The 54,284-nt window shown below is 61.5% G+C and carries 60 protein-coding genes and 1 pseudogene (1 of these 61 running past the window's edge); 28 read left to right on the forward strand and 33 right to left on the reverse strand.

Annotated elements, in window-relative coordinates; genetic code table 11:
• The 4 genes from AB8841_RS05905 to AB8841_RS05920 all read left to right on the forward strand — a co-directional run.
• On the forward strand, nucleotides 1-1,081 hold the 3' portion of the coding sequence (locus AB8841_RS05905) for a family 1 glycosylhydrolase (RefSeq protein WP_370434898.1). 722 nt of this gene lie to the left of the window's left edge; only the last 1,081 of its 1,803 coding nucleotides appear in the window; the start codon falls outside the window, past its left edge; its stop codon occupies nucleotides 1,079-1,081.
• The gene (locus AB8841_RS05910) at nucleotides 1,074-1,571 is read left to right on the forward strand and encodes a hypothetical protein (RefSeq protein WP_370434899.1); all 498 of its coding nucleotides are present in this window, start codon (nucleotides 1,074-1,076) and stop codon (nucleotides 1,569-1,571) included. The genes AB8841_RS05905 and AB8841_RS05910 overlap by 8 nt, the downstream gene beginning before the upstream one ends.
• A 287-nt stretch (nucleotides 1,572-1,858) precedes the next feature.
• Nucleotides 1,859-2,077 carry a hypothetical protein gene (locus AB8841_RS05915; RefSeq protein WP_370434900.1) on the forward strand — a complete coding sequence of 73 codons (219 nt, stop codon included), beginning with the start codon at nucleotides 1,859-1,861 and terminating at the stop codon, nucleotides 2,075-2,077.
• Between the two features lie 24 nt (nucleotides 2,078-2,101).
• Nucleotides 2,102-3,712, forward strand: coding sequence for an amidohydrolase (locus AB8841_RS05920; RefSeq protein WP_370434901.1), 1,611 nt, complete (start codon nucleotides 2,102-2,104; stop codon nucleotides 3,710-3,712).
• Nucleotides 3,713-3,858: 146 nt separating this feature from the next.
• On the opposite strand, the gene AB8841_RS05925 is transcribed toward AB8841_RS05920, so the two are convergent.
• The gene (locus AB8841_RS05925; RefSeq protein ID WP_370434902.1) at nucleotides 3,859-4,065 is read right to left on the reverse strand and encodes a DUF1289 domain-containing protein; all 207 of its coding nucleotides are present in this window, start codon (nucleotides 4,063-4,065) and stop codon (nucleotides 3,859-3,861) included.
• 60 nt (nucleotides 4,066-4,125) lie between these two features.
• Here AB8841_RS05925 and AB8841_RS05930 point away from each other — a divergent pair, with 60 nt between their 5' ends.
• From AB8841_RS05930 to AB8841_RS05945, 4 genes are all read left to right on the forward strand, one after another.
• The gene (locus AB8841_RS05930) at nucleotides 4,126-4,404 is read left to right on the forward strand and encodes a metal/formaldehyde-sensitive transcriptional repressor (RefSeq protein WP_370434903.1); all 279 of its coding nucleotides are present in this window, start codon (nucleotides 4,126-4,128) and stop codon (nucleotides 4,402-4,404) included.
• A 59-nt stretch (nucleotides 4,405-4,463) separates the two neighbouring features.
• A complete protein-coding gene (locus AB8841_RS05935) occupies nucleotides 4,464-5,576 on the forward strand; it encodes a sulfite exporter TauE/SafE family protein (protein ID WP_370434904.1) in 1,113 nt (370 codons plus the stop codon).
• 50 nt (nucleotides 5,577-5,626) lie between these two features.
• Complete coding sequence (locus AB8841_RS05940) at nucleotides 5,627-6,022, forward strand: YkvA family protein (RefSeq protein ID WP_370434905.1); 396 nt, start codon at nucleotides 5,627-5,629, stop codon at nucleotides 6,020-6,022.
• Between the two features lie 175 nt (nucleotides 6,023-6,197).
• Entirely contained in the window at nucleotides 6,198-6,785 is a 588-nt protein-coding gene (locus AB8841_RS05945; protein ID WP_370434906.1) for an inorganic diphosphatase, read from the forward strand.
• 271 nt (nucleotides 6,786-7,056) lie between these two features.
• Here the strand turns inward: AB8841_RS05945 and phnN are convergent, their stop codons facing one another.
• The 13 genes from phnN to phnG all read right to left on the reverse strand — a co-directional run bounded on the left by phnN (nucleotide 7,057) and on the right by phnG (nucleotide 17,516).
• Nucleotides 7,057-7,623, reverse strand: a complete 567-nt coding sequence (phnN, locus tag AB8841_RS05950) for a phosphonate metabolism protein/1,5-bisphosphokinase (PRPP-forming) PhnN (protein ID WP_370434907.1) — start codon at nucleotides 7,621-7,623, stop codon at nucleotides 7,057-7,059.
• Between the two features lie 4 nt (nucleotides 7,624-7,627).
• Nucleotides 7,628-8,767 carry an alpha-D-ribose 1-methylphosphonate 5-triphosphate diphosphatase gene (locus AB8841_RS05955; protein WP_370434908.1) on the reverse strand — a complete coding sequence of 380 codons (1,140 nt, stop codon included), beginning with the start codon at nucleotides 8,765-8,767 and terminating at the stop codon, nucleotides 7,628-7,630.
• 4 nt (nucleotides 8,768-8,771) lie between these two features.
• Nucleotides 8,772-9,461: a DUF1045 domain-containing protein gene (locus tag AB8841_RS05960; protein WP_370434909.1), complete on the reverse strand. Its 690-nt coding sequence runs from the start codon at nucleotides 9,459-9,461 to the stop codon at nucleotides 8,772-8,774.
• Entirely contained in the window at nucleotides 9,461-10,207 is a 747-nt protein-coding gene (gene phnE / locus AB8841_RS05965; RefSeq protein ID WP_370434910.1) for a phosphonate ABC transporter, permease protein PhnE, read from the reverse strand. The genes AB8841_RS05960 and phnE overlap by 1 nt, the downstream gene beginning before the upstream one ends.
• 178 nt (nucleotides 10,208-10,385) lie before the next feature.
• Entirely contained in the window at nucleotides 10,386-11,375 is a 990-nt protein-coding gene (phnD, locus tag AB8841_RS05970) for a phosphonate ABC transporter substrate-binding protein (protein ID WP_370434911.1), read from the reverse strand.
• A 28-nt stretch (nucleotides 11,376-11,403) separates the two neighbouring features.
• Entirely contained in the window at nucleotides 11,404-12,243 is an 840-nt protein-coding gene (phnC, locus tag AB8841_RS05975; RefSeq protein WP_370434912.1) for a phosphonate ABC transporter ATP-binding protein, read from the reverse strand.
• 5 nt (nucleotides 12,244-12,248) lie between these two features.
• Nucleotides 12,249-12,947: a DapH/DapD/GlmU-related protein gene (locus AB8841_RS05980; RefSeq protein WP_370434913.1), complete on the reverse strand. Its 699-nt coding sequence runs from the start codon at nucleotides 12,945-12,947 to the stop codon at nucleotides 12,249-12,251.
• Complete coding sequence (phnL, locus tag AB8841_RS05985; protein WP_370434914.1) at nucleotides 12,947-13,687, reverse strand: phosphonate C-P lyase system protein PhnL; 741 nt, start codon at nucleotides 13,685-13,687, stop codon at nucleotides 12,947-12,949. Before phnL ends, AB8841_RS05980 begins: the two co-directional genes overlap by 1 nt.
• Before the next feature lies 1 nt (nucleotide 13,688).
• On the reverse strand, nucleotides 13,689-14,465 hold the full coding sequence (gene phnK, locus AB8841_RS05990; protein WP_370434915.1) for a phosphonate C-P lyase system protein PhnK: 777 nt from the start codon (nucleotides 14,463-14,465) through the stop codon (nucleotides 13,689-13,691).
• Entirely contained in the window at nucleotides 14,462-15,367 is a 906-nt protein-coding gene (locus tag AB8841_RS05995; protein ID WP_370434916.1) for an alpha-D-ribose 1-methylphosphonate 5-phosphate C-P-lyase PhnJ, read from the reverse strand. The genes phnK and AB8841_RS05995 overlap by 4 nt, the downstream gene beginning before the upstream one ends.
• Nucleotides 15,364-16,464 (reverse strand): carbon-phosphorus lyase complex subunit PhnI, encoded by a 1,101-nt coding sequence (locus tag AB8841_RS06000; protein ID WP_370434917.1) that lies wholly within the window; start codon nucleotides 16,462-16,464, stop codon nucleotides 15,364-15,366. The genes AB8841_RS05995 and AB8841_RS06000 overlap by 4 nt, the downstream gene beginning before the upstream one ends.
• 3 nt (nucleotides 16,465-16,467) lie before the next feature.
• Nucleotides 16,468-17,064, reverse strand: a complete 597-nt coding sequence (gene phnH / locus AB8841_RS06005; RefSeq protein WP_370434918.1) for a phosphonate C-P lyase system protein PhnH — start codon at nucleotides 17,062-17,064, stop codon at nucleotides 16,468-16,470.
• Nucleotides 17,064-17,516, reverse strand: a complete 453-nt coding sequence (gene phnG, locus AB8841_RS06010) for a phosphonate C-P lyase system protein PhnG (protein ID WP_370434919.1) — start codon at nucleotides 17,514-17,516, stop codon at nucleotides 17,064-17,066. Before phnG ends, phnH begins: the two co-directional genes overlap by 1 nt.
• Before the next feature lie 101 nt (nucleotides 17,517-17,617).
• Here phnG and phnF point away from each other — a divergent pair, with 101 nt between their 5' ends.
• The 3 genes and pseudogenes from phnF to AB8841_RS06025 all read left to right on the forward strand — a co-directional run.
• Nucleotides 17,618-18,340 (forward strand): phosphonate metabolism transcriptional regulator PhnF, encoded by a 723-nt coding sequence (phnF, locus tag AB8841_RS06015; protein ID WP_370434920.1) that lies wholly within the window; start codon nucleotides 17,618-17,620, stop codon nucleotides 18,338-18,340.
• Nucleotides 18,341-19,040: 700 nt separating this feature from the next.
• Nucleotides 19,041-19,403 carry a hypothetical protein gene (locus AB8841_RS06020; RefSeq protein WP_370434921.1) on the forward strand — a complete coding sequence of 121 codons (363 nt, stop codon included), beginning with the start codon at nucleotides 19,041-19,043 and terminating at the stop codon, nucleotides 19,401-19,403.
• Nucleotides 19,404-19,533: 130 nt separating this feature from the next.
• Nucleotides 19,534-19,611 (forward strand): annotated as a pseudogene (locus AB8841_RS06025) (integrase core domain-containing protein); the annotation flags it as partial.
• A 122-nt stretch (nucleotides 19,612-19,733) separates the two neighbouring features.
• Here the strand turns inward: AB8841_RS06025 and AB8841_RS06030 are convergent.
• From AB8841_RS06030 to AB8841_RS06040, 3 genes are all read right to left on the reverse strand, one after another.
• Nucleotides 19,734-21,620 (reverse strand): bifunctional sugar phosphate isomerase/epimerase/4-hydroxyphenylpyruvate dioxygenase family protein, encoded by a 1,887-nt coding sequence (locus AB8841_RS06030; protein WP_370434922.1) that lies wholly within the window; start codon nucleotides 21,618-21,620, stop codon nucleotides 19,734-19,736.
• A 169-nt stretch (nucleotides 21,621-21,789) separates the two neighbouring features.
• Entirely contained in the window at nucleotides 21,790-22,449 is a 660-nt protein-coding gene (locus AB8841_RS06035; protein ID WP_370435553.1) for a GntR family transcriptional regulator, read from the reverse strand.
• Nucleotides 22,450-22,466: 17 nt separating this feature from the next.
• Entirely contained in the window at nucleotides 22,467-23,135 is a 669-nt protein-coding gene (locus AB8841_RS06040) for a GntR family transcriptional regulator (RefSeq protein WP_370434923.1), read from the reverse strand.
• A 189-nt stretch (nucleotides 23,136-23,324) separates the two neighbouring features.
• Here AB8841_RS06040 and dctP point away from each other — a divergent pair, with 189 nt between their 5' ends.
• The 6 genes from dctP to AB8841_RS06070 all read left to right on the forward strand — a co-directional run bounded on the left by dctP (nucleotide 23,325) and on the right by AB8841_RS06070 (nucleotide 28,040).
• Nucleotides 23,325-24,317 carry a TRAP transporter substrate-binding protein DctP gene (gene dctP / locus AB8841_RS06045; protein WP_370434924.1) on the forward strand — a complete coding sequence of 331 codons (993 nt, stop codon included), beginning with the start codon at nucleotides 23,325-23,327 and terminating at the stop codon, nucleotides 24,315-24,317.
• Between the two features lie 96 nt (nucleotides 24,318-24,413).
• The gene (locus AB8841_RS06050; RefSeq protein WP_370434925.1) at nucleotides 24,414-24,932 is read left to right on the forward strand and encodes a TRAP transporter small permease; all 519 of its coding nucleotides are present in this window, start codon (nucleotides 24,414-24,416) and stop codon (nucleotides 24,930-24,932) included.
• Nucleotides 24,929-26,230: a TRAP transporter large permease gene (locus AB8841_RS06055; protein WP_370434926.1), complete on the forward strand. Its 1,302-nt coding sequence runs from the start codon at nucleotides 24,929-24,931 to the stop codon at nucleotides 26,228-26,230. Before AB8841_RS06050 ends, AB8841_RS06055 begins: the two co-directional genes overlap by 4 nt.
• Before the next feature lie 28 nt (nucleotides 26,231-26,258).
• A complete protein-coding gene (locus AB8841_RS06060; protein ID WP_370434927.1) occupies nucleotides 26,259-26,708 on the forward strand; it encodes a type II 3-dehydroquinate dehydratase in 450 nt (149 codons plus the stop codon).
• Nucleotides 26,709-26,713: 5 nt separating this feature from the next.
• Entirely contained in the window at nucleotides 26,714-27,616 is a 903-nt protein-coding gene (locus AB8841_RS06065) for a shikimate dehydrogenase (protein ID WP_370434928.1), read from the forward strand.
• A 220-nt stretch (nucleotides 27,617-27,836) separates the two neighbouring features.
• Entirely contained in the window at nucleotides 27,837-28,040 is a 204-nt protein-coding gene (locus AB8841_RS06070) for a CsbD family protein (RefSeq protein WP_370435554.1), read from the forward strand.
• Nucleotides 28,041-28,300: 260 nt separating this feature from the next.
• Here AB8841_RS06070 and AB8841_RS06075 read toward each other — a convergent pair whose 3' ends face one another.
• The 6 genes from AB8841_RS06075 to AB8841_RS06100 form a co-directional block, all read right to left on the reverse strand.
• On the reverse strand, nucleotides 28,301-30,028 hold the full coding sequence (locus AB8841_RS06075) for an IlvD/Edd family dehydratase (protein WP_370434929.1): 1,728 nt from the start codon (nucleotides 30,026-30,028) through the stop codon (nucleotides 28,301-28,303).
• A gap of 23 nt (nucleotides 30,029-30,051) precedes the next feature.
• Nucleotides 30,052-30,942 carry an NAD(P)-dependent oxidoreductase gene (locus AB8841_RS06080; protein ID WP_370434930.1) on the reverse strand — a complete coding sequence of 297 codons (891 nt, stop codon included), beginning with the start codon at nucleotides 30,940-30,942 and terminating at the stop codon, nucleotides 30,052-30,054.
• A gap of 58 nt (nucleotides 30,943-31,000) precedes the next feature.
• Nucleotides 31,001-32,515 (reverse strand): tripartite tricarboxylate transporter permease, encoded by a 1,515-nt coding sequence (locus AB8841_RS06085; RefSeq protein ID WP_370434931.1) that lies wholly within the window; start codon nucleotides 32,513-32,515, stop codon nucleotides 31,001-31,003.
• A 140-nt stretch (nucleotides 32,516-32,655) separates the two neighbouring features.
• On the reverse strand, nucleotides 32,656-33,135 hold the full coding sequence (locus AB8841_RS06090; RefSeq protein ID WP_370434932.1) for a tripartite tricarboxylate transporter TctB family protein: 480 nt from the start codon (nucleotides 33,133-33,135) through the stop codon (nucleotides 32,656-32,658).
• A gap of 79 nt (nucleotides 33,136-33,214) precedes the next feature.
• Entirely contained in the window at nucleotides 33,215-34,210 is a 996-nt protein-coding gene (locus AB8841_RS06095) for a Bug family tripartite tricarboxylate transporter substrate binding protein (RefSeq protein ID WP_370434933.1), read from the reverse strand.
• Between the two features lie 63 nt (nucleotides 34,211-34,273).
• Nucleotides 34,274-35,299 (reverse strand): 4-hydroxythreonine-4-phosphate dehydrogenase PdxA, encoded by a 1,026-nt coding sequence (locus AB8841_RS06100; RefSeq protein WP_370434934.1) that lies wholly within the window; start codon nucleotides 35,297-35,299, stop codon nucleotides 34,274-34,276.
• A gap of 221 nt (nucleotides 35,300-35,520) precedes the next feature.
• On the opposite strand from AB8841_RS06100, the gene AB8841_RS06105 reads away from it, so the two are divergent.
• From AB8841_RS06105 to AB8841_RS06125, 5 genes are all read left to right on the forward strand, one after another.
• Nucleotides 35,521-36,210, forward strand: a complete 690-nt coding sequence (locus tag AB8841_RS06105; RefSeq protein WP_370434935.1) for a GntR family transcriptional regulator — start codon at nucleotides 35,521-35,523, stop codon at nucleotides 36,208-36,210.
• Between the two features lie 64 nt (nucleotides 36,211-36,274).
• On the forward strand, nucleotides 36,275-36,994 hold the full coding sequence (otnC, locus tag AB8841_RS06110; protein ID WP_370434936.1) for a 3-oxo-tetronate 4-phosphate decarboxylase: 720 nt from the start codon (nucleotides 36,275-36,277) through the stop codon (nucleotides 36,992-36,994).
• Between the two features lie 4 nt (nucleotides 36,995-36,998).
• On the forward strand, nucleotides 36,999-37,811 hold the full coding sequence (locus AB8841_RS06115; protein WP_370434937.1) for a hydroxypyruvate isomerase family protein: 813 nt from the start codon (nucleotides 36,999-37,001) through the stop codon (nucleotides 37,809-37,811).
• Nucleotides 37,808-39,073, forward strand: coding sequence for a 3-oxo-tetronate kinase (otnK, locus tag AB8841_RS06120; protein WP_370434938.1), 1,266 nt, complete (start codon nucleotides 37,808-37,810; stop codon nucleotides 39,071-39,073). Before AB8841_RS06115 ends, otnK begins: the two co-directional genes overlap by 4 nt.
• An 86-nt stretch (nucleotides 39,074-39,159) precedes the next feature.
• Complete coding sequence (locus AB8841_RS06125) at nucleotides 39,160-40,548, forward strand: NAD(P)H-dependent oxidoreductase (RefSeq protein WP_370434939.1); 1,389 nt, start codon at nucleotides 39,160-39,162, stop codon at nucleotides 40,546-40,548.
• A 103-nt stretch (nucleotides 40,549-40,651) separates the two neighbouring features.
• Here AB8841_RS06125 and AB8841_RS06130 read toward each other — a convergent pair whose 3' ends face one another.
• From AB8841_RS06130 to AB8841_RS06150, 5 genes are read right to left on the reverse strand one after another with little or no spacing between them, the layout of a single operon-like run.
• On the reverse strand, nucleotides 40,652-41,377 hold the full coding sequence (locus AB8841_RS06130; RefSeq protein ID WP_370435555.1) for an amino acid ABC transporter ATP-binding protein: 726 nt from the start codon (nucleotides 41,375-41,377) through the stop codon (nucleotides 40,652-40,654).
• Nucleotides 41,377-42,048: an ABC transporter permease subunit gene (locus tag AB8841_RS06135; RefSeq protein ID WP_370434940.1), complete on the reverse strand. Its 672-nt coding sequence runs from the start codon at nucleotides 42,046-42,048 to the stop codon at nucleotides 41,377-41,379. Before AB8841_RS06135 ends, AB8841_RS06130 begins: the two co-directional genes overlap by 1 nt.
• A gap of 5 nt (nucleotides 42,049-42,053) precedes the next feature.
• Complete coding sequence (locus AB8841_RS06140; RefSeq protein ID WP_370434941.1) at nucleotides 42,054-42,791, reverse strand: amino acid ABC transporter permease; 738 nt, start codon at nucleotides 42,789-42,791, stop codon at nucleotides 42,054-42,056.
• A 39-nt stretch (nucleotides 42,792-42,830) separates the two neighbouring features.
• On the reverse strand, nucleotides 42,831-43,748 hold the full coding sequence (locus tag AB8841_RS06145; RefSeq protein WP_370434942.1) for a glutamate/aspartate ABC transporter substrate-binding protein: 918 nt from the start codon (nucleotides 43,746-43,748) through the stop codon (nucleotides 42,831-42,833).
• On the reverse strand, nucleotides 43,745-45,004 hold the full coding sequence (locus AB8841_RS06150) for a hypothetical protein (RefSeq protein ID WP_370434943.1): 1,260 nt from the start codon (nucleotides 45,002-45,004) through the stop codon (nucleotides 43,745-43,747). The genes AB8841_RS06145 and AB8841_RS06150 overlap by 4 nt, the downstream gene beginning before the upstream one ends.
• A gap of 193 nt (nucleotides 45,005-45,197) precedes the next feature.
• Here AB8841_RS06150 and AB8841_RS06155 point away from each other — a divergent pair, with 193 nt between their 5' ends.
• The 3 genes from AB8841_RS06155 (at nucleotide 45,198) to AB8841_RS06165 (ending at nucleotide 47,153) form a co-directional block, all read left to right on the forward strand.
• A complete protein-coding gene (locus AB8841_RS06155; RefSeq protein ID WP_370434944.1) occupies nucleotides 45,198-46,085 on the forward strand; it encodes a LysR substrate-binding domain-containing protein in 888 nt (295 codons plus the stop codon).
• A gap of 176 nt (nucleotides 46,086-46,261) precedes the next feature.
• Nucleotides 46,262-46,702, forward strand: coding sequence for a thioredoxin TrxC (gene trxC, locus AB8841_RS06160; RefSeq protein ID WP_370434945.1), 441 nt, complete (start codon nucleotides 46,262-46,264; stop codon nucleotides 46,700-46,702).
• A 13-nt stretch (nucleotides 46,703-46,715) separates the two neighbouring features.
• The gene (locus AB8841_RS06165; RefSeq protein ID WP_370434946.1) at nucleotides 46,716-47,153 is read left to right on the forward strand and encodes a TIGR01244 family sulfur transferase; all 438 of its coding nucleotides are present in this window, start codon (nucleotides 46,716-46,718) and stop codon (nucleotides 47,151-47,153) included.
• A gap of 84 nt (nucleotides 47,154-47,237) precedes the next feature.
• Here the strand turns inward: AB8841_RS06165 and AB8841_RS06170 are convergent, their stop codons facing one another.
• The 4 genes from AB8841_RS06170 to dsbD are packed head-to-tail and all read right to left on the reverse strand — an operon-like array spanning nucleotide 47,238 to nucleotide 50,936.
• Nucleotides 47,238-47,906, reverse strand: a complete 669-nt coding sequence (locus tag AB8841_RS06170) for a L,D-transpeptidase (RefSeq protein ID WP_370434947.1) — start codon at nucleotides 47,904-47,906, stop codon at nucleotides 47,238-47,240.
• A gap of 48 nt (nucleotides 47,907-47,954) precedes the next feature.
• Nucleotides 47,955-48,590: a DsbA family protein gene (locus AB8841_RS06175; protein WP_370434948.1), complete on the reverse strand. Its 636-nt coding sequence runs from the start codon at nucleotides 48,588-48,590 to the stop codon at nucleotides 47,955-47,957.
• Between the two features lie 40 nt (nucleotides 48,591-48,630).
• The gene (locus AB8841_RS06180) at nucleotides 48,631-49,134 is read right to left on the reverse strand and encodes a thioredoxin family protein (RefSeq protein ID WP_370434949.1); all 504 of its coding nucleotides are present in this window, start codon (nucleotides 49,132-49,134) and stop codon (nucleotides 48,631-48,633) included.
• Nucleotides 49,131-50,936, reverse strand: coding sequence for a protein-disulfide reductase DsbD (dsbD, locus tag AB8841_RS06185; RefSeq protein ID WP_370434950.1), 1,806 nt, complete (start codon nucleotides 50,934-50,936; stop codon nucleotides 49,131-49,133). The genes AB8841_RS06180 and dsbD overlap by 4 nt, the downstream gene beginning before the upstream one ends.
• Nucleotides 50,937-51,032: 96 nt before the next feature.
• Between dsbD and AB8841_RS06190 the strand changes: the two genes are divergently transcribed.
• Genes AB8841_RS06190 through AB8841_RS06200 form a run of 3 tightly spaced genes read left to right on the forward strand, consistent with a single transcriptional unit; the run spans nucleotide 51,033 to nucleotide 53,887 of the window.
• Nucleotides 51,033-51,692, forward strand: coding sequence for a response regulator (locus AB8841_RS06190; protein ID WP_370434951.1), 660 nt, complete (start codon nucleotides 51,033-51,035; stop codon nucleotides 51,690-51,692).
• Between the two features lies 1 nt (nucleotide 51,693).
• Nucleotides 51,694-53,055 carry an ATP-binding protein gene (locus AB8841_RS06195; RefSeq protein ID WP_370434952.1) on the forward strand — a complete coding sequence of 454 codons (1,362 nt, stop codon included), beginning with the start codon at nucleotides 51,694-51,696 and terminating at the stop codon, nucleotides 53,053-53,055.
• Between the two features lie 31 nt (nucleotides 53,056-53,086).
• Nucleotides 53,087-53,887: a prolipoprotein diacylglyceryl transferase family protein gene (locus AB8841_RS06200; protein ID WP_370434953.1), complete on the forward strand. Its 801-nt coding sequence runs from the start codon at nucleotides 53,087-53,089 to the stop codon at nucleotides 53,885-53,887.
• Between the two features lie 117 nt (nucleotides 53,888-54,004).
• Here the strand turns inward: AB8841_RS06200 and AB8841_RS06205 are convergent, their stop codons facing one another.
• Entirely contained in the window at nucleotides 54,005-54,175 is a 171-nt protein-coding gene (locus AB8841_RS06205; RefSeq protein ID WP_370434954.1) for a DDE-type integrase/transposase/recombinase, read from the reverse strand.
• Nucleotides 54,176-54,284: the final 109 nt, after the last annotated feature.

Here is a 54,284-nt window from a genome sequence, read left to right on the forward strand (position 1 = left end):
TCCCCTGCACCTGATCCATCGGGGTCCCGACGAATATGACTGGACCTTCCTCGACGAAGTCGCCGCTGAGATGCAGCGGCTCGGCATCGTGCCGATCATGGACCTGTGCCATTTCGGATTGCCCGATTGGCTGGAGAACTTCCAGAACCCCGAAGTGCCGCAGGCGCTGGCCGATTATGCCCGGGCATTCGCTCAGCGCTATCCTTGGATTCGGCTCTACACGCCCGTGAACGAGATGTATGTATGCGCCAAGCTCAGTGCGCTCGAGGGATTGTGGAACGAGCAGTGCCGGGACGAGCGCGCCTTTGTCACGGCGGTGCGCCACCTTGCCAAGGCCAATGTCCTGATGATGCAGGCGATTGCGGCCGAGCGCCCGGATGCCGTGTTCGTCAACAGCGAGAGTGGAGAGTTCTACCAACCCTGCTGTCCTGACCCCGAGACTCGCCGCATCGCCGCGTTCGAAAACGAGCGGCGCTTCCTGCCGCTCGACCTCCTGTACGCCCGTCCGGTGCACGAGGACACGCATGCCTATCTCTTCCAGCACGGTATGCCGTCTGAAGAATATGCGTGGTTCATGCAGCAGGACGTGCGCCGGCGGGCCATTCTCGGCGTCGACTACTACGAATGGAACGAGAAGCTCATCGACAGCAATGGCCAGGCGCAGGCCCTCGGCGAGCTGTTCGGCTGGTATGTCATTGCCGATCAGTACTATCGCCGCTATCGGCAACCGATGATGCATACCGAGACCAACCGCATGGACGCGCGCGACGGCCCGCGCTGGCTCTGGCGGCAGTGGCACAATGTGGAGCTGATCCGACAGGCGGGTGTGCCGGTTGTCGGCTTCACTTGGTACTCGCTCACCGATCAGGTCGACTGGGACATCGCCCTGCGGGAGCCGCTCGGCAACGTTAACCCGGTCGGCCTGTTCGACCTCAACCGCGACCCGCGGACCGTCGGCCTCGCCTATCAGCACCTCGTGCGCCTCTTTGAGGCCGACCTCGGCAGGTCACCGTCTATAGAGGCTGTGCTGGAGGAAGCCTCGAAAGTTCGGACACGGCAAACGCGGAGGCTCCATGCTTAGAATGCTACAAGCCCATGGCCTCGATGCCGGACCGACCCAACGGCCTGTTCTGGCGGGCGCCATGGCCGGCGTGATCGCCGCTGCTCCGGCCCTCGCACTCCTCGCCGGGTTCCGGGCGTTGGACGCGCCCGCACGAGCAGCCGGCATACTGGCTGGAACAGCCGCCCTCACCTATGCCGGTCTGATGCTCGTTGGAGGCATCCTGTACGGTTGGCTGTTCCAGCGGGCGGCCAATGACGTACGGGGCGGCTGGCTCTTTGGCCTGGCATATGGCTTCGTGCTCTGGATGCTCGGTCCGATCCCGATGCTGCAATGGCTGCCGGACCAGCCCATCCTGCGCGGCTACCCCGCAGCCGGACTGCTGTTGGCCCAGTTGCTTTGGGGCCTCACATTGGGGCTGGTGTTCCCACCGGTGCACCGCCGCCTCCATGGGCGGTTGCAGGGTACGAAGCCAATCAAATTCTCAACTCAAACGCATATTCTCAAATGATCTGCTCAACGGCAGAGCCTCATGCGCAAATGTGGGTACCGGTTTTACGGAGAAAGGGGCTCAAAAACCGAGACGTACAGCATCGGATGTGGGTTCGATGTCACGTCCGATGCTGTAAGTGCTTGGAAACTCTCACACCACCGTCTCACACCAAGATGCCAGTGGACACCCAGAGCAGCGTGCGCAGAAGAGGAGACCGGTTCTTCGCGAAGAACGGTACTACATCGAAGAGATCGAGGAAGCATTCAGAGCCCGTCAGAATGCTTGCTCGAAGTCTTCAGGGCATCATGAAGTTCAGCATCGCTCTCGCCCTGTCCGCCGCCACCCAGCACCAACCAAGCGACAACAGACAATCTCAGCCGAATGAAGACAACACCAATGGCGCGCAATTGGTTCCGGCGTCGGCCATGATCCTCCGGCATGGGAGGCTTGGCCGCGATGCATGTAGCTTGGCTGTTAAAATTCTGGTCGGATGGAGCCTGCGCAGCTCGATGAAGCTGTGCTGATAACGAAAACAGAGGGACGACATCATGAACCGAACCATGCTGCCCGGCTTGGCCTTGACCGCGCTTTTGGCCACATATGCACCCGTCTTAGCCCAAAGCGCAGATCAGAGCGCCGTCATAGCGGAGCGCATCGCAGAACTCAAGAAGCGCGCGATCGAGGGCGTGGACGCCCGCGCCAAACTGGCTCAGGAGATGAACGATTCGATCTTCAGCTTTGGCGAGCTTGCGTTCCAAGAGTTCGAGACTTCCAAGTATATCACGGCCATTCTCGAAAAGAATGGCTTCACCATCGAGCGGAACGTCGCCGGGCTACCGACCGGATGGGTGGCAAAGTGGGGATCGGGCGGCCCCGTGATCGCGCTCGGCAGCGACATCGACTGTTTGCCGAAGGCGTCTCAGAAACCAGGCGTCGCGTACCATGCCCCCCTGGTCGAAGGAGCCCCCGGACACGGCGAAGGACACAACTCGGGCCAGGCGCTGAACGTCGTGGCGGCGCTTGCCATGAAGGAGATCATGGAGCGCGAGAAGATCCCTGGAACGATCATGCTCTGGCCCGGCGTTGCCGAGGAACTCGTTGCGGGCAAGGCCTATATGGTCCGCGATGGAGTGTTCAACGGGGTTGATGCCGTCCTCTTCACGCATGTCGGCAACAACCTCCAGACCGCGTGGGGCCAGCCCAATGGCACAGGCCTTGTCTCCGTCGAATATTCGTTCAAGGGCGAAGCGGCGCACTCCGCGGCGGCTCCGTGGCGCGGCCGCAGCGCGCTCGACGGCGTCGAACTCATGAACATCGGCTGGAACATGCGCCGCGAGCACCTCCGGCCCGAGCAGCGCTCCCACTATGTCATTACGGACGGTGGCGACCAGCCCAATGTCGTCCCTCCGGAAGCCTCGGTCTGGTACTTCATCCGCGAGCAGGACTTCGAGAATATCCGCAAGAACTTCGAGATCGCCAACACCATCTCGGAGGCCGCCGCGAAGATGACGGACACCACGGTCACGCGGCGGATCATCGGAACTGCGGCCCCACGTCACTTCAATAAGCCTATTGCCGAGGCGGCTTACACCAATATCCAGCAGGTCGGATTGCCTCAATGGACGGAGGACGAGCAGGCCTTCGCCAAGGCGGTGCAGCGCACCGTCAAAGGCAAGGAGGAAGGGCTTGCGACCGAGCTGAAGAAATTCGAGCCTCCCGTGGAGAAGCCTGAAAGCGGCGGCTCCGACGATATCGGCGACATCTCGTGGACCGTGCCGACCATCACGTTGAACTACCCGTCGAACATTCCCAATCTGCCAGGCCACCACTGGTCGAATGCCATGTCGATGGCGACACCTATTGCGCATAAGGGCGTTGTTGCGGGAGCGAAGGTGATCGCGATGACCACCGTCGACCTTCTGATGAAGCCGGACTTGCTGGCGCAGGCCAAGGAGTACTTCACCAAGGATCAGCAGAAGGGCCAGACATACGTCCCGATGATCACGGCCGAGGACAAGCCCCAGGTGCACATCAATGCCGATATCATGGCGCAATATCGGCCCGAGATGAAGAAGTACTATTACGATCCTTCCAAGTACCCGACCTATCTCGATCAGTTAGGCATCAAGTTCCCTGTTCTGGAGAAGCCGAAGAACTGAGATTGGCAACCGTGCGTACCCCATTCACGCGGGAGAACGACGCAATCGGCGGCGGTCTTTTGAGACCGCCGCCACTCATAAGACGAAAAGCGACATCGTGTTGGCATGGCGTCCGATGTCGGTCTTCCATCCTGTGGGGATGAAGTCTAGCCGTCCGGCCGGACCTGTTTCACCCGCCGGGGCAGCTCGCGCAGGAGGGCCGTACGCCGATACGGCGTCAGTTTCCGCCATTCCCGGATCTCGGAGATCGTCCGCCCGCAGCCGAGGCACCAGCCGGTCCGCCCATCGAACTCGCATACAGAAATACAAGGGTTGTCTTTCTTCACGGCCTCAACCTGATCTGCGGCAAACATTGCGCTCGACAAGCATAGGGTAGCCCCCTATATGATACAAGCCGTTGACGAGGAGGTCGCATGTCCCACACGATCAAGGAAAAGACGAAGCTTCTCGCTCGGGTCCGCCGGATCAAAGGCCAGGTTGAGGCCATCGAGCGCGCCTTGGACGCCGAACTCGGCTGCGCCGACGTGCTTATGCTGGTCGCCTCGGTGCGCGGGGCCGTGAACGGCCTGACCGTCGAGCTGATGGAGGACCACATCCGCAACCACGTGGTCGATCCGGCCCATGAACCGGACCCGGAGCGCGCCAAGGGCGCGGCCGAACTCATCGACGTGGTCCGCACCTACCTGAAGTGAACCCGCTTTGTAGCGGCTCGCGTCCCTGATGGGCGCCCGTCCGTGCGTTTGGAAAACTGATGCCCGATATTGCTCAACTTCTTCAGTCCGGCGGCAACGGCTGGCTATATCTGCCCTTTGCCGTTCTGCTCGGCGCCCTGCACGGGCTCGAACCCGGTCACTCCAAGACCATGATGGCCGCCTATATCGTGGCGATCCGCGGCACCATCGGACAGGCCGTGCTGCTGGGCGTCTGTGCCGCCCTCTCGCACTCGCTGATCGTCTGGGTCGTCGCCATGGCCGGCCTGTCGCTCGGCCGCGACATCCTGAACACGCATTTCGAGGCATGGCTGCTGATCGCCTCGGGCATGATCATCATTGGCATCGCCGCCTGGATGGTCTGGCGTACGGGCCAGACCCTCGGCTGGTTCCGGCGGCATTATCATGGCCATCATCGCCATGATGAGGTCCGGATCATCGATACCGGGCATGGGATCGTCGAGCTCTCGATCTTCGAGGACGGCGTGCCGCCGCGCTGGCGGCTGCGCACTGTCAGTGGCAACCCATGGGAGGCCAAGGACGTGCTGGTCGAGACCGACCGCAGCGACGGTTCCGGCGAGCGTTTTAGCTTTGTCGAACGGGACGGATACCTCGAGTCCGCAGGTGAGATCCCCGAGCCGCACGCGTTCACGGCCCGGGTGCGGCTGTCACATGGGGATCATGCCCACACCTACGTGGTCGCATTCTCGGAGCATGATCATGATCACCGCCATGACCATGCCCATTTGGACGAGGATGCGCATGAGCGCGAGCACGCCGAGCAGATCGCTCGCCAGCTCGCGACCAATGGCGGCAACGTCACCACGGGTCAGATCGCGCTGTTCGGCATCACCGGTGGCCTGATCCCCTGCCCGGCCTCGATCACCGTGCTGCTGATCTGCCTCCAGCTCGGCCAGTTCACGCTCGGCGCCGCTACGGTGGCCGCCTTCAGCCTCGGCCTGGCGATCACTATGGTGTCCATCGGCGTTGCCGCCGCCTGGGGTGTGCAGCGTGCCTCGAAGCGGATCAACGTCTCCGACCGCCTGCTGCGACGCCTCCCCCTAGCCTCGGCCGGCCTCGTCGGTGTCCTCGGTGCGATCATGCTGGTGCAAGGCTTCGTCGACCTCGCTGCCCCCGCAACGACGCTATCGTAGGGGCATCCTATGGAGAGAATCGCTCGACCGAATGAAGTGGCAGAGACCGCATGAACAACGGCAGCTTGATCGACCGGGCCAAGCAGTGGGCGAGATCCATCAAGCGTGACGTGGTCGCGCTTTGGATCGCCGCCCGCGACCCGCGGGTGCCTTGGTATGCGAAGGCCGCAGCAGCAGCTGTGGCAGCCTATGCCCTCTCTCCGATCGATCTCATTCCGGATTTCGTCCCGGTATTGGGCTACCTCGACGATCTCCTTCTCGTGCCTTTGGGGATCGTGCTTGCCGTCAAGCTCGTCCCGACTGACCTGATGGCGGAGTTCAGGGCCACGGCGTCTGCCCGGGAAGGGCGGCCTATGAGCCGGGTGGGAGCAGCGGCGATCATCGCGCTGTGGGCGCTTAGCCTAGCGGCTCTGGTTTGGGTATTCTGGCCCACCCTACCCGCGTGAAATCTTCGTCTCGTTCGGCCGATCCCAGGGAGCCACCATCCTGGCATATAGACTCACACCTTCCGCCCTGCCCCAGGCAGGCGGACCGCGTTGGCTGCGAGAATTGTCGGTCATCCTACTGTCACGCTTCATGTCCTAGCAACCCACTACTCTGTTCAAACGAGAAGTGACCCCAATGAAGCAATGGATCGCCGCCGGCCTCCTGGCCCTTTCCGTCTCGCCGGCCCTCGCCCAGTCCAACGTTCTCGCGTTCAAGCAGCCGTCGTCGCTGCCTGAGGAACTCAACATGGTGGTTGAGATCCCGGCCGGCAGCTCGATCAAGTACGAAACCGATGCGGATACGGGCTTCCTGTTCGTCGACCGCTTCCAATCCATGCCGGTGGCCTATCCGGCGAACTACGGTTCGATCACCAGGACGAAAGGTGAGGACGGCGATGCGCTGGATGTGATCGTGTACACCCGGCAGCCGGTGCAGGGCGGAGCCCTCATCCGGGTCCGGCCGATCGGCGTGATGAAGATGATCGATGGCGGCGAGGTCGACGACAAGATCGTCGCGGTACCGGTCTCGAAGATCGATCCCACCTATGATGCGGTCCAGAAGATCGAGGACCTGCCGGCGATCGAACGCGACCGGCTCCTCGCCTTCTTCCGGGTCTACAAGCAACTGCCCGATGGCCGTAAGGCGGTAGAGGTCAAGGGCTTCGATACGGCTGAAGTCGCAAAGGCCCTGATCAAGAAGGCTGCAGAGCAGTACGGGAAATAGCTATCCTTCCAGCCAACGGCAATCCTCCGGCTGGAGCATCGGACGTGAAAAGTGGAATCTACTTTTGGGATTTCCTCCGATGCTCCCTTCCTGGAAAAAGCGCATCGCTCTTGCGGAAAACCGAGTCCACATTTCGCTGACGCGGCCCACCGGGTCCGCATGATGCACTAGACCGCCGGGAGATGGCGGGCGAAAGGGCGCTGCCTTCAGGGTATCGCAGTCATCCTCCCGGGACCCCGGGCCGCTCAGGAGACGCAATCCAAGCCCGCCATCACGCCGGCAGACCAAAAGTATCTCCTCCTGAACCGAGGACTTCGATAAAGCGGTTCTTTGCGACATCGATTGGGCCGGAATTGTCGATCCGCACGTAACTGCATGCCGCCGCAGGTACGTGGAAATCGACCGACCGGACGATGCGCCCGCTCGCTTCATCGGCACTCTCCCGACCACGCGCGATGATCCGCTCGGCCAGGATTTCCGGCCGAGCCGTAATCTCGACGACAGCAATCCGACCGAACGTTTTCACTGCCTCATCCAGAATCCCACGGGATATATTGGCGACGACGGTATTGCCTCGAACGACTGCATCGAGTGCCGATTGAGGCAGGCCATAGAAAAGACCGTGAGCCCCCCAACTCAAGCAGAACATGCCGGCGACACGTCCTGCCTCGAACGCTTCGGGCGTCATCGTATCATGATCTTCCGTGGTGCCGTCCGAAATACGGGTAATGACCCTGCGGACGAAGATGATCCCAGGCTGATGGCGCACCGCTTCCGCAACGGCCCTGATGAGCGTATCCTTGCCGGCTCCGCTGGGGCCGACGATCGCAACGAACATTCCTTTACGCAACGCGGACCCCTTCCCGCCAGACGGAGCAAACCCGGGGCGGCCGACCGTTCACGGCCTGAACGCGCACGAGATCGGCACGCCGCCCAATTTCGATACGGCCGCGATCGGACAGTCCTGCGGCATCGGCCGGGTTCGCTGAGATCAGGCGTATCGCGTCAGGCAGGGTGATATCGGCTCGCTCGGCCAGGAGAAATGCGGCCTGGACGAGACTGAACGGCACATAATCCGAGGACAGAATATCCAGCGCCCCGGCGCGCAGCAGGTCAATGGCTGAAACATTGCCCGAGTGAGAGCCGCCCCGCACGACATTCGGCGCGCCCATGAGCACATGCAGCCCCGCATCGCGTGACAGCGTTGCGGCCTCAATCGTGGTCGGGAATTCCGCCAGGGCGACTCCCAGCGAGACGCTCTCTTCCACATGGGCCCGCGTCGCATCATCATGAGACGCTATCGAAATGCCGCTCGTGCGGCAGCGATCGGCCAGGAGTCGGCGGTTGCGTTCGGAGTTTGCAGCCGATTCCGCGATGCGTCGCTCACTATAGGCAGCAAATTCACTATCGGTGAGTTTCTTCTTGCCCTGATAATAGACGCGATAGGCTTCCAGGCTGACGAATTGCCTCTGACCGGGCGCGTGATCCATCAACGAGGCGAGACGCACCCGCTCGTTTCCCCGAAGTTCGTCGAAATGTTCCACCACGTCGGCGACCGAAACCTCGCACCGCAAGTGGATGAAGTGCTCTGAACGCAGGCGCCCGTCGGTACTCGCCGACGCGATGGCGCCCGCCATAGCCGACATCTCCTGCGCACCGAACTCGGTATCGCCCTCAAGGCCGACCCGCAATGCATCGAAAACGGTGGTTATGCCGGAGGTTGCGATTTGCGCGTCATGCGCCTGGAGTGCCGCGTCCATGTTCCAGCGCACCTTCGGGCGAGGCTGCAAATGGGTCTCAAGGTGATCGGTGTGCAACTCGACACAACCCGGGATCAATACATCACCGGCAAAATCCTCGCCGGCCCTGGAGTTCCCGCGCGAGATATCGGTTATATGCCCGTCCCGGATCTTAAGGGTGCCCTCAACGATCTCGTCGGCGAGCACGATGCGTGCATTGGTGAATATGATTTCTGAGGTCATGGCCCTAGGCATAGGATGGCATGCCGCCTTGCAGCGGATGGCGTGAATGGATATGGAATGGATCGCCCGGCTCCGGCTCAACAAAGAGCGCAAGCGCGTCAATGACAACGGAGGTGTTGAGTGCGGGACTGAACTGGGAGTGCAGCAGCGCCTCGACCTGGGCTGCCTCATCCTCAGCCAGAATCGCATTGGTCAGTGTCATGTGAAAGCGGAAGTCCTGCCCCACATACGGATAGCCCCAGCGCGCCAGGTTCGCTTGCTGGCGCTCCGACAGATTGTGTGAATTGCGCCGAGCCACCTCCTGCCTGCTCAGCGGGGCACGGAACGGTTCAAAGGCAGTCCGAACTGCCTCCTCCAATTGCAGCAATTCTGGAAGCACCGTCTGAACCGTGAGCGCAAAGAAGCGGTTGAGCCGCGTAACAGTGAGCTTTCCGAGAGAGAAAGCCTGTATCCTCTGCGAGAATGCAGCCAGTTCGCGGTCGAGATCGTGGAGCGTCATGCCATCGGCGAGCCGAAATGGAGCCTTCAACGTCGCATGAAATCCATAGCGTGCTGGATCGGACACGAGGAGGTCGACTTTCGGATTCGGATCACGCACGATGCGATTCTCGAATGCGTCGCGCCCGAGCCACGTGGCTGCCCGCACGGTCAGCGGATCGCTCTTGGCCGGAGTGAAGTAGATTGCCGCCCGCATCAGATCACCAGCCTGCGGAGAAGCTGCGAGATCAGATCCATCACCATGACCGTAACCACGACAATGATCAGGATGGCGGAGGCCTGAGGATAGTAGAAGGCACGGACCGACTCGAAGAGGACTTGGCCAATGCCCCCGGCGCCGATGATTCCGAGAACCGTCGCGGACCGAATATTCGATTCAAGGCGGTAGAGCGAGAATGACATCCAGAGCGGCAGGACCTGCGGGATCACGCCATAAATCACCTGTTGGACGCGGGAAGCGCCAGTTGTGCGGATAGCCTCCACAGGGCGCGGATCGATCGCCTCGACGGCCTCGGAAAACAGTTTTGCCAAAATCCCGGTCGTGTGAATGAACAGGGCCATGACGCCGGCGAATGGACCGAGGCCGACCGCCACGATGAACAGGACCCCGAAGACCACCTCATGAATGGATCGGAAAAGATCCATCAGACGGCGCACGGGCTGCAGGATCCACCAAGGAACCATGTTGTGAGCGGACATGATCCCCAAAGGAATTGAAAAGACCACGGCCAGGAATGTCCCCCAGATCGCGATCTGGATCGTGACCAGCATCTCATCCAGATAATGGCGCCAATCGTTGAAGTTGGGGCGCAGGAACCCGGCCGCATATTCGGCCATGTTTCCGGAATCAGTGAAGAGATACGTCCACCGGCTTACTTCTGCCGGCCCCCAACTCCAGGAGAGTGCCGCAACGAGCAAAGCCAGCAGAAGCAGGTTCCGCAATCCGTTCGATCCGCGCCCTGGGTCCCGCGATGACGTCGTGCGGTCTCCAACCGATTTGATAAGCTTGAGAACCGCAGTACTGGGATTCGATGCTGTCTGATCCATGCCGGTATCAAGGCTCTTCCGTTCATTGATTGAAGGAGATGGCCTGCCCCCAGGCCACCTCCCTTGGGTTGGCTCAGCCGGCGGCAGCCAATTCGGCCTCGTGCTTGGCCTTCTGCGCCTTTAGTTCATCGAGCTTCGCCTTCTTCGCGTCGGCGGTGAGCGAAGCGTCAGCCTCGATCTGGGAAATCGACTTGGTGAGCTCCATGACGCGGATCGGCAGCAACTGCCTGTCGGAAGAGGCGCGGAACGGTGCCCACTTCAGACCGGCCAGCACGTTCTTCTCGGCGGCGATGTCACCTGTCGACTTGTCGGTACCGTAGGTGAGAAAGAAGTCTCGGATCTTGGTCTTCTGTGCGTCCGGCAGATCCTTACGCCACACGATCGGGTCGGAGGGGATCAGGGGCGAGCGCCAGATTTCGCGGATCCTCTCGAACGCCTTGGGCTGATTCTTCTCGATCAGCGCCATGTTCTCCGTGTTGTTGGCCGCCGCGTCGACCTGCTTGTTGGCCACCGCCATTGCATTGGTCTCGTGGTTGGCGTTGGTGACATTCTTGAAGCAGGTCTTCGGGTCGATTCCCTTGGCGCTGAACACGAAGGTCATCGGCACGAGATAGCCGGAGGTCGAGTTCGGGTCGCCGAGGCCGAAGTTGAGAGACTTGTCGCACTTCAGGACATCGTCAAGCGACTTGATTGGCGAATCCTTGGGTACGATCACGACCGACCAATAGCCCGGTTCACCGCCGACCGGCACGCTCTGCACGAAAACTTCGCCATTGGCGCGATCCACAGCTTCCATGGCGGATTTGTTGCCGTACCACGCCATCTGTACCTTACCAAACCGCATGCCTTCGATGATCCCGGCATAGTCGGAAGCGAAGAACGGCTTTACCTCAAGGCCGGTCTTCTTCTTCAGGTCGGCGAGCAGTGGCTCCCAGCTGGTCTTCAGGTTCTGCTGGGACTCGGTCGAGATGATGCCGAAGTTGATGACAGCCTGGGCCCAAGCAGCCGTTGACATCGTGCAGGCGAGCGACACCGCTGCCGCCCATTTGAGCGTGGTCTTCATTTCATTGTCTCCGCTTATATTCCGAGGTTCAGGCCAACATGCGAACCGGGTCGTGGCCGTTCGGCCGGACCGGCAGAGCCGGCAGCAATTCTACCGGGCTTTCCGGTAGAACCAGTTCTTCCGAAGCGTCGCCGTAGAGCTCCGCGAGGAAACCGTTGGAGAGGGACGTTGAAGGCCCATCATAAACAATGCGCCCGTCGCGCATGGCGATCGTACGCTTGCAGTACCGCCGCGCATACTCGACTTGGTGCAGCGACACGAGGACAGTGATGTTGTCCTGGGTATTGATCGTCGCCAGAACGTCCATCACGCGCCGCGCGGAGGACGGGTCGAGCGCGGAAATCGGCTCGTCGGCGATCAGGATCGAGGCTTCCTGCACCAGGGTGCGCGCAATGGCAGCACGCTGCTGCTGCCCGCCAGAAAGGGTCGAGGAGCGCTGAGCCGACACGTGAGGGATGCCAACCCGCGCCAAGGCGTTTTCAGCCTTTTCCTTCTCGGAGCGGCTGAACAGGCCGAGCGTGCCGCGCCAGCGGGGGACCCGGCCCAAATGGCCGATGAGGACATTGGTCAAGACGGAGAGACGCCCCACCAAATTGAACTGCTGAAAGATGACCGCCACACGACCGCCGGGGCGCCCGCGCGTCAATCGTCCCGCCGTCTGCGATACTTCTCCGAGAACCACGACTTTCCCGGTCTCACCATCACCTGCCTCGAGCCCAGCAATATGACGGATAAGCGTGCTCTTGCCGGAACCCGATGCGCCGATCAGAGCGACCATCTCGCCACGCTGGACGTCGATGCTGACATTATCGAGCGCCTGGGTCCTGCCGTAACGCTTCGAGAGGTTAGAAACGCTGATCGCTGTCATGTGCATCATCCTCGTTCGTCCAAACTTACCGACCCAGGATAACTTGATGGCGACGGTTCGATGTCAGTTCGATGAAGGTTCGGCGTCAGCGCTTCATAGCGCTCCACAAAAGCCTCTGCCGTCAGCATCCGGAAATCCTTCAGGGCTGAAAAAAGCTTGTCGTGCGGCCACTCCCACCATGCGAGGCGATCCATTCGCTGTCCGATGTCGCGAGTGAAGCGCTCTCGGATGAAACGGGCCGGGACACCACCGACGATAGTGTATGGCGCGACATCGCGTGAGACGACGGCCCCCGCCCCCACGACAGCGCCGTTGCCGATACTGACCCCGGGCAGAACAGTCGCTCCGTGTCCGATCCAGACATCATGCCCGGCCGTAACCGGTTGGGAGCGGCGCCACTCGAAGAACTCGTCTTCGTCGGCTGCGCCCTCGAAATAGTCTCCTGCCCGATAGGTGAAATGATGAAGCGTGGCACGCCATGTGGGATGATTGGTGGCATTGATGCGCACGGAGGCCGCGATGTTGGCAAATTTGCCGATCTCTGCACACCAGATCGCACAATCCTGCATGACATAGGAATAGTCACCCAGAACCGCCTCGCTCACGCGTGACCGCGCTTCGATTTCGACAAAGCGGCCGAGCGTGCTATCCCTGACATCGGCCGTCGCATGGATGAGCGGCTTGTGCTCGCTGAGCTTGGTCATCACGCAGCCTCCCGCGTCGAGAAGGCGGCAACGTCGATAATCTTCGTCGCAACGGCCTCACGAACCGGAATGTCGTGGAAGATCCCGACAACAGCCGTTCCAGCAGCTAGTTTCTCCCGGATCATCGTGACAACGACGTCCCGATTGGTCTCGTCGAGCGATGCCGTCGGCTCGTCGAGCAGTAGGATCGGGTGATCAATCATGAAGCCACGGGCGATGTTCACCCGCTGCTTCTCACCGCCAGAGAACGTTGCCGGAGGGAGATTGAAGAGGGCCGTCGGCAGGTTCAGCCGCTCGAGCATGGCAGCGGCGCGGTTCGCCGCGACCGTGCGCCCGACTCCGCGCGCGATGAGAGGTTCGGCCACGACGTCCAGAGCCGAAACCCGTGGGATCGCCCGCAGAAACTGGCTGACATAACCGATATGATCGCGCCGGAGACTAAGTACGAGGCGGGGATCGCCGGCTGCGAGGTCTGCGACCTCTCCCGTGCTGCGGTCCCGCACAAGGATTCGGCCGGCATCGACGGCGTAATTTCCGAAGATCATGCGCAGGATCGACGATTTGCCGATCCCTGACGGACCGCCCAGCACAAGGCATTCACCGGAAGAGACGTCAAACGTGACATTGGCCACGACGGGAAGGCGGAGGCCGCCGCGAAGGTGGATCGTGAATGACTTGGATACATCCTCGACCGACAGCAGGGGAACGCCAGCCATGGTAGATGGATTGTCGGTCACCATCTCAATTCTCCAGGATCGAGGCGACGAGAAGCTGGGTATAGGGATGGCTTGGATCGTCCATCACGCGATCGGTCAGCCCCTGCTCGACGATCCGTCCGCTCTTCATGACAATCATGCGCTGCGACAGAAGCCGGGCGACGCCGAGATCATGGGTGACGATGATCACCGACAAACTGAGATCCGAGACCAGCATTCGTAGCAAATCCAGAACACGCGCCTGGACCGATACGTCGAGACCGCCGGTCGGCTCATCCATGAAGATCAAACGCGGGTGGGTCACGAGATTGCGCGCAATCTGTAGACGCTGTCGCATGCCGCCCGAGAAAGCCACCGGCATATCGTCGATGCGGGAGGCTGCGATCTCGACACGTTCCAACCAGTCGCTGGCCCGGCGCCGGATCTCGCCATAGTTGCGGTCGCCAATCGCCATCAGCCGTTCGCCGACGTTAGCCCCGGCAGATACCCGCATCCGCAACCCATCCGCCGGGTTCTGGTGGACGAAACCCCAATCCGTCCGCATGAGGAAGCGGAGTTCGGCTTCACTCAGCTCCGCGAGATCAGGGAAGCTTTGATCGCGCATCCGGTACCGGATTTCGCCGCTGCTGCGCTCCAGCCGAGTGGAAATGCAGTTGAGAAGGGTGGTTTTGCCCGAGCCGGACTCGCCCACGATCGCGACAACCTCGCCCGGCCATGTATCAAAGGAGATATCCGTGCAGCCGATGAAGTCGCCGTAGCGCTTTTCCAGATTTCGGACGGAAAGGATCGGTTCGCTGTTCATTCCGCGGCCTCCCAATCGGTCTTCCCGGCGCTATGCTGCGGCAGACCTGCTCCCTGATACCCCTCGGATCGGCGGGTTTCGCAATGGTCCGTGTCAGAGCAAACAAACATGCGCCCACCGCAGTCGTCGGTGATGACTTCGTCCATATAGACGTCGTGGGCATTACAGAGCGCGCAATGGGAATCGAAGCGCTGGACCGTGAATGGATGATCCTCAAAGTCGAGACTGACCACATCGGTGAACGGCGGCAGCGCATAGATCCGCTTCTCGCGTCCGGCACCAAAAAGCTGCAGGGCTGGCGAACGGTGCATTTTTGGGTTGTCGAATTTTGGGATCGGCGATGGGTCCATGACATACCGGCCCTCGACCTTTACGGGATAGGCATAGGTCGTGGCGATATGGCCATGCTGCGCAATGTCTTCGTAAAGCTTGACGTGAACCAACCCGTATTCTTCCAGCGCATGCATGACCCGCGTTTCTGTCTCGCGCGGTTCGAGGAAGCGAAGAGGCTCTGGGATCGGCACCTGATAAACGATGATCTGGCCCTGGATGAGAGGAGTCTCAGGAATGCGATGGCGGGTCTGGATGATCGTCGCATCGGCTGTTCGCGTCGTGGTCGCAACATTCGCTACCTTGGCGAAGAAGGCCCGGATCGACACCGCATTGGTGGTATCGTCGGCTCCCTGATCGATGACTTTGAGCACGTCGTCCGGACCGAGGATTGATGCGGTGACCTGCACTCCGCCTGTGCCCCAACCATAAGGCATCGGCATCTCGCGGGAGGCGAACGGCACTTGGTATCCAGGGATCGCGATCGCCTTCAGGATCGCACGCCGGATCATGCGCTTGGTCTGTTCGTCGATGTAGGCGAAGTTATAGGCAAGCAGGGAGTGAGTTTTCATTCTGCTGCCTCGCTCATTAGTTTATTGGAACTCACCGTTTCGGCCTCGCGGCGTAATGTTCGCAGCAATTCGAGTTCTGCCTGGAAATCGACATAGTGAGGCAGCTTCAGGTGCTCGACGAAGCCCGTAGCCTGCACGTTGTCGCAGTGTTCCAGCACGAACTCTTCGTCTTGCGCCGGAGCCATCCGTTGCTCGTTGAACTCGTCGGCTCTCAGCGCGCGATCGACGAGGCTCATGGCCATCGCCTTGCGCTCGGATTGCCCAAAGACGAGCCCGTAACCGCGCGTGAAACGCGGCGGCGTGTCGGCGCTTCCCTTGAACTGCGACACCATCTGGCACTCTGTGACGCGGATCGAGCCGACACACACCGCAAACCCAAGTTCCGGCACGTCCAGTTCAATATCAACCGTGCCGATTCGGATCTCACCGACGAAGGGGTGCGTCCGCCCGTAGCCGCGCTGTGTCGAATAGCCGAGGGCCAGCAGGAAGCCCTCGTCGCCGCGCGCTAGTGCCTGCAGGCGAATCTCGCGTCCGACGGGATAGGCAGTCGCCTCACGAGTCAAATCACCTGGTTCATCGTTGCTTGGGACATCGGCTTCGATCAGCCCTTCACCATCAAGTAGATCCGTCACTCTCGGACAGTTGTCCTCTTTGGGTCGCTCACGCCTGATCGGATCCGCGACAGCTTCGTCACATGCCATGGTGGGATCGATCAGGCGGTGCGTGTAGTCGAAGGTCGGCCCCAAGAGCTGGCCGCCCGGGATATCCTTGAAGGTCGCAGAGACTCGGCGCTCAATGCGCATCCTGTTCGTGTCGATCGGACACGCATTGCCAAACCGCGGCAATGTGGTCCGATAAGCGCGCAGAAGGAAGATCGCTTCAATCAGATCGCCACGTGCTTGGCGCACGGCCATCGCCGCAAGTTCGGGATCGTAGAGAGAACCCTCCGCCATCACACGATCGACGCCAAGGGATAATTGATTGACGATCTGCTCGACGGAGAGCGCCGGCACATCGCGATCGCCACGCCGGCGATCAGCCATGAGACGATGCGCATTGGAAATCGCCGCCTCTCCACCTTTAACCGCGACATACATCGCTCAAGCCTCCACAAGACGTGTGGTGCGCGGCAGTGCGAGCAATTCGCTGCCGCAGATCAAAACCAGATCAAAGCCGAGAGGGAAGCGTGCCGCATTGTGCGCCATCGCCTCGGTGAAACCATCCGGCAATCCGTGCGGTGCGATCATGGCAACGGTTTCGATTCCCGGTCCGCGGATTCTCCGCGGCGTTCCATCGCGCAGGCTTTCAACCGGCAAAAGCAGTGTCGCGGATCGGTCGGGGTAGGAGAGCGTGCCCATTGCGAGTTTCGACCAGCCACCGACGAGGCTCTTCGTGGATAGAACCGCAAAACTCGCCGTCGCCGGGTCTTTGGTGACAGCGGCGCCCGTGTGAAACGTCAGCCACGACACGGCTGCTTCTGCACCCTCGTCTTCAATCCAGACCGGGGTATCATAGTCGGCGAGAGTTGCCAGGAAGGCAGCCGCTGCCGGCGCAAGCGGCGCAGGTGCTTGAACCGGCTGGCCCACATCGACGACGAGGCCCGGCTGCGCCATCGCGTCCATCACCAGCCGGAATGCAGCCTGCGATTGAAACACCGGGGCGGTGAACCCGCCATCCAGAAGGGTTGTCGCCGTCATCAATCTTCTCCGCGAACCATGGTGAAGAAGTCGACGCGCGTGGCCTCGGTCTCTTCGGCCTGCCGTATCCGCGCTTCGTCTTGTTCTGCAAGCGCCGGCGTTACAAAGCCCGCTTCGATCACTTGGACCCAGTCGGGAAGTTGGGAGAGCGCATCAAGGTGCGCGACGATTCTTGCCTTCTGCAGGTGGCGACCAAGGACAATCGCGTGGCCGATCTCGCCTGTTGCGAGCTTCACGGTGGTGCGGGTCACCGTCGCCTCGCCGAGATTGAAGATCGCGCCACCACCGCCCGCCCGTCCGCGAAGCATGAGCGTGCCGATTTCAGGGCCTCGGATCGGTGTTGCTGCGGGAGCGGTGGACGCCAGCGCAGCGTATCGCTCCGCTAGCTTGGCCTGGTCGCTGGAAGTCAGGATATCAAGCCGTCGCTTCCGGTCTTCATTGAAAGGGTGCATTCCACTCATCACTTGTCTATTTGTCTAGACAACTATTCATGTCTGTGATTTACCCTATCTTCCGTGACAAGCGGATGACGTTTTGGAGGGAGGTGGTGGCGATGAGCCCGGACGGAGACGGCGTCACACGCTGGCGACGGGTGGCGGACGACATCCGCAGCAGTATCGGTGACGGCATCATTTCGGATGCTCTGCCGTCCGAGCTTGAATTGGCAGCGCGTTATGGTGTCAATCGCCATACGGTCCGCCGTGCCATTGCAGCTTTGACGGCAGACGGGTTGCTGCGCGTGGAGCGTGGACGCGGCACGTTCGTCAACAACAAGCCGGAGCGCATCGTCTATCCCATCGGCTCACGCACACGCTTTTCCGAAAACATGCTGAAGCAATCGTTGGAGCCTTCAGGCCGGCTCATCAAATCCGACTACGTTCTGTCGGATTCTGTGATGGCGGCCCTGCTCGAATGCCGCGTCGGCACGCGACTTCACCGTCTCGACAGCCTCTCGGTTGCGAACGGCGTCCCGCTCTCGCGTTCGACATCGTACTTTTCGGCAGAGCGCTTTCCAGGGATCATCGACGCCTATGCCGAAAGCGGCTCTATCACCGAAGCCTTACGGCGCGAGGGAGTTGGCGACTATCGCCGCCGGGAGACCCGCCTGACGGCAGAACGCGTTTCGGCTAAGGACGCCGAGCTCATGAGCTGCGCAGCTGATGCCGTCGTCCTGATCAGTAAAGCGATCGATGTGGATCTCGAAGGGCATCCGGTGCAGTTTATCAGAACCAAGTTTCTGGCGGATCGGGTGGAACTGGTGATGCTCCAGAACTGACATTCAGCGGACCTTGCCGGGAAGATTTCGGATATTTCCATCCGGACCAAGGGTCGTCTCGCGAGTGTCCGACCAGCGCTTCCGGGTATGCAGGGGCAGCCTCGGCCTCTTGAGGAGACCTTTCGAAGTGGCTGATGGATGGCATCGACTTCACCTCCCCGGACGATAAGCCCGTTCCGCCGGAGGCCTCACTGTTCCACATCCTTTGGGGTCTTCATGAACACAGCCCCGTTCGCACGTGACGGACAGGGCAATTTGCGGGCTGGCGTTCCGAGGGAGCTTTCGCCGGTCTCCCGGGAGACTGCCGGTGAATCTGCCAGGCGGGTCAGTGAGCGAAGGCGCTGGGGAAGGCACCAGAAGTGGCGGTGCTTGGGGGTATGGAGCCCCGAGCACCGGACATAACGCGGAGGCTCAAGCCATGTGCGATACGGCACTACCTCTATGGGAGGCCTAGGGTTGTCGTACGGGATAACCGTACAAGATGTCATCTCACGCATGCCAAGCGTCTGGGTGTGCCGTCGCGTGAAACATGAGTGATGACAGCATCGAACGCAAAAGTAGGAACCGGTTTTGCGTGAAATGATTCTCAAAATAGAGACTTACAGCATCGAATGTGGGTTCGATTCCACACCCGATACTGTCGAAGAAACCTGCAACGGGGGCTCCCGCGAGACCATGCTCGTGTCGAGGAGGATTGCCGATGCGTTCCATATCCGTCGTGATGACCGTTGCTTGCGTTTCATTCCTGGCCATCCCCTTACAGGCGGAGGCTCAATCCCAAAGGCGGTCAACGCTCGGGCAGGGCCGCCCACTGGTTCTGCGCGTGACACCGCGCAGCTTCCTTAACCCGGGCAACGTCGTCCCAGTCGGCTCGATCAATCCGGGCTATACCGGCTACGGGCAGGTGCAGTCCTATCTGCTCTTCCCGCCCTATGGCCAGAGCCGGGAGGCCTTCGGTTTGTCCCACGTTCTGCCCGACCCCATCACCAATGGCCCGTTTGTGGGCGCGCGCAACCCCTTCGGGCCTATCGATTACGTCGCCCCGCCCGGCCTAGCACGCTGAAGCCGTCCTCCCATCCCTGCGACCCTCTGCCAATGACGCGGTCCTGGAGCCTTATCCCAGGACCGCACTGCTCAGGAAAACCGTATGGGAGCGCCCTGCCCTCGCTTGCACAGACACGGGCGTGGAATGGCAGACTATGCCAGGGGTACCGCAGCAAAACGCCTTCATCGAAAGCTTCAATGGGCGGCTGCGCGATGAATGCCTCAACGGGCTCAGTTCACCTCGCGGCACGCGGCAGCGGCCCCTTCCCCAGAGGGGAGCGGTGCATCGCGCTCTGGTATGTCGTTATTCCGGCTGGGCCTTCGTAGCAGTTCCGGAAGTGCCGAAGCTTCATGACCCTGGAACGATAACGGCGGATGCAAGACGTGTCTGAGACGCCAGTCGGATCGGTGCATTCACTGCACCATAGCCATGATAGCTGCGCCGCTCTACGATCTCGAAGAAAAAGCCGCCTTCCAAAGTCACGGTATAGACCTGAAAGTACTCGGCCCCGCCCTCGCGGTCATACAGGATATTATTCGCCCGCAGCTGTTGCACGTCGTCCGGAAACAGATCGCTTCGCGCTTCGAGGTCATCGTAGTAGTTCTCCGGAATCGGCAGGAGAGCGACCTTATTCGCTTTGAGGAGTTCGACAGTCGCAAGGATGTCGCCCGTCTCAAGGGCGATATGCTGGACCCCTGAGCCGAAAAGATCGTTGAGGAATCGGGACGACAATGTGCGCTGGCTCTGCGATGCGTTGAGGATCAGACGAAGCGAGCCATCACGGGTCTCGATAGCTTGGCTCTGCACCACGCCGCCCGGATCGATCACCGTCTGAGTTGGCGTCTTCCTTACGTCGAGGAGCGATGTGTAGAACAAAAGCCAGGTGAGCATCTCCTCGTAATGCATCGATTGGGACACATGATCGACAGAGCGCAGCCCGACTCCGGTGAAGTCGTCTGCCTCCACAGGCTCGAAATCGACATCCCAGAGCCGATCCAATCCAGTCTTGTGGTCAACGAAATACAGGAGGCTGCCGCCGAGACCGCGGACCGCCGGGATATTCATTTCACTGGGGCCGACCGGCTGCTGGAAGGGCTGGTCAAGGAGGGTCATCGCACGTTTCACGGTCGCTGGCGCATCGTCGACGCGCAGCGCCAAGGCACAGACGGAGGTGCCATGCGTGATATTGAAGGAATGGGCGAAGCCCTCCTTGTCCGCATTCACGACGATATTGATGTCACCCTGCCGCCACCGGGTCACAGCCTTTGAACGATGGCGGCCGGCCTTCTTGAAGCCCAGCCCGCATAAAGTCTGCTCGAAGCTGACGGCGCTGCGCTCGTCCACGGCGAATTCGAGAAACTCGACGCCTGAGCAGGTCGCCTTGGATGGGAGTTGCGGCAGATTGGGAACGACGGCTTGCGCGCGCAGGCGCAGTTCATCCAGCATGACAATGAGGGAGCGCTGCCCGTCGATGGCGACGCTGCGGGCGGAGCCGGCCCGAAAACGGTCGTTGAAGATCTCCAGGGACAGGAGCCCATCGAAGCCCGTTGCATGGAGGGCATTCATGAATTCGTCGATGGGCAGATCACCTTGTCCCGGGAAGCAGCGGTAATGGCGGCTCCAGGAGAGATAATCCATGTCGAGCTTCGGTGCATCCGCCATCTGCACGAGAAAGATCTTGTCGGATGGAATAGAGCAAATCGCGGACAGATCGGTCCCCCGCGCCAGCACATGAAAGGAATCGAGCACCAGTCCGACGGCCGGATGGTTCGTGCGCCGGACCACCTCCCAGGAATCGCGGTAATCGTGGATGTGCCGGCCCCAGGACAGAGCCTCGAAAGCCACGCGCATGCCGCGCTTGGCGGCGCGCTCCCCAAGTTCGTGGAAATCCGCGGCCGCCCGTTCGATCCCGCCTAGCGAATCCGACGAGACGTTGCTGCACACCATCAGAAGGTCGCAGCCGAGTTCCTCCATGACGTCGAACTTGCGCTCGGCGCGGGCGAACACCTTGGATCGCTGAGGCTCGGGCATGCCTTCGAAATCGCGGAACGGCTGAAAGGTTATCGTCTCCAGACCAAGGCCTTCGATCATGCGCCGGGCGTCGGCGGGCGTTCCGTTGAAGGAGAGAAGATCATTCTCGAAGATCTCCACACCCTTGAATTGCGCAGCCGCAATAGCCTCGATCTTCTCCGGGAGGGTACCGCTCAGGCAAACGGTGGCAATGGCTGTGCGCATGCTCGTCGTTCCATTTCCTCTCAAAAGATCGGGAGCGTAGTGCCGAAGCGACCCGCTTTTCTTTTTTGCTGCGCCGGACGTGAACTCGAACTCACGTCCGACGCGTTAACATTTTGATCTTGAGCATCTTCTCACCCAAAACCGGCCCCTACTTCCCGCGTTCGATGCTCTAACTGATGGTTCCCGTTGCGAGCGCATGCTCGACGCCACCGGCAACGTGGCGGGTCAGAACCTCGCAGGCACGCGCGGAATCTCTTGCGAGCGCGCATTCCAGAAGAAGAGCATGCTCGCGGGCGGCGACCTCACCGCGGTAGCTCAGGGCAATCATCTGATAGCGCAGGTACTTGTCGAAAACCGCCGCATGGTTGTCGATCAGCATCTTCGATCCACAGGCTGAGATGAGCGCCTGGTGAAACTGCCAATCGTAGCGCTTCCACTCCTCGGTGTGGCTTCGATCTCCGTCCGCCATCCGCTCTTCCATCCTGGCGAGCCGGTGGTGGGCGGCGACGATCCTGCCCTCCCAATCCATATCGCCGGCCCGGAACGACTGTTCCAGAGCGCGGCATTCGAGGAGTTGCCGGAGAGCGGCAATTTCTCTCAGGTTCGGGATTGAGACGGGCGCCACTTCGAAGCCCTTCTGCCCCTCGGCCACCACGAGCCGTTCGGAGTGAAGGCGGTTCAGGATCTCTCTGAGCGTGCTGACGCTAGCTCCGTAATCGACCTTCAAGCGCTCGAGCTTCAGCTTCTTGCCTGGGCGGAGCCGGCCGAAGATGATGTCGGACCGGATCTTCCGGTAGGCGCTCTCGCCGACCGTGGAGGGCTGAAGGATTGTCTGCACATCGTCCGTCATGTCAGCGCCCCGCTTTCCAGTGTGTGGGCCACGCATCCATTCACATGCCGGGTGAGCAGACGGCAGGCCTCGTCGGCCTTGCGCGTCAGGGCGCAGTTCAGCAGCATGCGATGCTCCTCGGCCGCGATTTCTCCGCGGAAAACGACGGCCACCATCTGATACCGAAGGTATTGGTCGAAGACGCCGCCGTAGAGATCGAGCAAGGTCTGGGAGCCACAAGCCTCGATCAGGCACTGGTGAAATTCGCGGTCGTACCGCTTCCAGAGTTCCGTGCCCTCCTGATTGCCGCCCAACATCTGCCGCTCCATGAAGGCGAGCTTGTGATGGGCAGCCACGACGCGGCTCTCCCATTCCAGATCCCCGGCCTTGAAGGACAGGGGCAGAGCGTAGGTTTCCAGGAGCAGCCGCATGGCCGCGACATCCTCGAATCCCTCAGGCGAAACCGGAGCGACCCGAAAGCCGCGCTGCCCTTCGGCGATCACGAGACCTTCCGACGACAGGCGACTCAGAATCTCCCGGAGGGTGCTGACGCTCGTCCCATATTCGCCTGCCAATCGGTCCAGCCGGAGACGTGCTCCCGGTTTCAGACGACCGAAAACGATGTCCGCCCGGATCCGATCATAGGCACGGTCTGCAATGGATGTTGCCAGCAACTCGATGCTCATCCGTCCACCATCCAGCGGCATCACTGGTCACCGCCAGCTCAAGATCTCAGCCCTGGGCAAGCCTCGATCATATGCCAAAACGCAAAATATCAGATGATTTTCTAAATGCCTATTGATTTTGTGATCGTCGGAGCGGATAGTTCCACCCAAGACGCAGTTCAATGCGCAGTACACAGGGAGAGGAAATCAATGGCATTCAGCATCAATCGGCGCCTCCTGATGGCAGCAGGCGCAGCCCTTCTGGCGTGGAGCGCAGATGGGCCAGCCACAGCCCAATCGCCCACGAACCTGCGGTTCTCGGCCGTCTTCTCGGAGCAGGACATCCGGGCCGAGATGATGAAGCGGTTCGGCGAGGACGTTAAGGCTCAGGGCTTCAACCTTCAGCCCTATTACGGCGGCAACCTGTTCAAGCAGGGCACCGAGCTCGTTGCCATGCAGCGGGGCAACCTGGAGATGGGCAACATCGCCCCGCAGGACATCTCCAATCAGGTCCCGGCCTGGTCCATCGTTACCTCCGCCTATCTGTTCCGCGATGCCGACCACCTGAAGAAGGTGTTCGCCGGCGATGTCGGGCAGCAGCTCAAGAAGATGGCTTCGGACCAGCTGGGCATTCACATTCTCGGACCCACCTATTTCGGTGCCCGCCAGGTCGGGTTGAAGCCGAACAAAAAGATCAACACGCCGGAGGATATGGCGGGAATCAAGCTGCGCATGCCCGGCGGCGATGCCTGGCAGTTCCTGGGCCAGGCCATCGGGGCGAACCCCACGCCGATGGCTTACGCGGAGGTTTATACGGGGCTGCAGACGGGTGCGATCGACGGCCAGGACAACCCGCTGCCGAACATACAGAACATGAAGTTCTACGAGGTGATGTCGCAGATTGCACTGACCTCGCATCTTGTCGGCTTCGATCTGCTGGCGGTGTCCAACAAGGTCTGGAACGCCATGTCGCCGGAGAAGCAGGCGGCCTTCCAGGCGGCGGCCGATAAGGCGATCGAATGGAGCACCCAGGAACACTTGAAGAAAGAGGCGGAACTTGTCAGCCTCTTCAAGGAGAAGGGCCTCGACGTCTATACGCCTGACCTGAAAGCCTTCCGCGACTTCGCTCAGAAGAAGTATCTCGCCTCAGATCTCGCGAAGAGCTGGGCGCCGGGCATGCTGGACAAGATCAACGCCATGTGAGGCCCGATCCTGGCTCGCCGGACATGCGCATCCGGCGGGCCCTTTTCTTCCGAGCGATGCTTGGATGACCCTTTCTGAACCAAGGGATGGATTTCCATGACCGCAGGGTTAAGGACGGTAGGCTCCTGGCTGGCCCGACGGGCCGAGAATGTCGTGGCCGCCATGCTGGCGGCGATGTTCCTGGCGTTTCTTCTCCAGATCGTCTTCCGGTATGTTCTCGGCCTGCCTATCGGCTGGACGCATGAGGCGAGCGTGATCCTCTGGATCTGGCTCGTTCTCTGGGGCGCAGCCTTCGTCATCACCGAACGCGAGGAGATCCGCTTCGATATCGTCTACGGAGCGGTCGGTCCCGGTGCCCGCAGGGTGCTGTGCGTCGTCACCGCCATCGCGCTCATCACACTGTACGTCATCTCATTCCCGGCGGTTCTGGATTACGTCACCTTCATGAAGGTGGAAAAGACCAGCTATCTCAAGATCCGCTTCGACTGGCTGTTCTCAATCTATATCGTTTTCGTCGTGGCCACCATCATCCGCTACATTTGGCTCGGCTGGCAGGCGCTGCGCGGCGTGGCACCCGACGAGTTCGATCCTACCAAGGCGAGTTCCGGCGTATGAACCTGACAAGCCCCTTCTCGCTCGCGGTCGTTGCGATCACGTTTCTCGCCTTTCTCGGGCTGCCGATCGGCCATGCGATGATCGCGGGCTCGATCCTGTATCTTTACCTAGCCGGACTGGACATGGGAACGGCTGCGGAGCAGCTCCTGAACGGGATGTATTCCAACTACATCATCCTTTCGGTGCCCTTGTTCGTTCTGGCCGCCGAGTTCATGAACATCGGTAGCATGACCGATCGGCTCATGGCGTTCTGCAACGCTCTCGTCGGCCGCTTCCGCGGAGGATTGGCTCACGTCAACATCCTGCAGAGCATCATCTTTGCCGGCATGTCTGGTTCGGCGATCGCGGATGCCGCCGGCACAGGCCGCATGATGCAGGTGATGATGACCCGCGACGGCCGATATACGCCGAGCTATGCGGCGGCCCTGACTGCCGCGTCGTCCGTCATCGGACCGATCATCCCTCCCTCGATCCCGATGGTGCTCTACGCCCTCGTATCCGATGCCTCGATCGGATATCTGTTCCTTGGCGGCGTGATTCCTGGCCTCCTGATGGCGTTGAGTCAGATGATCATCGTCTTCATCACGGCGCGCCGCAAGAACTTCCCGGTCGAGAAGCCGGTTCCCATGCGCAAGCTGCCGCGGATCACCTGGGAAGCATTTCCCTCCCTGATGATGCCGGTCGTTCTTCTCGGTGGTATCTACAGCGGCGTGATGACGCCCACAGAGGCTGCTGCGGTGGCGGCCGCCTACGCGCTCGTCATTTCGGCTGGCCTCTATCGCAGTGTGAGCTGGCGCGACTTCTACCGATCGCTCGCGATCAGCGCACGCACGACGGCCTCCATCGGCATGCTGATCGCCGGCGCGCTCGTATTCAACTACGTTGTCACCGTCGAAAATATCCCCGAAGGCGTGAAGGCGCTGCTCTCGGCATGGAATCTCTCGCCGGTCGGTTTCCTGATCCTGGTCAACATTCTGCTGCTGGTGTTGGGCTGCGTGCTGGAAGGAACGGCGATCCTGCTCATCGTCGTGCCGGTCTTCGTTCCGACGGCGCAGGCGCTCGGCATTGATCTTGTGCATTTCGGCGTCGTGGTGGTCGTGAACATCATGATCGGCCTGATCACGCCGCCTTACGGCCTGCTTCTCTTCATCATGGCGAACATCTCCGGAGAGCCGCTGCGCGACATCGTTCGCGATACGCTCCCTTTCCTCTTCGCCATGATCGTGGCGCTCGCGATCCTTACCTTCGTGCCTGAAACCGTCCTCTGGCTCCCACGGCTGTTCGGCTATCAGGGGTGAATGGCCCCATCTGCAGAGAAGTGTCTTCATGAGCAAACCGATCTACATTCTCAATGGCCCCAATCTCAATCGTCTTGGAACCCGCGAGCCGGGGATCTACGGTCGGACGACCTTGGCCGAAGTTGAGGCTTCGTGCCGTGAGGCTGCGTCTGGCCGTCCCATCATCTTCCGTCAATCCAACCGGGAATATGAGATTATCGAGTGGGTTCACGAAGCGATCGACGAAGGCGGCGGCATCATCATCAACCCGGCTGCCTTCACGTTCACGTCCATGGCCATCATGGATGCGCTGAAGATGTTCCCTGGCCCAATTATCGAGTTGCACATCTCGAACATCCACAAGCGCGAGCCGATCTATCACAAGTCCTATGTCTCCCCGGTAGCGACGGCCGTCATCGCGGGCCTTGGCACGAACGGCTATTCCGTGGCCTTACGGGCCATATTCGACCTGATCGGCAAGCCGCCTGCCGGGGCCTGATGTCCATGACGGAAGAGCCATCCCATGAAGCCGAATCCCGGACCGGCAAGGCCAGGGATGTTGGGGTCTGCCCGTCAGTTCTCGTCGGATTGGTCGGCACCGGCATCCAGGCCTCCCGAACGCCGCGCCTTCACGAGCAGGAAGGGGCCGAGCAGGGATTGCGATATGTTTACAAGCTGATCGACTTGGAAATGTTCGGCCTTGATGCGAGCGCCCTGCTCGACATCCTCAAGGCTGCCCGGTATTTCGGCTTTGCGGGCCTCAACATCACCCATCCCTGCAAGCAGGCCATCATTCCGCTTCTCGACGACTTGTCGCCAGACGCGGCGGCACTGGGGGCCGTCAACACGGTGGTGCTGAAGAATGGTCGAAGCATCGGACACAACACCGATTGGTGGGGCTTTGCGGAAAGCTTCCGGCGCGAGTTGTCCGATGTGCGCCGCAGCCGTGTGGTTCAGTTCGGCGCCGGGGGCGCCGGCGCGGCCGTTGCCCATGCCCTCCTGACGCTGGGCACGGGGGAAGTCATTGTCGTCGATCAGGATGACGGCCGCGCCCAACGTCTCGTCGCGACGTTGCGCGAACGGTTCGGCCAAAGCCGTGCAGCAACCGGCATTCCTGTTGCTGACGCAATGGCGACGGCCGATGGAATGGTCAATGCAACACCCCTCGGCATGGCAAAGTATCCCGGCATGGCCGTTCCGGCCGATCTGCTGCGCTCGGATCTCTGGGTCGCGGATATCGTCTATTTTCCCCTGGAGACCGAGTTGCTCGCCCAGGCGCGCGCTCACGGCTGCCGCACCATGTCCGGCGGCGGAATGGCCGTTTTCCAGGCCGTTGGCGCCTTCCGTCTCTTCACGGGCCGCGAACCGGATGCCACCCGGATGCTCCAACACTTCAGCGCGATGTAAAAGTCGGGAACGAAACTTCAATTGACGTGACCAGTCACTTTGTCCAAACGCGATCCTGCTCGCGTCAGTCATGGGCCATCTGTAGATGCGGGAAAGCGTCAAACGGTTTGCTGAGCAACGCCGCTTGGTGCCGGTGATCCTCCGCGCGCCCCGCTCTGCGAAACTTTGTCAGCTCACCGAACGTTACTGCTGCGTGTTCACCAACAGAAGGAGCCAAGGCATGGACTGGAACCGGGTCGAGGGCAACTGGAAGCAGGTCAAGGGCAAAATCAAGGAGCAGTGGGGTAATCTCACGGACGACGATCTGAATGTCATCAATGGCCAGCGTGATCAGCTCGAAGGCAAGATCCAAGAACGCTATGGTCTCGAAAAGGACCGTGTACGCCAGGATGTCGATGACTGGTACAACCGCCAGACTTGGTAACTGTCGGCTTTTTCCGGGGATTTCTTTCTTGATCTGCGCCGGGCCGTCACGGCGCAGATCATAGCTTCAATCCGTTGATAGCCGTCGTGTGAACGACGAGCCTCGGCTCCCCGCGCAAGCTTTTCAGGCGCACAAGGGGGCGCCGCACTCGAAACGGAGCGAATGGTCGGCGCGACCGAAAACACGCCATGATAGGCGCTTGGCGGATCGTCCGGACAAGGCGATGGTCTCCGTCCCTTCAGTGTTTTTGGGTCCCTGTCTCAGTGATTGTCGCGCGGCACGGGCGCCCCGGTTTTTCCGACCAGGAAATCGAGGTCGGCCCCTTGGTCCGCCTGCATGACGTGATCGACATACATCTTCACATAGCCGCGGGAAGCATGGGCCGCCGGGGGCGTCCAGGCCGCGCGCCGGCGCTCCAGTTCCGCCGCCTCCACATGAAGATGCAGGCTGCGCGCCGCGACGTCGAGCGTGATCAGATCCCCGTTCTGCACCAGCGCCAGCGGTCCGCCGGCGGCCGCTTCCGGGGCCACGTGCAGAACCACCGTGCCGTACGCCGTGCCCGACATGCGCGCATCCGAGATCCGGATCATGTCGCGCACGCCCTTCCTGAGCAGCTTCTGGGGCAGCGGCATGTTGCCGACCTCGGCCATCCCGGGATAGCCCTTCGGGCCGCAGTTCTTCAGCACCATGACGCAGCTCTCGTCGATGTCGAGGCTGTCGTCGTCGATCCGCTCGTGCAGCTCCTCGATGGTCTCGAAGACCACGGCCCGGCCGGTATGCTGCATCAGCCCGGGCGAGGCCGCGGACGGCTTGATGACGGCGCCATCGGGCGCAAGATTGCCGCGCAGGATCGCGATGCCGGCATCCGGCTTGAACGGCTGCTCGAACGGGGTGATCACCTCCCGGTTCCAGCAGGGCGCGTCCTTGACGTTGTCCCAGAGCGGCTTGCCGTTGACGGTCGGCGCCTCCTTGTGCAGCAGACCGCGCTCGCCGAGGCTCCGCAGCACCACCGGCAGGCCGCCCGCGTAGTAGAAATCCTCCATCAGGAAGCGGCCCGACGGCATCAGGTCGACGAGGCAGTGGATGTCGCGGCCGAGCCGGTCGAAATCGTCCAGCGTCAGGTCGATCCCGGCCCGTCCGGCGATCGCCAGCAGATGCACGACGGCGTTGGTCGAGCCGCCGATGGCGGCCAGGGTGCGGATGGCGTTCTCGAAGGCCGGGCGGGTCAGGATCTGCGAGAGAACCAGATCCTCCTGCACCATTTCGACGATGCGCCGGCCCGCCCGGCGGGCGAGGTGGTTGCGGCGGGCATCGGCGGCCGGAATGGCGGCATTCTCCGGCAGGCCGACGCCGAGCGCCTCGACCATCGCGGCCATGGTCGAGCCGGTGCCCATGGTCATGCAATGCCCGGCCGAGCGGTTCATGCCGCCTTCGGCCTCGTGGAACTCCGGGAGGCTGACTTCGCCGGCGCGCAGCTGCTCGCTCATCGAGATGATGTTGGTGCCCGAGCCGATATAGGTGCCGCGATAGACGCCGCGCAGCTGCGGCCCGCCCGAGACGCCGATGGTCGGCAGGTCGGCGGAGGCCGCGCCCATCAGCAGGGCCGGCGTGGTCTTGTCGCAGCCCATGAGCAGGACCACGCCGTCGAGCGGGTGGGCCCGCAGGGCCTCTTCCACGTCCATCGCGGCGAGGTTGCGAAACAGCATGGCGGTCGGCCGCATGGTGACCTCGCCGAGCGACGAGACCGGAAACTCGAGCGGGAAGCCGCCGGCATCCAGCACCCCGTATCGCACGTGCTCGGCCAGCGTGCGGAAATGGGCATTGCACGGCGTCAGTTCGGACCAGGTGTTGCAGATCCCGATCACCGGGCGGCCTTCGAACTGATCCTGCGGGAACCCGCTGTTCTTCAGGAACGAGCGATAATAAAAGCCCATCTTGTCCTGGCGGCCAAACCAGGCCTGGCTGCGCAGGCGCTTCTTCTCAGTCATTTCATTTCTCTCCTAAAGGTCCGTCAGACGGCGACGCCATTCCGGCGTTCGAGCTCGACAAGGAGTCCGCTATGGTCGAGGTCGCCCGTGTTCGCGATGAGACCACGGAAGAGATCGGCAGTGAGGGCGGTGTAGGGGATGGCGTCCAGGGCGAGCCGCTCGGCGGCATCGAGGGCGTTGTCGAGATCCTTAAGGTGCGTGACCGAACGCCCCTTGGTGACGAAGTCCCGTTCCACCATCCGCTGACCATGGAGTTCAAGAATGCGGCTCTCGGCAAAGCCGCCGCGAAGAGCCTCCCGAACCTTGGCCGGATCCGCTCCACCGCGCTGCGCCAAGAGCAGCGCTTCGGCGACGGCACCGATGGTGACGCCAACGATGATCTGATTGGCGAGCTTCGCGAGCTGGCCGGCCCCGTGCGGGCCGACATGAACGGGGCGGCCCATGACTTCTAGAATTGGCTTCACGCGGGAGAAAACCTGTTCGTCGCCGCCAGCCATGATCGCCAGCGTCCCCTGCTCCGCCCCCACCGTTCCACCTGAAACCGGTGCATCAATGTGGTCAATCCCACGCGCGGCCAGGTGCCCGGCATGATCTTGAGCCTCCGCCGGCTTGATGGAGCTCATGTCGACGACGATGCTGCCCCGTCGCAAGGTATCGGCAACCCCTTGTGAGAATAGCACGTCGCTCACAATGTCTCCGTTCTCGAGCATGAGAACGACGATGTCTGCACTCTGAACCGCCTGGGAGGCGGTCTCGGCTATACGCGCCCCGAACGGGATGAGCGTCTCGGCTTTCTCACGTGACCGGTTCCAGGCGGTCACTTCATAGCCTGCCTCGAGTAATCGCCGTGCCTGGCGAGCCCCCATGAGGCCGATACCGAGGAACGCCACGGCAACGGAACTAGACGGCGTCACTGGACCCTCCTTCACACGGTCTCGCCCGGGGTACCGCGCGAGCCTCCTGACATTGCACTCATGCCGTCGCGGCAGATGTCTTGCGCCGCATCAGCTTACGCAGCAGGGCAGACAGAGCAGGACTGAAGGCAAGCGCGAGACCAATCACCATGAGCGTTGCGACGAGGCCATTCGACCAGAAGATCGACACGGATCCCTTCGACATGATCATCGACTGCCGGAAGGCATCTTCGGCCTTGTCTCCGATCACCATCGCCAGCACGAGCGGGGCGATTGGATAGTCCAGCTTCTTGAACAGGTACCCCACGATACCAAAGGCCAGCGCCAACCAGAGATCGAAAGGTCGTCCTGCAACGGTGTAGGCACCGATGAAGCACACGATGACGATCACCGGGCCGATAATGGAGAAAGGAATGCGCAGGATCGAGGCAAAGAGCGGAATTGTCACCAGCACCAAGAGCACAGCGACAACATTGCCAAGATACATGCTTGCGATCAGACCCCAGACGAAATCCGGCCGTTCGATGAATAGCATGGGGCCGGGATTGAGACCCCAGATCATCAGGCCACCCATCATCACGGCGGCAGTCGCCGACCCGGGAACACCCAGAGCCAGCATCGGCAGGATCGCGCTGCTGCCAGCGGCATGGTCCGCCGTCTCCGGAGCAACGATACCTTCCGGCGTGCCTTTTCCAAATGCCTCCTTGCGGCGAGAGAAGCGCTTTGCCAATCCATAACTCATGAAGGAGGCTGCAGTCGGACCACCGGGTGTGATGCCCATCCAGCAGCCAATGGCGCTGCTGCGCAGCAGCGTCACCCAGTAGCGCGGCAGCGTCGCGATGGTCTGAAGGACATCTCGGATTCTGACGCGGGCCTTGATACCATCGAAACGAAGCCCTTCCTCCATGGTGAGCATGAGTTCGCCGATACCGAAGAGGCCAATGACGGCGGTAAGGAAGCTGATGCCGGACATGAGCTCGCTGAAGCCGTAGGTGAGGCGCAGCCCGCCTGAGACCGTGTCCATGCCGACGGTCGCAAAGGCAAAGCCCAGCCCCATAGAAGCGACCGTCTTGAGAGGGGACGCGCCACCGAGGCCGATGAAGCTGGCAAATGCCACGAAGTAGACCGCGAAATACTCAGGCGAGCTGAACCGAAGCGCGAACTTCGCCACCCAGGTCGATAGAACCGTGATGAGGATAATGCCCACCAGAGCGCCGAAGCCCGCCGACAGGAACGCAAGTGTCAGCGCTTGCGTAGCCTGCCCCTGTCGGGCCATCGGATAGCCGTCGAAGGTCGTTGCGACGGATGAAGGCTCACCTGGAATATTGAACAGAATGGAGGTCGTGGATCCGCCGAACAACGCGCCCCAGTACATGCTGGTGAGCAGAATGATCGCCGCGACCGGATCCATTGTGAATGTCAGTGGCAGCAGCAACGAGACGCCGTTCGGTGCGCCGAGGCCCGGCAGAACACCGACAAGGATGCCCAGCAGTACGCCAACGATCATCAGAGCGATGTGATACGTCGATAGCGCAACGCCGAAACCATGAAGAAGTGATGCAAAATTTTCCACGGCCTGTCTCCGTCAGGGCTGGAGGCTAGCGCCTCGTGCGAAAAAGCAGACCTGGTCTTTCGCAAGAACGATGCGCTGTTCTATAGGGGGAGCATCGGAGGGAATCTCAAAAGTGGATTCCACTTCCCGCGTCCGGTGCTCTAGTAGAGGCCCAGAGCGGCTTCGAGCGGTCCTTTCAGCAGGGGGACCTGAAATGCGACTTCGAGCACGAGGTAAAATGCGACTGCTGCGGCTACGCCGGAGGCAGCGGATATGAAGAGTCGGTAGCCGCCTTGCACTCGCATGACGAAAGCGAGGTAGATCGCTGCTGCCACATAAAGTCCGAGCAGGAGTGAGCCCACCACGAAGATGACAATCGGGATGAAGAATGAAGCGACGCGCCTCGCCTGCTCGTGGTCCAGAAAGAGCGATTGCAATCTCTGGCGGCCAACGAACGATTGTATCAGGGTGCCGACGCTTGCGGCAACCACGAGAAGACCGACATAGAAGGGAAAGGCGCCAGGCTCCGGTCCCGCATCTCCCCAACCGATACCGAACTCGAGTGCGCCGACCACGGCAGCGAGGCCTAAGCCTGCCGTGAGCATTGCGGTTCCGACCTCAGCCGTAAAACGAGAAATCATGGTGCTCATCCAGCTTGATAATGCCGTGCGGGTTCAGCCGGCGCAGACAAGTCCACGCCGGCTATTGAGAACGTCACGGTTAGTGGACGACCCAGCCTTCTTTCTCGAAGACCTTGCGGTTCTTGGCATCATCCGAACTGATGAAGCTCTTCAAGTCCGCGCCGGCCAGGAAGCGACTGGTTTGAGAGGTACGCTCGATGTACTCCTTCCACTCCGGTGTCTCGCTCGCCTTCTTCAGAACGTCGACATAGAACGCGACCGCCTCTGAGGGAACGCCACCCGGCAGCCATACGGTGCGCGGCATCTGGAACTGGTCGATCGGAATACCGGCCTCTTTGCAGGTCGGGATGTCGGACCAGCCCATCGCGGCAGTGACTTTCGGGCCTTCCGGCAGGCGCGTCGGACTGAACACACAGAGGGGGGTTACGGTGCCGGCCTTCCACTGCCCGACATTCTCGTTGGGATTATTGGTGTTCGAGTCAATGTGACCGCCGGCAAGCTGCACGCCAGCTGCCCCGCCTCCTTGGAAGGGAACATAGATGAACTTGGCACCAACCGCATCCTGGATGAGACTTGTGAGCGTCTGATCTGTGTCCTTCGATTGGCTGCCGCCCATCTTGAAGGTCTCCGGCTTCGCCTTCACCGCCTCGATGTAACTCTTGGCATCCTTGTAGGGAGAGTCCGCATTGACCCAGAGCAGGAACTCATCGAGGGCCATGGCTGCAACCGGCGTCAAATCGTCTGCCTTGTAGGCGAGTTTCGCCACATACGGCAGCAGATAGGCGTTGTTGGTCCCGAAAGTCAGCTTATAGGGATCGCCCGCAGCGACTTTCGTATAGACGAATCCCTCTGCGCCACTGCCGCCACCCTTATTGGTGACAATGACGGATTGATCCATCAACTTGTACTTTGAGATGATCGACTGCACGACACGGGCGAAATTGTCCGTACCGCCACCCGGACTTGAAGTGACGACGAACTCGACAGTCTTCGTCGGTTTCCAGTCAGCCTGGGCTCCTCCTGCGAACGTGACCGCAATCGCGGTCGCAATCAGCCATGACGTTTTCTTGAGCATCACTCATTTCCTCCTTTTGAACGGTTCCATCCGATAGCGTCAGCTCTTGCGCTGATCTTGCTCTTAGGGATTGACGGCCGCAGCGAAATTAGTGCCAGCTTCGCCTCTGGCTCGGCGGGCCCGCCCTTCCGATCCCATGCGGATTGCTAATGAAAGCGCCTCGCGACTTGCGCCAAGATTTGCGATCCCGCGGCCTGCGATCTCGTAGGCTGTTCCATGCGCGGGGGTGCAGATCGGGAACGGGAAACCGCCGATGAGCGTGACACCCCTATCAAAGCCCATGAGTTTCATCGCGATCTGCCCTTGATCGTGATACATCGTCAAAACGGCATCGAAGTCGCCACTCTTGGCCCGCAGGAATACGGTGTCCGACGGGAACGGCCCGTCGACGGTAAAACCTTTGGCGACGGCTTGGCGGACAGCCGGCTCGATCACGTCGATTTCCTCGCTGCCGAAGTTGCCCCCGTCGCCTGCATGAGGATTGAGACCGGCAACCGCGATCCGTGGCGGGTTGAACCCGGCGGCGCGCATGCACTGGTCTGCGAGAGTCAGGGATCTGAGGATCGATGGCTCCGAAATGGCGGAGGCTACCTGTGATAGCGGAATGTGCGAGGTGACGCGGGCGTTCCAGAGCTTGCCCAGCACGTTGAACTCGCTTGCGTCTACTGAGGTCTTGAGTACGTCGCGAACGAAGCGGATCTCGTCATCGTAGCCGTCATAGGCAAGGCGCATGGCCTTCTTGTTGAAAGGCGTGAAGAACACGCCGTCGGCACGTCCCGACTGTGCCAGAAGGAGCGCGCGTCGGAAGTTCTCTGTGGCGAACAGACCGCCTTCCAGAGTTGCTGTGGCGGGAACGACTTGATCCGGGCTGAGATTCTTCAGGTCAATAAATACCGGACGACTTATGTGATCAGGAACAACATCCTCACTTGCCACAACCTCTACGTCCATGGTGACGCCAGCAACCTTGGCACCGCCCTCCAGTATCCGCAGGTCGCCAAAGACAAGCAGGTCGGCCCGACTACGAAACTCGTCGGACGCAATGAGCTTGGCGGCCAGTTCCGGGCTGATGCCTGCCGGATCGCCCATAGCGAAGGCAATCGTCGGCTTAGCTGAACTTGACGTTGAAGAATGCGAGCTCACAGCAACCCCTTCCCGAGATGAGATGGGGACGCTACCAACGAAAATGTGGGAGCACAAGCATTCTGCATACAGCATTTTGTTTGCGTGAGCTCAGTATAAAGTCTATATGGAACAAAGCTTCACTTTCTGTTTTCTGTGCGTTTAAGCGGCTGGAATCGGATCGAACAATGACAACGGGAACATTAGTCCTGCTCGACGAAGACCTCGATGTCCGCGGCCCTATCGCCCGCCCCAGCCTTCACGATGCGATCGTGACCCGGGTCCGTGACATGATCATCGAGGGTGAACTTTCGGCCGGGAGCCGGATCCATGAAGGCAACCTCGGCAAAACGCTTGGGGTCTCTCGCACCCCTTTGCGAGAAGCGCTCAAGTTCCTCGCAAGCGAGGGGCTTGTTGAGCTGTCGCCGGGGCGCGGTGCGGTCGTGCGGCAGTTCAGTGCTAAGGACGTCCACGACAGCCTTGTAGTCCTCGGCAATCTAGAAGGCTTGGCCGGCCGCCTCGCCTGTGAACACGCGTCGGACGACGAGATCAAAGAGGTGCGCGGGCTGCATGATAGCATGATCGACATGTACGAGAAGCGGGATCGCCTGCCCTACTTCAAGTTGAACCAGAATATTCATTCGGCCATCCTGCGCCTTTCCAAGAACGAGGCTCTGGCCTATGTGCACGGTATTCTGCAGGCCCGCCTGCGGCGGATCCGGTATATCGGCAATGAAGGGCCGGAGAAGTGGGCCGGAGCAGTTGCCGATCATGAAGAGATCATCGGCGCTTTAGAGGCACGGGATTCGGATCGCCTGTGCGCAGTGCTGACTGCTCACATGGAGAAGACATGGCAGCGCGTGAAGAATGCCATCTGAGATCTCACTGTGTTACCGCCAATCCATTTGCTCTCCATGAGCGAGCATCTCCAAGAGCCGTGGCGTGAGCGCTGAGAGCAAGCTCCGAGAGGCCATTTGTCGGTTCGGTCGGTCCCTGTTCGAGCGTGGGCTGACGGCCGGTTCATCGGGGAACATTTCCACTCGCCTTGACGACGGAGGGTGGCTGACGACACCAACCAACAGTTCGCTCGGTTTCCTCGATCCGGCCCGGCTGAGCCGCCTCGATTCCGAGGGTCGTCTTCTTTCGGGTGATGCGCCAACCAAGGAACTGCCGCTCCACGCGGCACTGTACGCAACGCGTCAGGATGCGGGCGCCATCGTTCATCTGCACTCCACTCACTCCGTCGCCGTCTCGATGCTCCCGGAAGTGAATCCGCACGATGTGCTTCCGCCGATGACAGCCTATTACGTAATGCGGGTCGGACGCACCGCGCTTGTGCCCTACTACCGTCCCGGCGACCCTGCCGTCGCGGACGCCATCCGTGGCCTTGCCGGGCGCTACAGCGCGGTTCTCCTTGCCAATCACGGTCCGGTCGTGGCGGGCAAGGATCTTGAGGCGGCGGTATATGCGACCGAAGAACTGGAAGAGACCGCAAAGCTTCATCTTCTGCTGCACCACCTCAACCCGCGGGTGCTGACACGCGCCCAGGTTCGCGATCTCGTAACCCATTTCAAGCTGGATCAGGCGACCGGCTCAGATGATCCGGAAGAGAGCAACGGCTCGTGCACCGAGCCTCACATCCATTCCAACACATGCGGATGAACCGATGCCCCGCTTCTCGGCCAATCTTGGCTTTCTCTTCACCGAACACTCCGAGCTGGATCGGTTCGCCGCGGCTGCCGCCAGCGGCTTCAAGGCTGTCGAAATGCACTGGCCCTATCAGGTGCCCGCTTCGGCAATGCGCGGGGAACTGCAGCGGAACGGCCTGACGATGCTGGGAGTGAACACGCCCGTCGGCAACGCGGTCGGGGGTGATTTCGGCCTGGGAGCAGTGCCGGGACGAGAGGGCGAATTCCAGCAGACCGTGGATGTGGCCGTGTCATACGGCTCCCAGATCGGCGCAAGTGCCGTCCATTGTATGGCCGGGGCGGTATCGCCCGATGCCCTCGAGGCTGCCGAGCGTACTTTCATCGAGAACCTGAAGGTTGCAGCCGACAAGGCGGGCCGGGCCGGCATGACGGTCCTGATCGAGCCCATCAACCACCGGGACAAGCCCGGCTACTTTCTCTCTCGCGTCGAGCAGGCCGCAGGGATCATCGAGCAGGTGGCTCGCTCGAACGTGAAGATCATGTTCGACTGCTATCATACCCAGATCATGCAGGGCGATCTGACCCGCCGCCTCGAGACCCACCTGAAGCTCCTCGGGCATGTTCAGATCGCGGCCGTGCCCAGCCGTGCGGAACCGGACGAGGGCGAGATCGACTATGCCGAGATCTGCCGTGCCCTCGACCGGATGGGATATGACGGCTGGGTTGGTGCCGAGTACAGGCCGCGCGGACGCACCGAGGATGGGCTTGGGTGGCTCTCGGCCTGGTCGGACGGCTGCAACCCATCTTCCGTAGGGAGCGACCAGGCATGAAACTCGGATGCATCGCAGACGATCTGACGGGAGCGACAGACCTTGCGCTCATGCTCGCCCGCGAAGGGCTCAAGACCGTTCAGACCATCGGCGTGCCGGGGCCAGATGTGGATCTCTCCGGAGCTGACGCCGTCGTTGTCGCCCTGAAGTCGAGAACCATCCCCGCGAGGGCCGCTGTCGCACTATCCCTGTCCGCGGCCGAGGCTTTGCGGAAGGCAGGAGCACGGCACTTCTTCTTCAAGTACTGCTCCACCTTCGACTCCACGGACGAAGGTAATATCGGACCGGTAACTGAAGCACTTCTTGGTTTCACGGGCAGTAACATCACCCTCGCCTGCCCCGCCTTCCCTGCCACCGGCCGCACGATCTATCAGGGGTGTCTCTTCGTCAATGGCGTGCCGCTGCATGAGAGCAGCATGAAGGATCACCCGCTGACGCCCATGCGGGACGCCAATCTCGTGCGGGTTCTACAGCGGCAGACGAAGCTCTCCGTCGGCCTCGTGACATTCGAAGATGTTGAGGCAGGTCCCGATGCGATCCGGGCCGCCTTCGAGCGGGAGCAGAAAGCCGGCCACCGGATCGTGATTGTCGATGCCCTGACCGATCGGCATCTGCGCTCGATCGGCACCTCGGCGGCTGATTTCCCGCTGATCACCGGCGGATCGGGTGTTGCCATGGGCCTGCCTGCGGCCTACCGCGCGGGCGAGAGCGTCATTCGAAAGGCCCCTGCCGACAGGTTCGATGCTCCCGAAGGACGCGAGATCATCCTTGCCGGATCCTGCTCAAGCGCAACCAACCGGCAGGTCGAAACGGCGATGGAGCGAGGCGTTCCGGCCTTTCGCCTCGATCCCACGGCCCTCGCATCCGGCACCATGACCGCAGCGACCGTTCTCGATTGGCTTTCGACCCAGACGACGGGCGGTCCTGTCCTCATCTACTCGACGGCGAAACCGGAGGCGGTGCAGGAGGTGCAGCGACAAATCGGCCGCATGGAAGCAGGCGAGATCGTGGAGCGGACCCTGGCCGAGATCGCGCGCTCCTTGCCGGCCCGCGGCTTCACGCGCCTCATCGTGGCCGGCGGCGAAACGTCGGGCGCTGTCGTCAATGCTCTTGGCGTGCAGGCACTCACGATCGGGCCGGAGATCGACCCGGGCGTTCCGTGGACGCGGACGCTTGCGGGAACCGACCTGGCACTTGCGCTTAAGTCAGGCAATTTCGGCGCCCCGGACTTCTTCCTGAAGGCATGGAGCATGCTCCGGTAACGCTCTGCGCAAGTGGATGGCCCGTCCGAACGCTCAACGAAAACATTTCGAGTGCCACCGAGCATATCGGCTGGGAGGAATACGCAATGAACTACCATGCCTATTATTCAAAAGCCGAGCGCCCTGTTGAGACCTGCGTCGTCGGAACAGGCGGCTTCGGGCAGAGCTTTCTCGGCCAGGCTCAGCGCGTCCCGCTTATGAACGCACGCATCGCCGTTGATCTGACGGCAGAGAGCGCGGCATCAGGGTTGAGGGCCGCGGGCATCGCGCCACGAAGAATTCAAATTTGCACATCTGCAAGAGATGCCAGGGTTGCTTGGGATCGGTGCGACTACATCGCGGCCGGCGACCTTGCGGTTGTGGCCGAACTTCCGGTGGACGTCGTGGTCGAGGCGACAGGACAGCCTGTTGCCGCAGCCAGGCACGCGCTCATCGCGATGGAAGCCGGGAAGCATCTTGCGCTCGTGACGAAGGAACTGGATAGCGTCATCGGGCCAGGGCTCAAGGCTCTTGCGGCGGACCGTGACCTGATCGTCACGACGGTCGACGGAGATCAGCCAAGCCTCCTTATCGGTCTCGTGACTTGGGCGGAGGTGATGGGCTTCGACATCATCGCAGCCGGAAAGTCGAGTGAGTACGACTTCGTCTTCGATCCGACCACACGGCAGGTGAGCAGCAACGGGCGGGTGGCGTACGACGTCAACCTTGCCCCTCACTGGGACTTGGGCGAGCGTGCGGTTGATGAAATTCTGAGAGAGCGGCACGCTGCTATCGCTACCTTTCCGCAGCGCGCTGTTCCCGACCTATGCGAACTCATGGTCGTTGCGAACGCTACCGGACTGCAGCCCGATCGCATGGACCTCCACGCTCCTCTCGCGCGTATCGGCGAAGTGCCAACGATCTTTTCACGACGTGAGAGTGGCGGGCTTCTCGCTGGTGGACGCCGCCTCGATGTGTTCCACTGTCTCCGCAAGCCGGACGAGATCAGCTTCGCAGGTGGCGTCTTTGCAGTCATCCGCTGCGAGGACGCCAAGAGCTGGGAGATGCTTGCTCAAAAAGGACACATCGTCAGCCGGACCGGCGAAACGGCAATGGCTTACCTGCCCCGCCACCTTTTGGGGCTCGAAGCCGCCTCAAGCATCCTCGATGCGGCGGTTCACCGCGTCTCTGGCTACGGGTCCGATTACCGGCCGCGCTACGACCTGATTGCTGTTGCAACAGAGGACCTCCCCGCTGGAACGCTCCTGACCATGGGAGGCCATCATCACACGATCTCTGGGGTCACCGCCGAGTTCAGGCCTGCCGGACCGCTGACGGCCGACGCACCGGCGCCATATTACCTCGCGGCCGATTGCAGGCTTGCGGCTCCGGTTCGCAAAGGTGAGGAAATCGGCATTGGCAAGCTGGAGCTCCTGGAAGAATCGCCCCTGCTCAGGCTTCGCCGCAGTCAGGATACGCGTTTCTTTGGTCGCTAGCGCATCGTGCGGACCCAGCGGGCCGCTCGAACGATGCGCTATTTTAAGGAGTGGAGCATCGGATTGGATCCCAAGAGTGGGTCCACTTTTCACGTCCGATGCTCTAGTGAAGGATCTTGCCCAGAAAATCTCGAGCTCGTTCGGATTTTGGTGCCGAGAAGAATTCCTGAGTTGGCGAAATCTCCACAATCGAGCCGGCATCCATGAAAACCACTCGGTCAGCGACCTGGCGGGCAAATCCCATCTCGTGCGTGACGCACAGCATGGTCATGCCGTCGCGGGCGAGTTCCGCCATGACGGCCAGGACTTCGTTGATCATCTCGGGATCGAGAGCCGAGGTCGGTTCGTCGAACAGCATGACTTCAGGATCCATCGACAACGAACGGGCAATGGCAACCCGCTGCTGCTGACCGCCCGAGAGCTGGCTGGGATACTTCTTGGCATGCGCCGTCAGGCCGACGCGATCCAGCAGGGAGAGAGCTTTGACTTCGGCAGCGGCGCGCGAACGCTTTAGCACCTTGATCTGGGCGATCGTCAAGTTTTCCAGCACCGTGAGGTGAGGAAACAGTTCGAAATGCTGAAACACCATGCCGATCCTCCGGCGCAGTTCCGGCAATTTCACCCCCGCCGCCTTGATGGACCGACCCTGAAAGAGGATGTCCCCCTTCTCGAAGCTCTCAAGGCCGTTGATCAGCTTGATGAGGGTCGATTTGCCCGAGCCAGACGGACCGCAGAAGATGACGACCTCGCCCTTTCCCACCTGCACACTACAATCGTGCAAGGCCCGAAAGTCATGATACCACTTTGAGACATTCTTCAGTTCGATCATTATCGTATCGATCCTTGCTGCAATTTCCGGACCAGGCCGCTGAGGCTCGAGCAGATGGCCCAATAGACAATTCCGGCGAAAACCAGCATCTGCATGAGGTTGCCGTCTCGTTCGCCGATGCTGACCGCGTTGCGGAAGAAATCGCCGAGCGAGATCACATAGACCAGCGAAGTATCCTGGAAAATCACGATGCATTGCGTCATGATGATCGGCAGGACCGCGCGGAAGGCCTGCGGCAGGATAATATGGCGCATTGACTGCATGTAGGTCATGCCAAGCGACGCGGAGGCGTTGAACTGGCCCCTGGACAGACCGATGATGCCTGAGCGGATGATCTCGGCGAAGAATGCCGATTCAAGCAGCACGAACGCCACCATCGCCGACACCAGACGAATATCAACGCTGGGCGAAATGTTGAAGACTGCCTTTAGGGCCTGCGGCACGATGAGATAAAACCACAGAAGCAGCATCACCAGCGGAATCGATCGGAAAAGGGTGACGTAGATCCGTGTGAATGCCTGCAGGAACCTGCTTTTCGACGCTGCGAACAGAGCAAGCAGCGTTCCCCCTAGAAGACCGCCGATGATGGCAACGGTTGTCACTTGGAGGGTGATCGCGATGCCGGTGCCTATGATGCCCCAGGCGGACGCAATGTTCTGGAAGAACTCCATTCCCATTATCCTCTCACCATGCCTGGGAGGGCCGCGCGCCGCCTGACCAGACCCATCACCTGCAGGATGACGAAATTGAGCAGCATGTAAGCGACGGTCACGACGATAAAGGATTCGTAAGGTTGGGCCGTATAGTCGACCAATTGCCGCGCCTGTCCGCTAAGCTCCAGCAGTCCGATCGTGGACGCGACGGCCGAGTTCTTCGAAATGATCAGGAACTCCGACGTCAATGGCGGAAGGATCTTCCGGAAGGCTTGCGGCAAAAGGATATGGCGAAAGCTCTGCATCGTCGTGAAGCCGAGAGAGAGGGACGCCTGGAACTGACCGCGCGACAGCGATCCTATCCCGGCCCGCATCTGCTCGCAGATGCGGGCGCTGGTGAAGAAGCCGAGTGCGAGCACCGACATCATGAAGACCTGGGTCATGGGCGTGATGCTCTTGATCCAGTCGCCGATAGCGGTCGGCAGGATCTCGGGCACGACGAAGTACCAGATAAAGAACTGCACGATCAGCGGGATGTTTCGGAAGACCGAGACATAGACTGCACCGATCACGTCGCCCGCCCGGCCGGGCCACGCCCGGACAATTCCGAGCGTGGTGCCGAGCAAAAGCGCAAGTAGCCATGCCGCGATCGTCAGCGCTGACGTCACGATGAGACCGTCAATGACCCAGCCGAGATATGTCGAGTTTTCGCCTGTGGCGACCGGCTGCAGCAGAGCGTCCCAGCTCCAGTTATAGGTCATAATTGTGGTTTCCCTGCTTCAGCCGACCGCCGCGCTCCGTCAGTTCAGGATGTTGCTGTTGGGCTGAGCGAACAGGCCTTTGAGGTCATCCGACATCGGGAAATCGAGGTTGAGGCCGCGGGGTGGGATCGGAGACATGAACCACTTCTGGTAGATCTGGGCAGCCTTACCCGAGGTCTGCAGGTCGGCTATCGTCGTGTCCAGAAGCTGCTTCATCTGCGCATCGCCCTTTCGCACCATGCAGGCATAGCTTTCACGGGATTGCGGCGTGCCTGTGATGACGTATTTGGATGGATCCTTCGCCTTCGCCCGCTCGCCGGCCAGCAGCGCATCATCCATCATCATGGCCTTGGCACGCCCGGTCGACAGCATCAGGAAGGATTCGGCGTGATCCTTGGCGCTGACGATGTTCATGCCCATCTGCTTCTCGGTGTTCATCTTCCGCAGCAGGACTTCCGAGGTCGTCCCCGCGCCGACGACGACATTCTGCCCCTTGAGGTCGGGAAAATCGCTGATACCTGAGTCCTTTTGCGTCATCAGCCGTGTGCCCACGACGAAGATGCTGTTGGTGAAGTCGACCTGCTTCTCGCGGGACTCGTTATGCGTCGTCGTCGTGCATTCAAAGTCGATAGTCCCGTTCTGCAGAAGCGAAATGCGGTTCTGGGACGTGATCGGCAGTTTCCTGACCTCCAGATCAGGGCGCCCGATCTTTGCTTTAATCTGCTCGATCACGGCATCGGTGAAGTCCATGGAGTAGCCCATTGGATTCTTGGCGTCGTCGTAATAGGAGAACGGGATCGAGGCCTCGCGATACCCGACCACGACGACGCCGTCCTCCGCGATTTTTGCCAAGGTGCCGTCCAGCCCCGTCGCCTGTGCGTGAGCGGCCGTCGCGCCGACGCTGATCAGCGCGGCCGTTGCGACACACGCGAGATATTTTGCAATCGCCATCGTCATTCGTCTTCTCCCTTGTCGTTCAGTATTGCGGACACATCGATCACGTACATTTGCCGCTCGTGTTCGTGCATCGAGTCGATGCAGACGCGTTGGCCATCCTGGCTCCATCGCGGATGCAAATCGCAGCGGTTTTCCTTGGTCAAGTTCGGATCGGCATAGAAGCTGCCGACATCGTGACGGATGTTCCGTTCGACATCGAAAAGGATGAGAACCCGCTCGTTCGTCACTGAATCCGGGTAGGTGTCTGTCAGAAGCCATCTCTTGTTGATCGGAGAATAGGTCATGTGACCGTTTTCGGTCAGGATGCCATCACCGACGATCGTAACCCGCGTAGGATGAACATCTTCGTAAAGATGATAGTGGATCGCCCCGCCATGCGGCCCCCACACGATGATATGGCGATCATCGCGCCACAGAGGGTGAGAAATCTGATATTCCGACTTTTCGTAATCGAAGGTGCCGACCTGGCTCGGATCGAAATTCTCGGCCAGTTGCGGCAGCGGATGGTCCGAGCATTCCAAGATCCGCACGTCGTTTCCGCCGGGATCCATCGTGATCAGGCGATGCAGGAAGCACGTTTCATCCTCGACCCGTTCGGTCCAGCGATGTAGGAAAAGAACCCGGTCAGAGGACGGGTTGATCTCGATATGGCTGACCCAGTGTATCGCCCTGTCCATCGACGGCCGGTGATCGAGCGCCTTCAGCTCCGCATAGCTGATCAGCAGCCGGGTCTCGCCCGTTTCCAGATCGATCCGGTGGATGCCGTCGTCATCGGGACACAGGGGCAGGTCGCTTTTCGCGCCATCCTGCCCGACATAGCCGATCGTCTTGTGCGTTATGTACAGCCGCTCGTAATCGACCGTCAGAGCATAGCGGCCATTCGGCGCCGCGACATAGATGGGCGCGTCGAGCTCGCGCGACTCTCCGGTATCCAGGTCGTGGATGACCGAGCCGAAGCCCGGATACAGGCCTCCCATTGCACGTACGTTGTAGATCAGGCGACGGCTGGTCGCAGCATCCAGCCACTGCAGCTGACTTCCCATCTGCCAGTTCCAGGCGGTCGTTGCGCCTATGACGTGAAAGGCGCCGTCGCCCGCCATATCGAAAAAGCCGATCTCGGCAACTGAATCCACTCCGATCTCGAAGTCGCGAGCCGGAACGCGGTGACCAAGCAGCAATCGATCCTGCGCGCCCCAGTTGGTCTTGTCGTAGTAACCAAAAAAGTGATGTCCCGCATCGTTGCCAATCCGTTGCACGAGCCGAGTTTGCGTCAGGGCTTTGTTCGACGATTCAAGGGGAAAATTCACGGGTGCCTCACTGGTCAGCGCGTCATATTGGACCTGCCAGAGGCCAACCTAGTGGCGACCAGGAATGCTGAAAAATGCTTTGTTGACACATATCTATGCACATTTGATATAGTCTTTATCGTGAGTCCTAGGGTGTGACCGGGTGTCCAAGCCATATAGTTTTCAACAGATTCAAGCCTTTAAGGCTGTCATGGAGACCGGCACGACGACCACTGCCGCGATAGCGCTGAACACGACGCAGCCGTCGATCAGCCGGAAGCTGGCAGATTTTCAACGTGCGACTGGGCTCAAGCTGTTTGAGCACCATCACGGCCGACTCCGGCCCACTCGGGAGGGGCGCCAGCTCTACGAATCCGTTCGGCGGAATTTCGAAGGGTTGGAGAAGATTGAGACAGCGGTCGGTATCCTTCGCAAGTCGGGCGCTGGCGTTCTTCGCCTCGGGAGCACCTCCACCTTGGCCACAGGCCTGCTGCCGCAGGTGATCAAGCGCTTCCTAGCCCAGTTTCCTGGTACTTTCGTTGGGCTTCAGACCCTTCCGACGCCTCAGCTTGCGGATCTGCTGAACCAAAACCTGATCGACCTCGCCGTGACCACGGGTGATGTGGATCCGTCGATCTTTGAAACCCGTGTCATGACGACGACCTCAGCCGTTTGCATCGTTCCACAAAACCACCCGCTGGCGCGCGCAGACTGGGTCGATCTGGAAGAACTGCGTAGGCATCAGATGATCCTGCTCAACGATTCGGACAACATAGTGATCCGCATGCGTGAGCTGCTCGCCAGGCTCGGTGCTCCGGAGAACATCGTGGTCGAGACGAACTCCTCGATTACCATCTGCGCGCTCGTCGTGGCGGGAGTGGGCGTCGGCATCGTGAACCCCTATATCGCGAACACCATGTCTCAAGGGCTGGTCATCAAGGAACTGCGCCCCTCAATTCGCGTCGATGTATCGCTGGCCCGATCCATGGCGCTTGCCCCGTCGCTTCTGGGAGAAGCTTTCTCCCGTCTGCTTGCCGACTCGACTGCCTAGCCGCATTCTCCTTCCTCGATGCACTGCACGGACCACTCGGAATGGATCCCCCACGAGGCGCGCGGGCAGGAAAGGCGCGCTCAACACGGTCTTTGCCGGCCTGATCTTTGTCGTGGCAATCTCCATGCTGGAGCGCAGCCTCGCCCTTCTCTGAGATGGGAAGACAGGAGGTATACGTGTCGAAGTCCTTTCATGTGGTCTGTCCCCGGTGCGACGCTGTCAATCGCGTTCCACGGGATCGGCCTGCTTCGCAGGCTACCTGCGGCGGCTGCAAGGCGAAGCTCTTCGAAGGTCATCCCATCGAGCTCAATGGCCAGCGTTTCCAGCGCCACGCCGAGCGCAACGACATTCCGGTGATCGCAGACTTCTGGGCGCCATGGTGCGGTCCGTGCCGAGCCATGGCGCCAATTTTCGAGCAGGCGGCGAAGGAACTCGAACCCAAGGCCCGTTTCGTCAAAATCAATGTGGACGACGAACCGGAACTGGCCGGACGGCTTGGCGTTCAGGGCATTCCAGCCCTTTTCGTCCTCAAGAACGGCTCCGTTGTTGCCCAACAGGCTGGTTTGGCCAACCTGTCCACCCTCCGAAACTGGGTTCGCCAGTTCTCAAACCTTTGAAAGGAGACGCTGCATGAAGGTCACCAAGTTGACACCTAACATCTCGGTCGCGCACCAGCTGACCAAGCAGGATCTTGAAGAGGCCGTCGGAGCGGGGTTCAAGACCATCATCAACAACCGTCCCGACGGCGAGGCTCCGGATCAGCCGCCAAGCGAGGAGCTCGCGGCGGCTGCGAAGCGTCTGGGCCTCGCGTACCATCACATCCCGGCCGTATCCGGCCAGATTTCAGACGCCCAGGTCGAAGCGTTCCGGATCGCCCTTGGCGGGGCGGAGAAGCCCGCCCTCGCCTTCTGCCGCACAGGGATGCGCTCAACGACCCTGTGGGCGCTGGCGGCCAGCGACCGCCTTTCGGCCAATGAGATCCTGCAGACCACCGCGGAGGCCGGATACGATCTGGAGGCCCTGCGGCCCCGGCTGGAAGCCTCCAAGGCGCGGTCGTCCGACACCTGAGCCGAGAAAGGTTGACTGGCATCGGTCGAAGGTCACCATGCCACTCAAATGCAGGTTCACGGTGGCGTCATGCAACAACAGGCATCACAGGACGACCACCTTGCTGCCCACCGGGACGCGGCTGTAGAGGTCGATCACATCCTGGTTCATCATGCGGATGCATCCGGAGGACACAGCCTCGCCAATGGTCTCCGGCTCGTTGGTGCCATGGATGCGGTAGAGCGTGTCCCGGCCATTCTTAAACAGGTACAGGGCGCGGGCGCCGAGCGGATTGTCGGTGCCACCGTCCATGCCGGCGGCCCAGCGTCTGTAGCGCTCCGGCTCGCGCTTGATCATGTCCGGTGTCGGCGTCCAGCGGGGCCATTGCGCCTTGTGGTTCACGCTCGCCATGCCCTTGAATTCCAGCCCCTCCTTGCCGACACCAACCCCGTAACGAAGCGCCTTGCCGCCCTCCTGCACGAGGTAGATGAAGCGGGCGTTCGTATCGACCACGATGGTGCCCGGCTTCTCGGTGGTCGCGTAGTCCACGAGCTGGCGCACGTTGCGCGGCTTGAGCGTAGCGGGATCGACGCCGGGCACCGGATGCCTGTCGGTAGTCACAGCGGCATAGCGCTCGGCCGTCATCGGATCGACAGCCGGTGCCGCAGCCACCGGCTGAGGTGGCGCGCCTGTCGTGTTGCATGCGGCCAGGGCAGCCGGCAAGATCAGGACGAGCGCGCGGGTAAGGCCGATGAGTCGTGTGAACTTGAACATGGACTTCCTGTCAGAGAGGGGAATGGGTGTCGGAAGAGCAGGAGCGGGTTACTGTCCGCCTTGCTCGCGGGCATCGGCGACCGCCTTGCGGAACTGCTCGTAGGTGAGCGCTCCTGACACCTTGAACGGACCGATCAGGTAGACCGGCGTTCCCGTGAGCCCGAGCGCATCGGCCTGGGCGAGATTGCGCTGGAGCAGCGCCTGGATCTCGGTGCCATGCTGCTTCAGATCCCCATTCAGGCGCTCCACGTCGATGCCGGACTTCTGGACCGCCTCCGTCATTGCATCCTTGCCGATCCTGCGGCCGGGAATGGCCATCAGGGCGTGATGCACCTGCTCGTATTTGCCCTGATGCTTGGCGGCCAGGGCGAGCTGGGCGCCATGGAAGGAGGCTGGGGTGAGGATGGGCCAATCCTTGTAGACAAGCCTGATCCTGCCATCGGCCTTGACCAGCTTCTCCAGCTCCGGCGCCGACTGCTTGCAGAAGGGGCAGTTGTAATCGAGGAATGCCACGATGGTGATATCGCCCTTCGGGTTGCCGCCGATGGGCGCGTGCGGATCGTTCAGGATCGCATCGACGGAGATTTCCTTGTCCTGAGCGGAGGTTGGAACAGGTGTTGCGACGAAGATGAAGGACAATGCCGCCAGCAGCGCGGCAAGGAGAGACTTGGTAAGGTGGGGCATCGGTTCACTCCATGAGCGGGGATGGAAACGAACGGCCAGGTCACAGGCCTGCGAGGTTGATCGTGTCGAGGAAGAGATTGGCGTCGACGGCACCGACCAGGCGGGTTCCCGGCATCTCCCGGCCGTCCCTCGGATCGATGACGAACATCGTCGGCGGGCCCACCACCCGGAGGTGTTTCATGAGCGCCCGGTTGGGCGCATTGACGGCGGTCACGTCCACGCGCACCAGGGCGAGGCCCTCGAGTCGCGTCTTGATGACGGGATTGGAGAAGACCTGTCTGTCGATGCCCTTGCAGACCGGGCACCAGTCGGCGGTGACGTACGCCAGCACCGGCCTCTTCCGGCCGCGAGCACGCCTGACCGCCGCATCGAATACCTCACGTGTCGAGGCATGGGCGAAGGCAAGCTCTGCGGCCTGCGCCTGCACCCGTCGAGGCACGAGCGCCAGCCCCGGGAGATAGGCCGCATATCTCAGAATCGTCCGGCGCGAACATGTGCCGGCCCGCGTGGACACACGGGATCGGAAGGAGCTGACAACCATCATGCACCAACTGCCGTGAGCTTCTGAAGGAAGTCGTCAGCATCGATCGTGCCGATGGTCCGGCCCGGGGCGATCTCCCGGCCGGTCTTCGGATCCAAGAACAGGATCGTCGGCGGGCCAACCACGCCGAAGCGCCGCATCAGATCGCGGCTTGCCTCGTTGTAGTCCGTCACGTCGGCGCGGATGAACACCACGTGCTTGAGCCTTGCCTGCACGGTGGGATTGCCGAAGACGTTGCGCTCGATCTCCTTGCAGGTCACGCACCAATCCGCCGTGAATTCGACGAGGGTCGGATTGTCTTGCGCCCGGGCCATTTGAACAGCAGCGTCAAACTCCGCAGACGTGGAGACGCGGATGGAGGCAGGCCCGGCTGTCGCGGCAGGCGCCGAGCCGCGCGCCAAGGTGGCGAGCGGCTGCAACGGGTCCGTCGCGCCGGAGGCGGCGCCTACCACCAGGGTCCCGCCATAGAGCACCGCCGCAATGCCTGCCGCCTTGGCGACGCGGCGAGCCGCGCAGCCGGGCGCCGGGTCGAAGGCGCCGAGGAACACACCGGCCCCGATGGCAAGCAGTGCCCAGAGCGCCAACGACACCTGCGGCGGTGCGATGCGCGAGATCATCGCGATGGCGACGCCGAGGAAGACGACGCCGAAGGCTTGCTTGACCCGCACCAGCCACAACCCCGACTTGGGCAGGGCCCTCGCCCCGACGGTGCCGTATACGATCAGCGGCAGGCCCATACCGAAACCCAGCATGAACAGGGCCGCAACGCCGCGTGCCATGTCCCCGGTCTGGGACACGTAAAGCAGCGCCCCCGCCAGCGGCGGCGTCACGCAGGGACCAACGATTAGAGCCGAGGTGAAGCCGAGCATGGCCGCACCGGGGAGCGAACCGCCCATGCCGGAGGTCCGGCCCGAGATGAAGCCCGTCCAGGAGCCGGGGAGCTGGAGCTCGAACAGGCCGAACATCGACAGCGCCAGGACCACGAACAGCACGCTCATGGCACCCAGCGCCCAAGGCGTCTGCAGGGCGGCCTGCAGGTTCTGACCCGACCAAGCCGCGGCGATGCCGAGCAAGCCGTAGGCAGACGCCATCGCCAGCACGTAAGTGGTCGAGAGCGCGAAGCCCCGCCCCGCCGAGAGCTGCCCTCCGCTACGGGCGAGCATCCCCGACAGGATCGGGATCATCGGCAGCACGCAGGGGGTGAAGGTCAGCATCAGACCGAAGCTGAGGAAGGTCACCAGAACCGACGCCAGGCTGCCGGTCATCCAGGCGTTGTCCCGTGGGGCAGCTCGCGAGAGGCCGGCAGGCACGGTGGTCGAAGGCGAACCGCCGTTCGAAGCCGTCACGCTCTGGTTCGCCGCAACCGGGAGAGTCGCAAGCTCGATGGCCTTTGTCTCGGGCGGATAGCAGATGCCGAGCTTCTCGGCGCAGCCCTGATAGGTAACATGGATCGCCCGAGGCGAGCCGGCAGCGGCCATGGCGCTGGCCGATACGGTCGCGCGGGCCGCATCATGGTAGACCTCGGTCTCGCCGAAGGTGGGATCGTCCTTCCTCTGGCCAGGGCTGGTCTGGACCGGAATCGGCGTGGCACTGTCGGGAGAGGCCGCGACGATCACTTTATCGCGATAGAGATACATGTCCGGAGCAATCGCCCAATCGAGGATCACGCTTCCATCGACGCCCTTCGAGGCGCTGAGTCTGAACACCTCGTCGGAGCTTGGGATTTTGAACTGCGCGCCCGCCCCGGCAAAGCCCAGAACCAGCGCCGCCGCCGCGAACACAATTCGGATAAGATTATGGGACAAGCGAATCCTCGCGACCAGGACAACTTTCCCCAAAGTCCCGGCCAACCTTAAGGCAGCCTTAAGGGTAGCGGGTCACAGGGCCTGCGGAGGTGCTCGATGCGTATTCTCGTGGTTGAAGACGATGCGATGCTGCTCGACGGGCTGAGAGTCGGCCTTGGCATTCACGGCTTTACGGTCGATGCGGTGGCATCCTGCAGTGACGCTATGGCGGGTTTGGCCACGGGCGATTTTGACGCCGTCGTGCTCGACCTTATGCTGCCGGACGGCTCCGGGCTCGACATCCTGCGCGAGTTGCGCCGGCGTCAGGACGCGACGCCGGTTCTCCTGCTGACCGCGAAGGACACTGTGGCCGACCGGATCGGCGGCCTCGACAGCGGAGCTGACGACTATCTCGGCAAGCCTTTTGACCTCGACGAGGTGGCGGCCCGTTTGCGGGCGATCTCCCGCCGCGCGGCCGGACGCGCCTCGCCGGTTCTGAGCTGGAGCGGCATCGAACTCGATCCGGGGCGGCGCACCGCCGCGGTGGATGGGCGGCCAGTCAGCCTGTCGCGGAGGGAGTTCTCCATCCTTGAAGCGCTCATGAGCCATCCCGGGACGGTACTGTCGAAGGATCAACTCGCCGACCGGCTCTACGGCTGGGAGGAGGATGTGGAAAGCAACGTCGTCGAGGTCCACGTCCATCACATTCGGGTCAAGATCGGGCGCGACGCCATTGAGACCGTGCGCGGCCTCGGCTACAGGCTTCGGAGTGCATGACATGAGCTCGATCCGCACCCGCCTGTTTGTCATCCTCATCACCGCCACGATAGGCATCTGGCTGTTCGCAACAGCTTGGATCTATCTCGACACCAAGCGCCAGCTGCAGCATGTGCTCGACACGCGCCTCATGGAGGCGGCGCGCATGGTTGGCTCGCTCGTCACGAGCGGCGAGATCGCGCTGGCGGCCCGCTTCGATGATACTCCCGCATCGATCCCTCTCCCCGAGCTTGCCCATGTCGGTTACGAGCGTCAGCTCTCATGCCAGATCTGGTCCTTTGACGGCCGCCTGATCGGGCGCTCCAGCGGCGCGCCGGAAGCCGAGCTGTCGAACGAAACCAGCGGGTTCTCCGAACGGGAGGTCGGCGGCGAGCCGTGGCGGATCTATGCCGTTGCCGACCGCGACAGGGGCATCCGAGTGCTGGTCGGTGATCGGCTCGGCCTGCGCGACCGCCTCGTGACGGACCTCGTCCGCGGGCTCCTTCTGCCGGCCGTCGTCGTGGTTCCGCTGCTCGCCTTCCTGATCTGGGCCAGCGTCGGGCGCGGGCTCCGCCCCCTGCGCCGCCTGACGCAAGGCCTCAAGGCGCGCAGTGCGGAGGATCTGTCCCCGATCAGCCTCGGCAACCCGCCCTCGGAGATCCGACCCGTCGTCGAGGCCCTGAACGGCCTGTTCGGCAAAGTCGCGGCGGCGCGCGAACACGAGCGCAGCTTCACGGCCTTCGCGGCGCACGAGTTGCGTACCCCGCTGGCGGGCCTGCGCACCCAGGTCCAGGTCGCCCTGGCGGCGAAGGATGCGGAGGCCCGCGAAGGAGCCCTGAGGCAAACGCTGGTAGCCGTCGACCGCACCGGCCGGCTCGTGCGCCAGCTGCTCGCAATGTCCGAGCTCGATGCGGCCGTGGATGAGGGTGGGACCCAGGACATCCTGGTCGGGCCTGCCCTGGCGGAGGTCATCGCAAGCCTCGGCTCGGGTAGGCCGCCCACGCGGGTAGAGATCGATCCCGCGCTCCACCACACGACGATTCGGATGAACCGCGAGCTCTTCCATCTCGCCGTGCGCAACCTGCACGAGAACGCGGTGCAGCACTCCCCGGAGGGCGGCCTCGTCAGATGGGTTCTCGACGACAGCGCAAGCCCGCCGCTGATCGCGGTGGAGGACGAGGGCCCTGGTATCCCGGAGGACGAAATCGGCCTTGTGACCAACCGGTTCTTCCGTGGACGCCACCATAGCGCCGTAGGCAGCGGCCTCGGCCTCGCCATCGTCGACGCGGCGCTCAAGCGGACAAGGGCCGCCTTCGAGCTCCGGAACCGCCAGGACCGGCCCGGCCTGCGGGCGGGCTTCAGCATCAACGCGGCCGCAGGCTGACGGCAGCAGCGCCGCCTGGATCCGCAGTGCCATGCAAGTTGTCTCATTCGGTCCACTCGTCTTCGCCGGTGATCGCCTCGCCGCCATCATGGGCATCGGCGCCTTTATGGCCGCAACGTCGATCCTGTCCTCCCGCCTCGATCCTCGCATTGGGCGCTGGTCGATCTGGACCCTTCTCGTAGGCCTGATCACGGCACGCCTCGGTCATGTCTTCGAGAACGCCGCCAGCTTCATGACGGAGCTTTGGAGAATCTTCGCGGTCTGGCAGGGCGGCCTCTCCTGGCCCTGGGGAGTTGCCGGGATTGCGCTGGTCAGCGCGACCCAGGTGCGAACCCGGCGGGGGGCTACCGGGGCAATGGCCAGCCTCGCCATCGGCCTGTTTGCCTGGAACGTGGTGTGGCAGCTGACCAGCGCTACACCGTCCACGCCGATGCCAATGGTGGCCCTGGAGCGGGCGGAAGGAGGGTCCGTCGTCCCAACCACCTTTATGGGCAGACCCATTGTCGTAAACCTATGGGCGAGCTGGTGTCCGCCGTGCCGGCGCGAGATGCCGATGATGGCGGAGATGGCCGCCGGCAGGCACGAGGTCACGTTCCTGTTCGTGAACCAGGGCGAAGGGCGTGCTGCCGTCGAGGCTTATCTCGCGGGCCAGAAGCTCACATTGCCGAATGTCCTTCTCGACCCGCGCCGGAACGTGGCGGGCCACTACGCCATGCCAGGCCTGCCAGCGACCCTCTTCATCGGGCGCGACGGAAAGCTTCGATCCGTGCATGTCGGCGAGATTTCCCGCGAGGCGTTGGCGGCGGCTATCGACCGGTTGCCGTCGGAGTGACCCGAGCGCTTCAAGCGGTTGCGTTGTAAACCTTGGCATAGGCCACACGCGAGCGGAACCGGACCTCAGGTCAGGCGGGAGCGCTGAACACATCGGCAATGCAATCGTTCTGGGCCCTCATGCCGCTCGCTGGTCACTCGCCACTTGGCCCTTGTGGATCATCGCCATCACCTCACAACCGGCAATCGCCTGTGAGGCCGTCACGAAGCTCGTGAGACCCAGTCCGGGTTCAATCAGCAGCTTGATGCGCCGGTGATCCTGCTCGACGATGTTGGTTGGAAATTTCATCTGTCGGAGCTTGTCAACAGCTCGCGTTGATAAGCACCTGTCAATCGACTTCGATCGAAGTTGAGGGATCTGTCTTACAGCAGGTCGCGACGAACCGTCATCAAGCGAT

This window comes from Microvirga sp. TS319, from assembly GCF_041276405.1.
In the GTDB taxonomy this organism is placed as follows: Bacteria; Pseudomonadota; Alphaproteobacteria; order Rhizobiales; family Beijerinckiaceae; genus Microvirga.

Excerpts from the sequence above, each read along its gene's own strand:
- AB8841_RS06115 (WP_370434937.1), top strand. The coding sequence starts at position 36,999 with ATGCCCCGCTTCTCGGCCAATCTTGGCTTTCTCTTCACCGAACACTCC.
- AB8841_RS06095 (WP_370434933.1), bottom strand. The coding sequence starts at position 34,210 with ATGCTCAAGAAAACGTCATGGCTGATTGCGACCGCGATTGCGGTCACG.
- AB8841_RS06165 (WP_370434946.1), top strand. The coding sequence starts at position 46,716 with ATGAAGGTCACCAAGTTGACACCTAACATCTCGGTCGCGCACCAGCTG.
- otnK (WP_370434938.1), top strand. The coding sequence starts at position 37,808 with ATGAAACTCGGATGCATCGCAGACGATCTGACGGGAGCGACAGACCTT.
- AB8841_RS06140 (WP_370434941.1), bottom strand. The coding sequence starts at position 42,791 with ATGACCTATAACTGGAGCTGGGACGCTCTGCTGCAGCCGGTCGCCACA.
- AB8841_RS05920 (WP_370434901.1), top strand. The coding sequence starts at position 2,102 with ATGAACCGAACCATGCTGCCCGGCTTGGCCTTGACCGCGCTTTTGGCC.
- phnF (WP_370434920.1), top strand. The coding sequence starts at position 17,618 with ATGAGCCCGGACGGAGACGGCGTCACACGCTGGCGACGGGTGGCGGAC.
- AB8841_RS06195 (WP_370434952.1), top strand. The coding sequence starts at position 51,694 with ATGAGCTCGATCCGCACCCGCCTGTTTGTCATCCTCATCACCGCCACG.
- AB8841_RS06130 (WP_370435555.1), bottom strand. The coding sequence starts at position 41,377 with ATGATCGAACTGAAGAATGTCTCAAAGTGGTATCATGACTTTCGGGCC.
- phnN (WP_370434907.1), bottom strand. The coding sequence starts at position 7,623 with ATGTTCGTTGCGATCGTCGGCCCCAGCGGAGCCGGCAAGGATACGCTC.
- AB8841_RS06180 (WP_370434949.1), bottom strand. The coding sequence starts at position 49,134 with ATGATGGTTGTCAGCTCCTTCCGATCCCGTGTGTCCACGCGGGCCGGC.
- AB8841_RS05945 (WP_370434906.1), top strand. The coding sequence starts at position 6,198 with ATGAAGCAATGGATCGCCGCCGGCCTCCTGGCCCTTTCCGTCTCGCCG.
- AB8841_RS06175 (WP_370434948.1), bottom strand. The coding sequence starts at position 48,590 with ATGCCCCACCTTACCAAGTCTCTCCTTGCCGCGCTGCTGGCGGCATTG.
- AB8841_RS05930 (WP_370434903.1), top strand. The coding sequence starts at position 4,126 with ATGTCCCACACGATCAAGGAAAAGACGAAGCTTCTCGCTCGGGTCCGC.
- phnK (WP_370434915.1), bottom strand. The coding sequence starts at position 14,465 with ATGAACAGCGAACCGATCCTTTCCGTCCGAAATCTGGAAAAGCGCTAC.
- phnH (WP_370434918.1), bottom strand. The coding sequence starts at position 17,064 with ATGACGGCGACAACCCTTCTGGATGGCGGGTTCACCGCCCCGGTGTTT.
- phnL (WP_370434914.1), bottom strand. The coding sequence starts at position 13,687 with ATGGTGACCGACAATCCATCTACCATGGCTGGCGTTCCCCTGCTGTCG.
- AB8841_RS06050 (WP_370434925.1), top strand. The coding sequence starts at position 24,414 with ATGACCGCAGGGTTAAGGACGGTAGGCTCCTGGCTGGCCCGACGGGCC.
- AB8841_RS06170 (WP_370434947.1), bottom strand. The coding sequence starts at position 47,906 with ATGTTCAAGTTCACACGACTCATCGGCCTTACCCGCGCGCTCGTCCTG.
- AB8841_RS06090 (WP_370434932.1), bottom strand. The coding sequence starts at position 33,135 with ATGATTTCTCGTTTTACGGCTGAGGTCGGAACCGCAATGCTCACGGCA.
- AB8841_RS06020 (WP_370434921.1), top strand. The coding sequence starts at position 19,041 with ATGCGTTCCATATCCGTCGTGATGACCGTTGCTTGCGTTTCATTCCTG.
- AB8841_RS05955 (WP_370434908.1), bottom strand. The coding sequence starts at position 8,767 with ATGACCTCAGAAATCATATTCACCAATGCACGCATCGTGCTCGCCGAC.
- AB8841_RS06135 (WP_370434940.1), bottom strand. The coding sequence starts at position 42,048 with ATGGAGTTCTTCCAGAACATTGCGTCCGCCTGGGGCATCATAGGCACC.
- AB8841_RS06075 (WP_370434929.1), bottom strand. The coding sequence starts at position 30,028 with ATGACTGAGAAGAAGCGCCTGCGCAGCCAGGCCTGGTTTGGCCGCCAG.
- AB8841_RS06100 (WP_370434934.1), bottom strand. The coding sequence starts at position 35,299 with ATGGGCGATCCGGCAGGCATCAGCCCGGAACTGGCCGCCAAGCTCATT.
- AB8841_RS06030 (WP_370434922.1), bottom strand. The coding sequence starts at position 21,620 with ATGCGCACAGCCATTGCCACCGTTTGCCTGAGCGGTACCCTCCCGGAG.
- AB8841_RS05960 (WP_370434909.1), bottom strand. The coding sequence starts at position 9,461 with ATGCGGGCGGCAATCTACTTCACTCCGGCCAAGAGCGATCCGCTGACC.
- phnD (WP_370434911.1), bottom strand. The coding sequence starts at position 11,375 with ATGAAGACCACGCTCAAATGGGCGGCAGCGGTGTCGCTCGCCTGCACG.
- AB8841_RS06190 (WP_370434951.1), top strand. The coding sequence starts at position 51,033 with ATGCGTATTCTCGTGGTTGAAGACGATGCGATGCTGCTCGACGGGCTG.
- AB8841_RS06125 (WP_370434939.1), top strand. The coding sequence starts at position 39,160 with ATGAACTACCATGCCTATTATTCAAAAGCCGAGCGCCCTGTTGAGACC.
- AB8841_RS05910 (WP_370434899.1), top strand. The coding sequence starts at position 1,074 with ATGCTTAGAATGCTACAAGCCCATGGCCTCGATGCCGGACCGACCCAA.
- phnG (WP_370434919.1), bottom strand. The coding sequence starts at position 17,516 with ATGCACCCTTTCAATGAAGACCGGAAGCGACGGCTTGATATCCTGACT.
- AB8841_RS06200 (WP_370434953.1), top strand. The coding sequence starts at position 53,087 with ATGCAAGTTGTCTCATTCGGTCCACTCGTCTTCGCCGGTGATCGCCTC.
- AB8841_RS05925 (WP_370434902.1), bottom strand. The coding sequence starts at position 4,065 with ATGTTTGCCGCAGATCAGGTTGAGGCCGTGAAGAAAGACAACCCTTGT.
- AB8841_RS06065 (WP_370434928.1), top strand. The coding sequence starts at position 26,714 with ATGACGGAAGAGCCATCCCATGAAGCCGAATCCCGGACCGGCAAGGCC.
- AB8841_RS06145 (WP_370434942.1), bottom strand. The coding sequence starts at position 43,748 with ATGACGATGGCGATTGCAAAATATCTCGCGTGTGTCGCAACGGCCGCG.
- AB8841_RS06205 (WP_370434954.1), bottom strand. The coding sequence starts at position 54,175 with ATGAAATTTCCAACCAACATCGTCGAGCAGGATCACCGGCGCATCAAG.
- AB8841_RS05940 (WP_370434905.1), top strand. The coding sequence starts at position 5,627 with ATGAACAACGGCAGCTTGATCGACCGGGCCAAGCAGTGGGCGAGATCC.
- AB8841_RS06000 (WP_370434917.1), bottom strand. The coding sequence starts at position 16,464 with ATGTATGTCGCGGTTAAAGGTGGAGAGGCGGCGATTTCCAATGCGCAT.
- AB8841_RS06070 (WP_370435554.1), top strand. The coding sequence starts at position 27,837 with ATGGACTGGAACCGGGTCGAGGGCAACTGGAAGCAGGTCAAGGGCAAA.
- AB8841_RS06105 (WP_370434935.1), top strand. The coding sequence starts at position 35,521 with ATGACAACGGGAACATTAGTCCTGCTCGACGAAGACCTCGATGTCCGC.
- AB8841_RS06055 (WP_370434926.1), top strand. The coding sequence starts at position 24,929 with ATGAACCTGACAAGCCCCTTCTCGCTCGCGGTCGTTGCGATCACGTTT.
- AB8841_RS05980 (WP_370434913.1), bottom strand. The coding sequence starts at position 12,947 with ATGACCAAGCTCAGCGAGCACAAGCCGCTCATCCATGCGACGGCCGAT.
- phnC (WP_370434912.1), bottom strand. The coding sequence starts at position 12,243 with ATGACAGCGATCAGCGTTTCTAACCTCTCGAAGCGTTACGGCAGGACC.
- dctP (WP_370434924.1), top strand. The coding sequence starts at position 23,325 with ATGGCATTCAGCATCAATCGGCGCCTCCTGATGGCAGCAGGCGCAGCC.
- AB8841_RS05995 (WP_370434916.1), bottom strand. The coding sequence starts at position 15,367 with ATGAAAACTCACTCCCTGCTTGCCTATAACTTCGCCTACATCGACGAA.
- AB8841_RS05935 (WP_370434904.1), top strand. The coding sequence starts at position 4,464 with ATGCCCGATATTGCTCAACTTCTTCAGTCCGGCGGCAACGGCTGGCTA.
- AB8841_RS06040 (WP_370434923.1), bottom strand. The coding sequence starts at position 23,135 with ATGAGCATCGAGTTGCTGGCAACATCCATTGCAGACCGTGCCTATGAT.
- AB8841_RS05915 (WP_370434900.1), top strand. The coding sequence starts at position 1,859 with ATGAAGTTCAGCATCGCTCTCGCCCTGTCCGCCGCCACCCAGCACCAA.
- AB8841_RS06060 (WP_370434927.1), top strand. The coding sequence starts at position 26,259 with ATGAGCAAACCGATCTACATTCTCAATGGCCCCAATCTCAATCGTCTT.